Below are 56,326 nucleotides of genomic sequence, written 5' to 3' on the forward strand. Positions count from 1 at the left end.
GTGGCAAGCGCCGTCCCCCCGATGAGGTAGGGCAGGCGGGCGGTCGCGCGCGCGGGCGCAACAAGGCTGTCATGGGCATCATATCGCATGACGGGCACGCTATCCGGGCTTACCGGGTGTTGCAATCGGCTTGCCTGTCTCGCGGCTCTGGCCTAGACCGTTGCCCAGCGTTTACCGGGAGGCCCCTCATGACCAAATTCGACAAAGCCAAATTGCCCAGCCGTTATGTGACAGAGGGCCCCGCGCGGGCCCCGCATCGGTCGTATTACTATGCCATGGGCATGAGCGAGGCGGAAATTCACCAGCCGCTCGTCGGCGTTGCCACCTGCTGGAACGAGGCGGCGCCCTGCAACATCTCGCTTAACCGTCAGGCACAGGCCGCCAAGATGGGCGTCAAAGAGGCCCACGGCACGCCGCGCGAATTCACCACCATCACCGTCACCGACGGCATCGCGATGGGCCATGAGGGCATGCGATCCTCGCTGGCCAGCCGCGAGGCGATTGCCGATACGGTCGAATTGACGATGCGCGGGCATTGCTATGACGCGCTTGTCGGTCTGGCGGGCTGTGACAAGTCGCTGCCGGGGATGATGATGGCGATGGTACGTCTCAACGTACCGTCGGTGTTTCTTTATGGCGGTTCGATCCTTCCGGGGCGCCTTGATGGCAAGGACGTCACCGTTCAGGATGTGTTCGAGGCCGTCGGCCAGCATCAGGCCGGCAACCTGACCACCTGCGAGCTTGAAAAGCTCGAGGCGGTTGCTTGCCCTTCGGCGGGTGCCTGCGGTGGCCAGTTTACGGCCAATACCATGGCCTGTGTCTCCGAGGCGATCGGCCTTGCCCTGATGAACAGCTCTGGCGCGCCCGCGCCCTATGAGAGCCGCGACCAGTACGCCGAGGCCTCTGGCCGGGCGGTGATGAACCTTTTGGAAAAGAACATTCGCGCGCGCGACGTGGTCACGCTCAAATCTCTGCAAAATGCCGCGCGTGTTGTCGCCTGTACCGGCGGCTCGACCAATGCCGGTCTGCACCTGCCGGCCATCGCCCACGAGGCCGGGATTGATTTCTTCCTTGATGATGTCTGCGAGATTTTCCGCGATACGCCCTATTTCGTCGATCTCAAGCCCGGCGGCGCCTATGTCGCCAAGGACCTTTACGAGGTTGGCGGCGTGCCGGTGGTGATGAAAGAGCTGCGCAAGGCGGGTCTTTTACACGAGGAGTGCATGACCGCCGACGGCACCACCATTGGCGAGGCGCTCGACAAGATCACCCGCGAGGCCGATGGCAAGGTGATCTATCCGATCTCGGCGCCGATCAGCAAAACTGGCGGTGTTGTCGGCCTCAAGGGCAATCTCGCCCCTGCTGGCGCGATTGTGAAAGTCGCCGGCATGACCGAAGAACAACAGGTCTTTACCGGCCCGGCGCGGGTGTTTGAATGCGAAGAAGACGCCTTTGAGGCGGTCAAGGCGCGGTCCTATAAAGAGGGCGACGTGCTTGTGATCCGCAATGAAGGCCCCGCAGGCGGCCCCGGCATGCGCGAAATGCTGGCCACCACGGCCGCGCTTTCGGGGCAGGGCATGGGCAAGAAGGTGGCGCTTATCACCGATGGGCGTTTTTCCGGCGCGACGCGCGGCTTTTGTGTGGGTCACGTCGGCCCCGAGGCCGCCCATGGCGGGCCGATTGCCCTGTTGAAAGACGGCGACATGATTACGCTGAATGCCCTGACCGGCGAATTGTCGGTCGCGCTCAGCGATGAAGATCTGGCCGCGCGCAAGGCCGATTGGAAAGGTCCGCGCGAGACGATCTATGCAAGTGGCGCGCTCTGGAAGTACGCCCAGCTTGTTGGCGAGACATATAAAGGCGCGGTGACCCATCCCGGGGCCAAGGCCGAGCGCCATGTCTACATGGATCTCTGATCAGACCACGGCCCGGCGGATCATGCGCCGGGCCTTTTTCACGATGCTTATCCTGCCGCTGGCCGCCTGTCTTGAGGGCGTGCCGGGGGGCGGCGCGCCTGCGCTCAGCAGGGCGATGTTTTACGACGGCGACGTGACCGTGGCCGGGCCGCGCGGCTATTGCATTGATCCCCAGAGCGTCAAGCGCGGTGCAAGCGGCAGCTTTGCGTTGCTGGCCAGCTGCGAGAGCCTGACCGGTACGGCCGGAGTGGTGGTTGATCCTGCGGTCCTGACGGTGTTGGTTCTGCCGCGGCGGGTGGGGGTGAGCCAGCCAAATTCAGCGGAAATGACCCGCGCCCAGGCCCCGGACAAGGTTTTGCTGGGTTTTGACGGAGACGGCATATCGCTTGTGCATGTTGCAACTGGCGGGCGCGCCGTGCTCCCTGCGGGCGATCCGTCTTATTGGCGGGCCGGCATGGTGATCAACGATCACCTGATCGGCCTTGCGGTCTATGGGCCGGAAGGCGGCAGTGTCGCCAGTGATGCGGGGCGCGATCTGTTGATGGATCTGGCCGAAGAGTTGCGCGAGCAAAGCCCCGAACGCAACTTTTCCCCCGGCACGGCGGCAGCGGGTGAAACACCGTCAGATGACGTAACGCAACCCGCCACCATGGCCAAGAAAGGCCGTGTTATGCTTTTGGGTGGATTGTTTCCAATCAAAGGTTAATGCTATGTAAGTAGTTATTGGGCACACTGTTAGCACACCACGTCCAGACGAGACTTACATGGTATTACCGGAATGAAATTTCTAGATTTGGTTGTGCAACGCCAAGGCCTTCGCAAGTGGAGCCAGGCGGCGCGCAATGCCCCTATGATGAGCCTCGCCAATCTGCGCAGGGAGCGTGCCCGCGCCCGCAAACTTATGTATTCATTGAACGAAGTGATCTCGACGGCGGATAACCGTCTGGCCTTGCCGATGATCGGCTCGAACGCGTTTCCCAAGCCGCATGGCACCGATTGGTCCTGGCGGCCCGAGCTTTGGCGCGAACCTTTGCCCGCTCCGGGCATGGCCTCGGTCAAGTCAAAGTCGATGTTGGGGCGCGAAGTGACATTGTTTCACGATTGCGCACATTCCGAGTTGTCTTTGCGGCAATTGCGCAATAGCCGCGAGGCCGATCTTGCGCCTTACGGGCTTCGGATGGATGTGTTCGCCTTTGACGGATCGTTCCTGTCGGTGGTGCTGGATTTCCCGCAAGAGGCGGTCAATGGGCTGACACGCAAGCACCTGTTGCGGATGGATACGATTGTCGAGATGGAAAAGCCGCTTGAGATTTTTGCGCGCCTCAACATCAAGCATGGCCCCAATACCGAACAGATCGTGCGTGAATTGCCGCTGCATGAGGATGAGATCATGGTCGAGTTTGATCTCGCCTATTCCAACCTCAACGAAAAGCGGGTGGAGCGGGCGTGGATCGACCTGATCTTCGAGAACCCGCAGATGAGCCAGGTGGTCTTGCACGACCTCACCTTTAGCCGCCGCCCGCGCGCAGAATTATAAGAAAGGACCCCCGGATGAGTGAGCTGACGCTGACCAAAACGCGCCTGTTTGAAGGGGTCTGGGAAGGGGTTCTGACCTATGAGGGCGTGGGCAATTACCAGCCCCAGATCGAGGTGATGCACCTTCAAAGGCCGGTGCCGGATGTCGAGGTTGTCGAAAAGCCGGATGATGGTCTCTGGGTCGTGCGGGTGCCGGTGCCTGCGGCGGCAATTGCCGACGGGGTTCAGACCTTTGTGATCCGCGACGCGCGCAGCGGCGAGGTGCTCGACAGTTTCGCGCTCTTGTCCGGTGATGTGCTCAGCTATGACATCCGCTCGGAAATCTCGCTTTTGCGCGAAGAACTTGACCTGTTGAAACGCGCATTCCGGCGGCATTGTCTGGAAACGATGTAGAGCGCATCTGTGACAGCCTGCCGCATCCCCTTGAGGACGCGCAGGGCTACCTCCTGTTTATCGGCACACCCAATCAATGGAGAACGTCACATGTTTAAAGGTCTTGGACTTTCAATCGCGATCATCACCGCAGGCATGCTTGGCCTGCCCGTGGCCATTCTGGCCGCCCTGTAACGGTTAACCTCGTTTTCCAAGGGGCCGGGGGCGTAATGAGTGCGCACCCGGCCTTTTTCGTGTCCTGTGCCTAGCGGTCTTTCGGCAGGGCAACGATGGCGGTCTCTGACTCGGGGGCGAGTTCCTCAAAGTCGAAGTTGTCGAGACGGCGGGCGCGGCGCCCGGCCTTATCGGCGGAAATCTTGATATCCGAGATATCCTTGGCCGCCTGATTGAAATGCCGGTCAAGGTTTTCCACCCGCGTGCCCAATCGCTCTACATCGCCGAACAACAAACCCAATTCGCGCCGGATCGCGCCGGCCTGTTCGCGCATGCGCGCATCCTTGAGAATGGCGCGCATGGTGTTCAGTGTCGCCATGCAGGTGGTCGGCGACACGATCCAGACCCGCGCGGAAAACCCGTCGCGCACCAGTTCGGGGAAATTCGCGTGAAGCTCGGCATAGACCGCCTCGGAGGGCAGAAACATCAGCGCCCCATCGGCGGTTTCGCCGTCCAGAATGTATTTCTCCGAGATGTCGCGGATATGCTTCTTGACCGAGATGCGCAGAAACTTGGCGGCCTCGTTCAACTCCCAATCGGTCTTGGCGCGGCGCAGGGCCTCATAGGCTTCTAGAGGGAATTTGCTGTCGATACAGATCGGCCCCGGCGGGTTGGGCAGGTGGATAAGGCAATCGGCGCGCCGCCCGTTCGACAGCGTGTGTTGCAGGCTATAGCTATCCGAGGGCAGGGCCTTGGTCACGATATCGGTCAGCTGGATTTCACCGAACGCCCCGCGGGTCTGTTTGTTGCTCAGGATGTCCTGAAGCGACAGAACATCGCCCGAGAGCTTGGTGATATTATCCTGCGCCTTGTCGATTGCCTGAAGCCGCTGTTGCAGATCGCCAAGCGATTGCGCGGTGCGCCGGGCCGAGCCTTGCAGGTTTTCCGACATCTGTTCCGACACCTGCGACAGGCGCTTTTCCATCAGTTGAAGCAGATGCGATTGCGCCGCTGCCTGTGCCTCGGAAACATGGTTAAGCCCGCCGGCAAGCTGGTGTTGCCCGTCGCTGAGCCCCTGCACGCGAAGCCCCAATTGTCCGACCTGCTGCGCCAGCGGTTCGGCGAGGCTGGCCGAACGCGCCGAGGCCCGCACCGCCATGATCAGCAGGATCAGGATCAGCAGCACAAGTGCGGCCCCCACGAGGGCGGCCAGTACAAGCGGCTCGCTAAGCGAAAACTGAGTATCGCCGATCTGAATCATGTGCGACCAAACAGGCGTTCGATGTCAGACAGACGCAGCTCCACATAGGTGGGGCGGCCGTGGTTGCACTGGCCTGATAGCGGCGTGCGTTCCATTTCGCGCAAAAGGGCGTTCATTTCCTCACCGCTCATGCGCCGACCCGAGCGGATCGAGCCGTGACAGGCAACCCGCGACAGGATCGCGTCGATGCGCGATTTGAGGGTCTGGCTGTCGCCCTGATCGGCGAGTTCATCGAGGATATCGCGCAACAGGGCAGGGGCGTTGACCTGACCCAGAATGGCGGGTGTTTCGCGCACCGCGATGCTGCCCGGCCCGAAGGGTTCGAGGGTAAGGCCAAGCCGTGCAAGATCATCTGCCGCATCAAGCAGGATGGCGCAATCGGCCTCGCAGAGATCAACGATATCGGGGATCAAAAGCGCCTGCGAGGCGACGCCGGTGTCGGCCATCTGTGCCTTGAGGCGTTCGTAGACAAGCCGTTCATGCGCGGCGTGCTGATCCACGATGACCATGCCGGTTTCGGTCTGGGCGATGATATAGTTTTCATGGACCTGCGCGCGCGCCGCCCCAAGCGGCAGGGCGGTTGCGGGGGGCTCGTCCGGCTCTTGCGTGCCGGCCTCGTTCGGGTCCGGCTCGACCCGCGCGCTATAGGCCTGTTGCATCTCGGCAAAACCGGGCGCTTGCGATTGATAGGCAAGGGCGCGGGCACCGGGCGAGGGGCGATCCATCTTGTAGACGCGCGCGCCCGCGGGTCCGGCGGGTTCGGGGCGAAACGCCCCGAGCGTGGCCCCCGCAACCGTGCTTGAGGCGCGATGCCCGGCCTCGGCCAGAGCATGGCGCAGCCCCGACACGATAAGCCCGCGCGCCAGCCCCGGATCGCGAAAGCGGACCTCGGATTTGGCCGGGTGCACGTTGACATCTACCAGCGTCGGGCCGCAGTCGAGAAACAGCGCCGCCGCCGGGTGGCGGTCGCGGCTGAGGACGTCGCTATAGGCGGCGCGCAGCGCGCCATAGAGCATCTTGTCGCGCACGGGCCTGCCATTCACGAAGAGGTATTGCGTCACCGAAGAGCCGCGCGAATAGGTCGGCAGGGCGGCATAGCCCGTCATGCTGAGCGCGTCACGCGTGGCCTGAATGCGCAGGGCGTTCTCGGCGAAATCGGCCCCGATCACCCGCGCCAGCCGCCCGTGCAGGGCATCGAACAGATCACCGGTTTCCGGGTCGGCGCGAAAGGTGATCCGCCCTTCGCCGCCCCCCGACACATCGCGCAGGGTAAAGCCGACAAAGGGCTCGGCCATGGCAAGGCGCTTGATGGTATCGCTGATCGCCTGGGTCTCGGCGCGGTCGCTGCGCATGAATTTAAGCCGCGCAGGCGTGGCATAAAACAGATCGCGCAGGGTGACCGTGGTGCCAGAATTCAGAGCGGCGGGTTTGACCGCGCTCATCTGGCCGCCAGAGACCGAGATTTCAGCCGCCTCGAACCCGCGCGCCCGCGAGGTGATGGTCAGCCGACCCACCGCGCCAAGCGAGGGCAGGGCCTCGCCGCGAAACCCGAAGGAATGGATATTGAGGAGGTCGGTGCCGTCAATCTTTGACGTGGCATGACGCGCCAGGGCCAGCGGAAGTTGCTCGGGCGCAATGCCACAGCCGTCGTCGCGCACCCGAATGAGGGTCTTGCCGCCATCGGCAATCGCCACGTCGATCCGCGTCGCGCCCGCATCAAGGGCGTTTTCCACCAGTTCCTTGACCGCAGAGGCGGGGCGTTCGACCACCTCACCGGCGGCAATACGGTTGATCGCGCCCTCGTCAAGCTGGCGAATAAGCGGCTGTGCCGGGTCTATATTGGGGTTGGCGATGCTCATACCGCAAGACTTAGCACGGACCCGGGCGATTCTGCTAGATGCGGTGAGAGGGAATGACGCACCGATCAGGCATAAAAAAACCCGGGCGCGAACGCCCGGGAAGATCTCTTACGGCTGATCGGGAGGAGGATGGATCAGCCTTTGGAGAATTCTGGATAGGCCTCCATGCCCAGCTCTGCCATGTCGAGGCCGTTGATCTCATCCTCTTCGCTGACGCGCAGGCCAAAGATGCCCTTGAGCAGCAGCCAGACGATGGCCGAGGCGACGACAACAAAGGCGCCGACGATCAGGATCGAGATAATCTGGGTGCCAAAGCTTGCATCCGAGTTGGTCAGTGGCACAGCCAGAGTGCCCCAGATGCCCGCGAAGAGGTGAACCGGAATGGCCCCCACGACGTCGTCGATCCTGAACTTGTCGAGCATCGGTACGGCGAAGACCACGATCATGCCACCAACACCACCAATAAGCATGGCCTGGAAAAGCGAGGGCGTCAGCGGTTCGGCGGTGATCGACACCAGACCGGCCAATGCACCGTTCAGGATCATCGTAAGGTCAGGCTTTTTATAGAGCATCTGCGTCAGGATCAGAGCAACCACTGCCCCGGCGGCCGCCGCGGTGTTGGTGTTCGAGAAGATCCGGCTGATGTCAGCCACGTTCCCGGCGGTGTCCATGTAAAGCTGTGAGCCGCCGTTAAAGCCGAACCAACCAAGCCACAGGATGAACGTGCCCAGAGTGGCAAGTGCAAGGTTCGAGCCGGGGATCGGAATGACACGGCCGTCTTTGGCGTATTTGCCGATACGCGGCCCTAGGATGATGGCGCCCGTCAGAGCGGCCCAGCCACCCACCGAGTGGACAACGGTCGAGCCGGCAAAATCAAGGAAACCCATTTCGTCAAGAAAACCGCCGCCCCATTTCCAGCTCGCCTGAACCGGATAGATCACGGCCGTCAGAACGATGGTGAACATCAGGAAGGGCCAGAGCTTGATCCGCTCGGCCACGGCACCCGACACGATTGACGCGGTCGCGGCACAGAACATCAGCTGAAAGAAGAAATCAGAGCCAACCGAGGCATAGGTCAGGTCAGGTTCCGCGCCTGCAAGGCCAACCGGCTCAAGCGAGGTGATCGAAAACGCGCCAAGGATGCCCTGCATGCTCCAGCCATCGCCGGGGTACATCAGGTTGTAGCCGAGGATATAGTAAAAGATCGAGGCGAGAGAGAAGAGCGCCATGTTCTTGGTCAGCTGCATCGCGACGTTCTTGCCGCGCACAAGGCCCGCTTCGAGCATGGCAAAGCCCGCGGCCATGAAGAACACCAGAAAGCCCGACACGAGGAACATGAAGGTGGTGAAGATGAACCCGATATCGGCGTTGGTCGGCGTCGTGTCGGCCTCTTGTGCAAGGCCAAGCTGCGGCAGCGCGATCAGCGTTGCGGCAAGGCCAAGTTTGGTCATGGAATTCATTGTACTGTCCTTTCCCCTGCGCGTGGTTAAAGCGCGTCGTCGTTGGTTTCGCCGGTGCGCACGCGCACGGCCTGAGCGATGTCGAGAACAAAGATCTTGCCGTCACCGATTTTGCCGGTTCGGGCGGTCTTGGTGATGGTCTCGACCACCTGATCGGCCATGCCGGCGCTTACGCCGATTTCCAGTTTGATCTTGGGCACGAAATTCACGGCGTATTCGGCGCCGCGATAGATTTCCGTGTGTCCTGACTGCGAGCCGAAGCCCTTGATTTCGGTAACCATCATGCCGCGCACCCCGATCTCGGTCAGCGCTTCGCGGACCTCTTCAAGTTTGAACGGCTTTATCGTTGCAATGATGAGTTTCACGTCTACCCCTTTCGGTTTCCTGTGGCTCAGCGCGTTATTTGCACCTGCAGAAAAGGCGCCGGGCGCGGATTCTTGAAGTCGGAAGGCGGGTTTCGGGGGCGATTGTCGCAGTGCCGTGATTGAAAAATAGGCGAAAAGGTTTATTTGCCTAAAAAATAGGCAAATGGAAAAGCCGCAAGCGGTGTTCCGGGGTCTCTACTTTTGTGAAAAGGCAATATAGAGTGCCCCAAAGAAACAGGTCCGGGCAGGGCGAGCATGAGCAATTCAGGACGTAAAAAGCCGCCCTTGGTGGCGCCCAAGCGCACGCGCAAGGCCCCGGCCAAATCTGCGCGTCGCAAACCTGCGGCCAAACGGGCGCGGCGCAAACCGTCGCGCAGCCGCAATCCGATCATCGCTTTCTTTGCGCGCATCATCGGCTGGGTTCTGCGGGTGATCTGGGGGATCAGCTGGCGGATTGGCGCGGTTCTTACGCTGATCGTCGGTCTTTTGGTGGGCTATACCTATACCACGCTGCCGGAATATGCCTCGCTTCTGGATGGGCGTGCCAAGGGGTCTGTCACGCTTTTGGATCGCAAGGGTGACGTCTTTGCCTGGCGCGGCGATCAGTTTGGCGGGGTGATTGATGCCGATACGGTCAGCAAACACCTCAAGAACGCGGTGATCGCCACCGAAGACCGGCGGTTTTACATGCATCCCGGCGTTGATCCGATCGGTATTGCAAGCGCGATCCGCATCAACCTGAGCGAAGGCCGCGGTCCGCTGTCGGGCAATGGCGGCTCTACCATCACCCAACAAACCGCCAAATTGCTGTGCTTCGGTGTCAAATATGACGAGACCCAATGGAAGAGCGAGGCCGAGTATGTCTCTGATTGCCGCCGCTCGTCGCTGTGGCGCAAGGCGAAAGAGGCGATCTATGCCCTGGCGATGGAGGCGAAATACACCAAGGATCAGGTGTTGTCGGTTTACCTTAACCGGGCCTATCTTGGTGGCGGTGCTTATGGCGCCGAGGCCGCAGCACAGCGCTATTTCGGCAAATCGGCGGCCAATCTCAACCCCTCCGAGGGGGCGATGCTGGCCGGGCTTTTGACGGCCCCCACGACATTGGCCCCGACACGCAACCTTGAGCGCTCGCAGAACCGGGCCTCGGTGGTGATCGGCCTGATGCGCCGTCAGGGCTATTTGTCGGACCAGGAGGTTGCCATCGCTCTGGCCAACCCCGCAGAGCTTTCGGCGGCGGCAGAGGCGCAGGCCGGCGGATATTTCGCCGATTGGGTGATGGCCTCGGGGCCAGAATTTTTCACCCGCGACACCACCGAGGACGTGATCATCAAGACCACCCTTGATCAGCGCATTCAACGCGCCGCCGAGGATGCGCTGAAGTATATTTTCGAGGAGAAGGTGCGCGACGGGTCAAAGGCGCAAGCCGCAATTGTGGTGATGTCGGCCGATGGCGCGGTGCGTGGCATGGTGGGCGGGCGCAAGACCAAGGTCGTGGGCGCCTTCAACCGCGCAACACAGGCCAACCGCCAGACCGGATCGGCGTTCAAGCCCTTCGTCTATGCCACCGCGCTTGAGTTGGGATACCACTATGATTCCGTCGTGGTGGATGAGCCCTATTGTATAAACATTGCGGGATCGGGCCGCTGGTGCCCGGAAAACTATACCCGCAAGCATTATGGCCGCGTGACCCTGGCCGAGGCGCTGCGCCAGTCGCTGAACGTGCCGGCGGTCAAGATTTCGGAAGACGTCGGCCGCGATCTTGTGCGCAAGGTGGCCAGCGATTTTGGCATCGAAAGCGATCTGGCGGCGGGGCCGGCCCTGGCGCTTGGGGCTTCGGAAAGCACGCTGATCGAGATGACCGGGGCCTATGCGGGCATTCTCAACGGCGGGTCGTCGGTGACACCCTATGGTCTGGTCGAGCTTAGCCTTCTGGGGGAAAAAACCCCCCTGATGGGCAGCGGCGGCGGTATTGGCGAGCGGGTGATCCGCGAAGAGGCTGCCCGCGAGTTGATCTATATGATGAGCCGGGTGGTCGATGGCGGCACCGGGGCCCGGGCCAAATTGCCCGACCGCGAGGCGGCCGGCAAGACCGGCACCACACAGGCGGCGCGCGATGCCTGGTTTCTGGGCTTTAGCGCCGATTACGTGGCCGGGGTCTGGATGGGCTATGACGACAACACGCCGCTCACCGGGGTGACGGGCGGCGGTCTTCCGGCGGAAATCTGGCGCGAAACCATGGTGCGCGTGCATGAGGGCGTGCCGGTCAAGCCGCTGCCTATGCTGCGCCCGGCGCCCAGGGCCGCCCCGGCCGCCCCCCGGCAACGCAGGCAAAGGCCGCTCAGCAACAATCCGATTGAAAATATCCTGCGCGGAATCTTTGGGGGGAACTGAAAACGGCGCCCAAAGGGGCGCCGTTTGATAATAACAAGCTCTGTCTGGTCGGGTCAGCCGGCCTTCTTGAGGTCCGCAATCATCGCGTTGAAATCGCCATTACGCCGATCCAGCATCGCGCCCACTTCGGTGCGTTCACTCAGGCGCAGACTGATGCCTTCGATGATCATATCAAAGAACAGGTCCTTGCCCGAGCGGTCAGAAACCAGAAAGCTGACCTCGAAGGGCGACTCGCCGCGTAGATAGGCGGTCGATTTCACTTCATGCCAGGATTTCACCGCTTTGACCGAATTCACTTCAATACGGCCACCGACAAACTCGTTGAAGCGCTTGCCATATTTGCGCGCGATATAGCCCCGGAACGCCTTGGTAAAGGCGGCCATCTGGCTGCTTGAAATGCGGTTGGCGTCGGCACCAAGGGTCGAGCGGGCAATGATGTTAACATCGGCGTAGCGCGTAAAGATGCGCTCGAAGTCCGAAATCATGCCGGACACGGGTTTTCCCGAGGCGATCACCCGGTTGATATCCGACACAACCGCATCAACAAGCGTGCGCGCCCGCGCATCGGTAAGCGCCAGAACGCCGGACGGAATCGCGGCAAGTCCGGAAAAAGCAAGGCCGGTGGTGATGAAATGGCGACGCGATAGGTTACTGGTCATAAGGGTCCTCCAACGAGCCGGAAGTGGCAGGGGCATCATATGGGTCTACATAAGTATTGCCTGCCGTTCCGCCCAGTTCAAACCGGCGATTTTGAAGATAAAGTGATCGTGACTGCGCGTAACTGTCGGCGCTTTCATAGAGAATTGAATCAATCGTATCGCCAAATTTCTCGCGTTTGCTCAGACCGGCGGATACGCCTGCGGCCGTACCGGCAAAGCTTTCGGGCGGATCAAGGATATATGTGAGCGGGTTGGTGAAGAGATCCACCGCCATGCCCCAGGTGTCACGCTCTGTCGACGGGCCGAGAATCGGCAATTCGACATAGGCACCTTCGCGCCCGCCCCAGACATGCAAGGTTTCGCCGAAATCGGTGTTTGTGCCCGCAGCCATGCCCATTTCGCTGGCCGGATCAAAGAAACCGCCAAGGCCAACAGTGGTGTTCACCACAAAGCGCGCGGCGTCCTCGATAGCGCCGCGCATGTTCAGCTGAAGCACGTTGTTGACGACATCGCTGGGCAGCGAAAGGTTGACTGCAAACCGCACAACTGCGTTTTCGATGTCGTCGGGTACGACGCTTGTGTAGCCCTTTGCCAGCGGACGAACCAGCGCGCGGTCAAGACGGCGGTTGAACTGGTGAACCTCACGGTTCTGGCCTTCATAAGGGTCAAACGCCTCTTGCGTCGTCTGTGCAGGATCAGGCTTGGCGCAGGCCGCAAGCAGAATCAGGCCGACGAGGGCAGCAACGCGGCTTACGGGTTTAGAAAGCAATTTCAAGTTCGAAGGCAGCAATTGAAATATCCGTAAAGTCAGGGAATCACAGGATGATATATACGATCAGGCTGGCAAACCCATCCGGGTTCGCGGCTTGTTCACGATGCTGTGGCAGATTGGTGACATCGATTTTGCCCATTTAAACCGTTTCCTTGCAACATGTAACCTTTATCATTCGAAATGTGGATGCGATTGGATAGGTGAAAAAATGATCCCGGGCGTGAAGAATTGCATATCTTGCGCCGTAAAAGCGGTGATCGCTGCTGGTGGGTCGGTTTTTTGAGCTGCCTTATGGGAATGCCCTGATGCTGACAGGTCCTATTTATCTGCTTCAGGTCTGTGTCCGGGGGCGAATCATGGGCCGGGTCGGCGCCCGCTTTCAGACGCGCCCTGACCGCCGCGTATTTGGCCGCATTGCAGCGGGCCTATCGAGGTGGATCAGACCCGGCAGGCGGGTCAGTCCCCCGCCAGCCTGAGCCGATCGAACAGGAATTGCTTGACCAGCAATCGCTATCTGAGCAAAGCGCTTTCGCGCTTAGGCCGATTTGATCGCGCGCAGAGCCGTTTTTTGATTTCATTCCCGAAAAACAGCGACTAGCGTCGGCGCAACGCAGTACCAAGGGAGATGTGAACATGGGCCAATTTGAATCAAAACTTGCCGAGATGGGGATTACCCTTCCAGATGCCCCGGCCCCTGCGGCCAATTATGTGCCCTATGTGCAGGCGGGCGACATGCTTTATGTCTCGGGCCAGATTGCCAAGGATGACAACGGCTTGATCATCGGCACACTTGGCGATGACATGGATGCGGCGGCAGGTGCCGCAGCGGCCAAGGTCTGCGCGATTGCGCTTTTGGCGCAGGTCAAGGCGGCCTGTGGCGGCGATCTTGACCGGCTGGTGCGGGTGGTCAAGCTGACCGGTTTTGTCAATTCCACCGCCGATTTCACCGATCAGCCGCAGGTGATCAACGGCGCCTCTGACTTTATCGGCGAGGCGCTTGGCGACGCGGGCAAACATGCGCGCGCCGCCGTTTCGGCGCCGTCCTTGCCGTTTGGCGTGGCGGTTGAAATAGACGGGGTGTTCCAGATCAGATGACGGCGCTGGCAGAGGTGCTTTTGCGCCTGCCGCTTGCGCATCGCGGGCTGCATGACGTGGCGGATGGGCGCCCCGAGAATTCGCGCGCGGCGATCCGTGCGGCGATCAAAGCGGGCTATGGCATCGAGATCGACCTGCAACTGTCGCGCGACGGGCGCGCGATGGTGTTTCATGACTACGACCTTGACCGATTGACCGGCGTCAAGGGCCCGGTGCGCCAACGCGATTCTGTCGAGCTCGGGCAAATCCCGCTTTTGGGCGGCGATGAGGGCATTCCCGATCTTGCCGAGGTGTTAGCGCTTGTCGCCGGGCGCGCCCCGCTTTTGGTCGAACTCAAGGATCAGCATGGCCAGATGGGCGAAACCGACGGTACGCTTGAACGGGCCACGGCCGATTGTCTTGCGGGCTATACCGGCCCGGTCGCGGTGATGTCGTTCAATCCGCATATGGTTGCCCGCTTGGCCAGCCTTGCGCCCGACATGCCGCGCGGGATCGTCACCTGTGGCTATACCGCCGCGGATTGGCCGCTGTTGCGCGCCGAAACCCGCGCGCGGCTTCGTGATATTCCCGATTACGGCCCGACCGGATCGGTCTTTGTCAGCCACGATATCGACGATCTGGACAACCCGCGCCTTGCCGACCTCAAGGCTGATGGGGCCGGGATACTCTGCTGGACCGTGCGGTCGCCGCAAGCCGAGGCCGAGGCGCGCAAAACCGCAGATAATATCACATTCGAGGGCTATCTTCCCACGCCCGCCGCTTGATCCGCGCGCAAGGCGGGCCAGATAGAACCTGTGGCAAGAGAACGGCGGGGCCAATGACGCAAAGCGAGGTAGTGATAAGCCTGCACGACGCCCTGGCGCAGATCGGGCCCGAGGCCTGGGATGCCTGCGCCTGCCCCGAGGCTGCGGGCGGGGGGCGTCCGAACGACCCCTTCACCACCTACCGGTTTCTCAAGGCGCTGGAAGACAGCCGCTCTGTCGGCGTCGGAAGCGGCTGGCAACCCCATTACATGACGGCCGAGGCCGAGGGGCAGGTCATCGCCTGTGCGCCGCTCTATCTCAAGTCCCACAGTCAGGGCGAATATATCTTCGATCACAATTGGGCCGATGCCTATGAGCGGGCGGGTGGGCGCTATTACCCCAAGCTTCAGGTTGCGGTGCCGTTTACGCCGGTGACCGGGCGACGGTTTTTGGTACGCCCCGGTTTTGAAGAGATCGGGCGCGCCGCCCTTGTTCAGGGCGCGGTCGAAACCGCCGGTCGCAATGCGCTCTCATCCTTGCATCTTACCTTTTGCACCGAGGATGAGGCCCGCGCCGGGGCCGCCATGGGCCTTATGGCGCGCAAGACCCAGCAATATCACTGGGTCAATCGCGGCTATGCCGATTTTGACGCCTTCCTCGCCGATCTGTCGTCGCGCAAGCGCAAGACCATCCGCAAGGAGCGCGCCCGTGCGCAGGGCTTTGGCGGCGAGATTGAACAGCTGACCGGCGATCAGATCAAGCCGCACCACTGGGATGCGATCTGGGCGTTTTATCAGGATACCGGCGCGCGCAAATGGGGCACGCCTTACCTGACGCGGGCGTTCTTTGATCTCGCCCATGACCGGCTGCGCGATGACATCCTTTTGGTGCTGGCACATCGCGAGGGTCGGGTAGTGGCAGGGGCGATGAACCTGATTGGCGCCTCGGCACTTTATGGCCGATACTGGGGCTGCACCGAGGATCACCCCTGCCTGCATTTCGAGCTGTGCTATTACCAGGCGATGGATTTCGCCATTGCGCAGGGGCTTGACCGGGTAGAGGCTGGTGCGCAGGGTGAGCACAAGCTGGCGCGCGGCTATTTGCCGGTGGGCACACATTCATTGCACTGGCTGCGCGATGAGGGTTTCGCCGAAGCCGTCGCGCATTACCTTGAGGCAGAGCGCGCGGCGGTGGATGAGGATATCGAGGTTCTCACCGGCTATGGCCCGTTCCGCAAAACCGACATGGAGGATCACGAATGAGCGAACACCTGAGCGAGACCGCCCGCAAGACTACTCTGACGCCCTTGCTTGAAAACGGCTGGACGCTCGATGAAGAGCGGGATGCGATCTTCAAAGAGTTCAAGTTCGCCAATTTCGTCGAGGCCTTCGGCTTTATGACCCGCGCCGCGATCTGGGCCGAGAAATGGAATCACCATCCAGAATGGTTCAATGTTTACAACAAGGTGAACGTGGTCCTGACCACCCATGACGTCGATGGGCTTAGCGCGCTTGACCTCAAGCTTGCCCGCAAGATGGACGGTCTGGCCGAGGGATGACGGCGCCGCTGCGTATGACCGGCATGCCATGACGCGGGCGCGGACCCTGCCTTGCGAACAGGCCGCGCGCAACATCGCGATCTACCCATGGTTTCTCTATTTCCAGGCGCAACTTTCCGCCACCGAGGCGATCCTGCTTTATGCCATCTATGATGTCGGCACCACTGCGCTCGAGGTGCCCTCTGGCTAGATGTCCGACCGGTTTGGGCGTCGCTTTACCCTTTTGGCCTCGGCTGTGGCGGGGCTTGCGGGGGCGATCTTGCTGGCGCTTGGCAATGATTTCGCCACCTTTGCCCTTGCCCAGATCCTGATGGGGGCAAGCATGGCCTTCGCCTCGGGCACCGATAGCGCCATGCTCTATGAATCACTCGTGGCCGCCGGTCGCAAGGCCGAGGTCGAGCAACAGGAACTCCGGGCCTGGCGGTTTTCCTTCACCGCGCTTGCGCTGTCCGCCATCACCGGCGGCGCCATGGCAACGCTCGCGTCGACTGCGCCGTTCTACGCAGGTGCATTTGCCTTTGGCGGGGTGCTTTTGCTCGCCCTGCGCTTTCACGAGCCGCCCAAATCCGGCGCCCCCTTGCCCGAAGGGGCCGAAGTGCTGCGGCTGCACGCGCTGAAATCCGCGCTGACCCAGCCGGTTCTGATCTGGCTCTTTGCGCTCAGCGTGCTGATGTACGGCTTTAGCCATTTGCCCTTCGTCTTTGGCCAGCCCTTTATCCTCGCGGCCCTGAACGACGGTGGTCACGGCGCCAACGCGCCCATGGTCAGCGGCGCGGTCTCGGCGGCGATGATGGTGATTTCGGTGCTCACGTCTTGCTGGGCTCTGCGGCTTCGCAACTGGCTTGGTCTACCTGCGATCCTGATGGCGGCTTTCACGATGCAGATCGCCCTGATCGGTATTCTGGCGCTCAGCAACACCATCATCGTCATCGCGATCATGTTCCTGCGAATGGTGCCGGATTCGCTCTCGAAGCCCTTCATCGCCGCGCGGGTTCAGCCGGAATTGCAGGACACCAGCCGCGCCACCTACCTGTCATTACAGAGCTTTTGCGCGCGGCTCGTCTTTGCTGCAACGCTTTACCTCGCCTCCTTCGGTACCGCCCGCGAGGGCCTGATGCCCTATGCCGATATCCAGCGCATTTTGGGATACTACGTTCTCGGCGGGCTGGCTGTCCTGATCGCCCTGATCATCGCCGCCCGGCGTCTGCCGATTGATGCCCGACGGCCTGCTTCTTCTTGCTGAAAATATCCCGGGGAGTGTGAGGGGCAGCGCCCCTCACCCCAACAAAAAAGAGCGACCTGCGCCGCTCTTTTCCTAAGTCCCTCAAGGTGGGGTTGGCTTACATCGCCGCCAAAAGCGATTCCCCGGCGGTCACTTCGCAGGTGCCGGGGCTTTCCTCGGCATGCAGCAAGGTCACCGTGCCATCTTCGACCAGCATGGCGTAGCGCTTGGAGCGACCATAAAGCCCGGCGGGCGGCGCATCGAACTCCATGCCAATCGCCTTGGTAAACGCGCTTTGCGGATCCGACATCATGCTTAGGCCCGCCTCCGTCGCGCCGGTCGCCTCGCCCCAGGATTTCATTACGAAGGGGTCATTGACGCTGATACAGATGATCTCATCCACGCCTTTTTCGTCAAACTGCGCCTTGGTGCGCACAAAGCTTGGTACATGCGCCGAATGGCAGGTCGGCGTATAGGCGCCCGGCACGGCAAAGATCACCACTTTGCGCCCAGCGGTATGTGCGTTAAGCGATACCTCTTGCGGGCCGTCTGCGCCCAGTTGCAAAAGCGTCGCATCGGGAAGTTTGTCGCCTTTCGAAATGGTCATGGTCGTTCCTCGCCTATTAAATGGGTTTCATTTGGATGTAGATATAGGCGGGTGATAGGCAAGTGACCACGATAAATTAAGGAGAGGGCGAATGCCGGGGGTAGTAGTGATCGGGGCCGGACAGGCCGGCGCGTCGGTGGTGGCCAAGCTGCGCACGGATGGTTTTGAGGGGGCGATCACCCTGATCGGTGATGAGCCTGTCCCCCCCTATCAGCGCCCTCCCTTGTCCAAGAAATACCTGCTGGGCGACATGGCGCTCGAGCGGCTTTACCTGCGCCCCGAGCGGTTTTATCCCGAGGCCGATATTGATTTGCGCCTTGGCTCTGCGGTCACGGGGATCGACCGGGCGAGCAAAGAGGTGGTCATGGGGCAAGAGCGTCTTGGATATGACGATCTTGTGCTCGCGACCGGCTCGCTTCCGCGACGTTTGCCTGCTTCCATTGGTGGCGATCTTGGCGGGGTGCATGTGGTGCGCACGCTTGGCGATGTCGATGCCATGGCACCGGGTTTCGTGACCGGCGCAAAGGTTTTGATCGTCGGCGGCGGCTATATCGGGCTTGAGGCGGCGGCGGTCGCCGCCAGTCGCGGCATGCAGGTGGTTCTTGTCGAAATGGGCGAGCGGATTTTGCAGCGCGTGGCGGCCAAAGAGACCTCTGATTACTTCCGCGCCCTGCATACGCGCCACGGTGTCGATATCCGCGAAGGTATCGGGCTTGAGCGGCTGATGGGCGAGGGCCAGGTGAGCGGCGCGCGCCTTAGCGATGGTAGCGCGCTTTCGGTGGATATGGTCATCGTCGGTGTCGGCATTACCCCCGACACCGCCCTTGCCGAGGCGGCGGGCCTTGTGATCGACAACGGGATCGCGGTCGATGCCATGGGACATACCAGCGATCCGTCGATCTGGGCGATCGGCGATTGCGCCTCTTTCCCCTATGACGGCGGCAGGCTGCGGCTGGAAAGCGTGCCCAATGCGATCGACATGGGCGATTGCGTGGCGGGCAACATCATGGGCAAGGACGTGGCCTATGTGCCGCGCCCGTGGTTCTGGTCGGATCAATATGATGTCAAGCTCCAGATCGCCGGGCTGAATACCGGCTATGACAGGATTGTCACCCGCGCCGCCGACGGCGAGGATGCGGTGTCGTTCTGGTACTTCAAGGGCACAGAGCTTTTGGCGGTCGACGCGATGAATGACCCGCGCGCCTATATGGTCGGCAAGCGTCTGATTGATGCAGGCAAAACCGCCGATCCGGATTTGGTGGGCGATGCCAGCGTTGACCTCAAGGCGTTGTTGAAAGCGTGAGGATCATTGCCGGAAAACATCGTGGCCGCGCCCTTGCCAGCGTTGGCAAAGGGGATGCCGCCGCGCATTTGCGCCCGACTAGCGACAGGGTACGCGAAAGCCTGTTCAACGTTTTGGCAGGTGGGTATGGCGATCCGGTAAGCGGGGCGCGGGTTCTGGACATCTTTGCCGGCACCGGCGCGCTTGGCCTTGAGGCGCTGTCGCGCGGCGCGACGATGGTCAGTTTCATCGAAGATGGCCGCAAGGCTCTTAGCATTCTGCGCGAGAATATCGCGCTCTGCCGTGCCGAGAGCGAAACCCGGATTTTCAAAACCGACGCGCGCCGTCCGGGTGAAAACCCCGGTGCGCCGCATGACCTTGTGTTTCTTGACCCGCCCTATGGCAAAGGTCTTGGCGAAGCGGCGCTCGGCGCGGCCCTTGCCGGGGGCTGGATCGCCGAAGGGGCGCTGATCGTCTGGGAAGAAAGCGCAGGCATTATCCCGCCCGAAGGCGTTCAGCTTATCGAGGAACGCAAATATGGCGATACCGTCATCCGCTTTCTGGAGCGACCTTCTTAGCCGCGCATCAAGTCGGGCAGATCACCCGACAGCCCCGCCGCCTCGCGGATAAATCCACGGCGCAGGCCGGGCATGGCGCCAATCGCGCCCATGCCAAGATCGCGCGCCACGCGCAGCAGCGGGTTGTCGTTGGAAAACAGCCGGTTGGTAAGGTCCGTCGCCATCGCAAGCGTTGCGGTATCAAACCGGCGCCATTGCTGATATCGGGCCAGAACATCGGCGGCGGCAAAGTCTTCGCCGCGATGGCTGGCCTCGTCCAGCACCTGCGCCAGAGCGGCGACATCGCGCAGCCCGGCGTTTAGGCCCTGCCCCGCAATCGGATGCATCCCGTGCGCCGCATCGCCGATCAGGGCAAGCCGCTCTGCGACAAACTCGTTGGCGACGCTCAGGCTGAGCGGATAGGCGAACCGTTTGCCCGCCAGCGTGATATCCCCGAGGAAATTGCCAAAGCGCGGGCGCAGAACCTCCATGAAATCCGCATCCGACAGGGCGGCAAAGCGGGCGGCGGTCTCATCTGTCTCGCTCCAGACAATCGAGCTTTGATTGCGGGGCAGAGGCAGGATCGCAAGCGGCCCGTGCGGCATGAAAAACTGATGCGCGATGCCATTATGAGGCAGCTCATGCGCGATTGCCGCCACAAGAGCGGTCTGCCCATAGCCCCAGCCTGTGCGCTTGATCCCGGCGCGCATTGCGGTGCCCGATCCGCGCCCGTCAGAGCCGACAATCAGCCGCGCGCTCATCACCTTGCCCGACCTAAGCGTGACGCTTGCGCCTTTCGGGCCGACCTCTTGCGCGATCACGCGATCCCCGGACACCTGGGTGATCAACGGCGTCTCGGCCATCGCCGCAAGCAGGGCGCGGCGCAAAAACCTATCCTCAAGCATGTGACCCATCGGGCCTTCTTCGATCTCGGCATGGTCGAAATGCAGAAAGAACGGCGCAGGCCCCTGGCCCGCGTGCCCGTCCGAGACCTTGATTTCAAGCATCGGTTGGGCGTGATCGGCGACCCGCGCCCAAATCCCGAGATTGTCCAGAAGCCGCACCGAGGCCAGGGCCAGAGCATAGGCGCGCCCGTCAAAGGCGGCGTTTTTGCGCACTGGCTCGTCGAGCGCGTCGATCACCGTGCTGCGCAACCCGGCGCGCGCAAGGGCCAAGGCAAGCGCCGGGCCATTGAGCCCGCCACCAACAATCACGATATCGCTGTCATATTCCATACCCCTCAATATGTTTGACGGGGCGGGATTGTCCATGCGCCGCTCTGCCGCTACCAATGATTTTTGAATGCAACGTTAGGCGGGGGACAGGCAATGCAAGACTGGCTGAAGATGACAGCAGGCGATCTGGGGCGCGGCATCGGGCGCGGCGAGATCGACCCGCAGGCCCTGACCGAGACCTATCTTGCGGCGATCAACGCCCACCCGGCGCGCGACCGTATCTATAGCGCGGTGACCGAGGCGCGCGCCCGCGCCGAGGCCGAGGCCGCCGCCGAGCGCGCCGCCGCCGGGCAACGCCTTGGTGTGCTGGACGGCGTGCCGATCAGCTGGAAAGACCTGTTTGACAGCGCGGGCGTTGCCACCGAGGCGGGCAGCGCCCTGTTGGCCGGTCGCGTGCCCGAGCGTGACGCCGAGGTCTTGCGCAATGGCACGGCGGCGGGGCTTGTCTGTCTTGGCAAGACCCATATGAGCGAGCTGGCCTTTTCCGGGCTTGGCCTTAACCCGGTGACGGCGACGCCGCCCTGTGTGAATGACGCGGGCGCGGTGCCGGGGGGGTCATCCTCGGGGGCGGCGGCCAGTGTGGCCTATGATCTGGCGGCCTGTGGCATCGGATCGGACACCGGCGGCTCGGTGCGCATTCCCTCGGCCTGGAACGATCTGGTGGGGTTGAAAACCACCGCCGGGCGGGTGTCGCTAGCGGGGGTTGTGCCGCTTTGTGCCAAGTTTGATACGGTCGGCCCGCTGGCGCGTTCGGTCGAGGATGCGGCGCTGATGCTGGCGGCCCTTGAGGGCGGCAAACCCGCCGATCTGCGTGGTGCCCGCCTTGACGGGCTGCGCTTTGCCGCGCTTCAGACGGTGGTTTTGGATGATATCCGCCCCGAACCGGGCGCCGCCTATGAGGCCGCCATTGCGCGTCTGCGCGAGGCGGGGGCGGTGGTCGAGGAAATCGACGCGCCCGAGGTGGCGCAAGCGATGCCGCTTTCGGCGGCGCTTTTCACCGGCGAGGCCTATGGCATCTGGCGCGACGTGATCGAGGCCGCGCCCGAAAGGATGTTCGCGCCCATTCTCGAACGCTTTCGCGGTGGCAAAGAGGTCAGCAGCGCCGATTACGTGGCCGGATGGCGCATGCTTGACGGGTTGCGCCGCGATTGGGCCGCGCGGGTTGCGGGCTATGATGCGGTGATCATGCCCTCGGCCCCGAACCTGCCGCCCAATGCCGAGCGGTTGATGAGCGATGAGGCCTATTATGTCACCGAGAACCTGTTGACCCTGCGCAACACGCGGGTTGGCAACCTGATGGGGCTTTGCGCCGTGACATTGCCCACGGGCCAGCCAAGTTGCGGGATCATGTTCTGTGGCAAACCGTTTCAGGAAGAGCGGCTTTTGCGCGTGGTCAAGGCCGCCGAAGACGCCTTGGCCTAGGGCGCGCGGGGCAAGGCAGGGACGCCTCCGGCGGGAGTATTTTTGGAAAGATGAAAGTGCGGGTGTGGGCATTCCTGCCAAAATGCCACAATTTGTCTGTCAAGGTATTGGTTTTGCTGGACCTGAAGCCGGGGCTTGGGTAGATTCGGTTTCAAATGGGGCGATAACGATCCCAATCTTTGAGGCAGTATCAGATGTTTCCCGAGCGGTTTTCGAACCTTCCGGCCTATGCGTTTCCGCGCCTGCGGAGCTTGTTGGACGCTCATGCGCCCGGCGGCGAGGCCTTGCATATGACGATTGGCGAGCCCAAGCACGATTTCCCGCGCTGGATTGTCGATATCATTGCAGAGCACGCGGATGGCTTTGGCAACTACCCCGTCAACGAGGGCATGCCGTCGCTTCTGGAGGCGATGAGCGGTTGGGTGGGGCGGCGCTATGGCGTTGATCTTGCCGCGGATACCCGGATCATGGCGCTGAATGGCACGCGCGAGGGCCTCTATAATGCGATGATGGCGCTTTGCCCGGAAACCAAGGCGGGCAAACGGCCCGTGGTGCTGGTGCCGAACCCGTTTTACCAGGTTTACATGGTCGCAGCACTTAGCGTGGGCGCAGAGCCGGTATTTTTGAATGCCACCCGCGAGACTGGCTATCTGCCTGATTTCACGAGTCTTTCGGAAGATGTTCTGAACCGGGTGACGGTGGCCTATCTGTGTTCGCCGAGCAACCCGCAGGGCGCGGTGGCGAGCCGCGAGTATTGGGCCGATCTTATCGCTCTGGCGGAAAAGCACGATTTCCGCATCTTCGCAGATGAATGCTACGCCGAGATTTACCGCGATGGCCCGCCCGTGGGCCTGTTGCAGGTGGCCCATGAGATGGGCGCCGATCCCGAGCGGATCGTGGCGTTTCACAGCCTGTCCAAGCGCTCGAACCTGCCGGGGCTGCGCAGCGGTTTTGTGGCAGCCGGGCCCGAGAGCATCAAGGCGATGAAACAACTGCGCAATTATGCCGGCAGCCCCTTGCCGATGCCATTGCAGCATGCCGCCACGGCGGTTTGGCAGGACGAGGCGCATGTGGTCGAGAACCGCCGTCTTTATGGTGAAAAATACCGTGTGGCGGACGAGATCCTTGGCAATTTGCCCGGCTATCACAGCCCCGAGGCGGGATTTTTCCTGTGGTTGCCGGTGCCTGATGGCGAAGAGGCGACGATCAAGCTCTGGAAAGAGACCGGCGTTCGGGTGTTGCCCGGCGCGTATCTTAGCCAGGAGGCCGGCGGCGTGAACCCCGGCAAGGGATACATACGGGTCGCGATGGTGGCCGAAGAACAAGAGATGGCGCGCGGGCTGAACCGCTTGCGTGACTGTCTGTATGGATGATTGAGGGCGAAAAGAAGATGGCATATCAAACGCGCGGGCGTGACCCCCTGTTGGACAGCACGATGACACAGGCGATTGAAAAGCGCGGCAAGGAATTGCTGGGCCTGACGCTCTTGATGTTGGCGGCCATGGCGGCGGCGATGGTGGCCTCCTATAGCCCGGACGATCCCAGCTGGATGTCGGCCACCGATGCGCCGGTGCACAACTGGATGGGGCAGGTCGGGGCGTCGATTGCCGCGCCGTTGTTCATGATCGTCGGTTGGGGTGCCTGGGGTCTTGCCATCGTTCTGGCGGTCTGGGGCGCGCGCTTTGCGCTTCATCGCGGGCAAGAGCGCGCCATCGGGCGGCTTATCTTTGCGCCGATCTGGCTTGCGGTTCTGGCGCTCTATGCCTCGTCGCTGACGCCGGGGGCGGAGTGGGCCGCGACCCATAGCTTTGGGCTTGGCGGGCTTTTTGGCGACACGGTTCTGGGCACGCTTCTGGGTATTTTGCCAATCGGGGCGAGCCTTGGACTCAAGCTTTTGTCGGTGCTTTTGGGCGCGGGCATGCTTGTGCTTGGGGCGTTTGTGCTTGGGTTTACTAAGTTGGAGCTGTCGCAGATCACCCGCTTCCTTCTGGTTGGTGTGATCATGACCTATGCCGGTATCATGACCCTTTTGGGCAAGGGCGCCGGGGGCGCGGCGCAGGCCGGGCAGGCCATGCAGGCGCGACTTGCCGATCGGCGTGCGCGCCGGGCAGAGGCCGCAGAGACCGCTGCCGCCGCCTATTATGAGCCAGAGGTACAGCCTTCGGTCGTGCGGCGCGCCTATGCCGAGCCCGCTTTCGAGGACGCACAAGATTACGCCCCGGTTGCGGAAAAGCCCGGTGGCCTGCTTGCGCGGATGCCGATGCTGATGCGCAAACCCGATGTGATGCCAGAGCCGGAATTGGTGGAAACCGCCGCCTTTGAGGGCGAGGCGGAAATGCCCGGCGACGATCGGATCAGCGCCAAGATCTCGGATGTGATCCGGGCGCGGGTGCGTCAAAACCCGGCCGTGCGCGCCGAATCCGTGGCGCCGCTGACCAAGGGGCGCGGGCGCGGGCCTGATCCTCTGATCCTGAGCACAGGGCCGAAGGTTGCCCTGCCGCCAGAGCCGCCGCTGACCGCGCGCCGGGTGACGGATGTGCCGCCGGTGCCGCAATCCTATGGCTTTGACGACGAGGCGCCGTTTGACGATGACGAAGTGCTTGTCGATGATTTTGCCGCCTACGAGCCCGAACCGGAGCCACAGCCGGTGGCGCAGGCGCCGCGCATCCCCACGCCCGAGCCGCGCAAGGTGGTACAGCATGCCCCGCGCCGCGCGCCGCAGCCCTCGACGCAGGCCATTGCCGAGGCGCAGCCTGTGCTGCAATTCGATGAAGGCGCGGGCGTCGAGTACGAATTGCCGCCGCTCAGCCTTTTGTCGAGCACCGAAAATATTCAGCGCCATCACCTGAGCGACGAAGCGCTAGAGGAAAACGCGCGCATGCTTGAAAGCGTGCTCGACGATTACGGCGTCAAGGGCGAGATCGTCAGCGTGCGCCCCGGTCCGGTCGTGACCATGTACGAGCTTGAACCGGCGCCGGGCCTCAAGGCGAGCCGGGTGATCGGGCTTGCCGATGATATCGCGCGCTCGATGTCGGCGCTTTCGGCGCGGGTTTCAACCGTGCCGGGCCGCTCGGTGATCGGCATCGAATTGCCCAATGACAACCGCGAGATGGTTGGGTTCCGAGAAATCCTGTCAAGCCGCGCCTATGGCGACGGCAATCAGCGCCTGCCGCTGGCGCTTGGCAAGGATATCGGTGGTGATCCGATGGTCGCGAACCTTGCCAAGATGCCCCACCTTTTGATTGCGGGCACCACCGGTTCGGGTAAGTCGGTGGCGATCAACACGATGATCCTGAGCCTTTTGTACAAGCTGACGCCGGAAGAATGCCGGATGATCATGATTGACCCCAAGATGCTTGAACTGTCGGTTTATGACGGCATTCCGCATCTGTTGTCGCCGGTTGTGACCGATCCCAAAAAGGCGGTCGTGGCCCTGAAATGGGTCGTGGCGGAAATGGAAGACCGCTATCGCAAGATGTCGAAAATGGGCGTGCGTAACATCGACGGCTATAATGGTCGCGTCGACGAGGCCCTCAAAAAGGGCGAATTGTTCAGCCGCACGGTGCAGACCGGCTTTGACGACGACACCGGCGAGCCGGTGTTCGAGACCGACGAATTCGCCCCCGAGCGGATGCCCTATATCGTTGTGATCGTCGACGAGATGGCCGACCTGATGATGGTGGCCGGCAAAGAGATCGAGGCCTGCATTCAGCGCCTCGCGCAGATGGCGCGCGCCAGCGGCATTCACCTTATCATGGCCACACAGCGCCCTTCGGTGGATGTGATCACCGGCACGATCAAGGCCAACTTTCCGACCCGGATTTCGTTTCAGGTCACGAGCAAGATCGACAGCCGCACCATTCTTGGCGAGATGGGCGCAGAACAGCTTTTGGGCATGGGGGACATGCTCTACATGGCGGGCGGCGGCAAGATCACCCGCTGTCACGGGCCATTTGTAAGCGACGAAGAGGTCGAAGAGGTGGTCAACCACCTCAAGGCTTACGGCCCGCCGACCTATGTCGGCAGCGTCCTTCAGGGCCCCGACGAGGATAAGGCCGACAGCATCGACGCGGTTCTCGGGCTTAGCTCGGGCGGCAATACCGATATGGAAGACGCGCTTTACGATACGGCGGTTGCCATCGTGATCAAGGATCGCAAATGCTCGACCTCCTATATCCAGCGCAAGCTTGCGATCGGCTATAACAAGGCCGCACGCCTTGTCGAACAGATGGAAGATCAGGGCATCGTCAGCTCTGCCAACCATGTCGGTAAACGCGAAATTCTGGTGCCGGAGCAGTAAACCCTTTCCCGCGTTCCACCGGGTTTCGGATTGGGCGCGGGCAGAGGTCACAGCCACCTCCAAAGGCGGAGACAGAGATATGCCCGACGATTCCATCCCCTCAGTGGACACCCAGACGGGTGTCACACAGCGCCTGATGGATGTCCCGAACTGGCTCTATCTCTTGCGGGAATTCGATTCGCTCTATCGCTATGGATCTGCGGGCGGCAGCCCGGCGATCCGTGGTCATCGCAAGCGGGTGCGCGACAGGCTCTCGGCGGTTATGGCCCGCAACCCGGAAATGAGTGTGCGCGCGAGCGAGACCAAGCCGGTCACGGCGCATCTTCCCCGCGCGCTTGACCTTGGTGAGCGGGCCGCGATGCAGGGCATGGCGCGCGCGCTGCGCGAGGTCAAAGACGCGCTGACCTGGGAATACGGCTATGAGAAGATTTCCAGGGCGTTGAGCCAGAAATATGCCTATTGCGAAATCCTCGGCCCGCAAGGCCCGGTGCAATGCGACAACCTGATCCTTGGGTTCGTGCTGTTTGCCCCGAATACGACCTATCCACAGCATAGCCACAATGAGATTGAGGAAAGCTATATCTCGATCTCCGGCGCCTGGTCGGAAAACAACTCGGCGGTTTTTGCCCCCGGATCTCTGATCCTCAATCGGTCGGGAGATGAGCATCGCATCACCACAGGGGATCGCGACCCCTGTTTGCTTGCCTATGCCTGGACCGGCCCCGAGGCGCGGCTTGCCAAGCCGGACATGAAGCTGTCATCGACCCGCAAAACCAAATCGGCGCCATAAACGCGCGCTTTGCTATCGGATAACACCCGGCGTGTTATTGCGTCTCTTGGCGCGCGCCCCCATGTTTTTGGCCAAGACAGGATGCAAAGGCTTGTGGAAAGGCTTAGATCAGACGTTATGAATTATATGCGTATCTTGACGGTCCCGGCATTTATGCTGGCGATGACCCTCCCGGCGGCGGCGCAACAGCTGTCGCTTGGGCAAATCTCTGGCTATCTGAACGGTCTCAAGACCGCGCAGGGCGCATTTACCCAGATCAACGATGATGGCACGATCAGCACGGGGCGCATATTGATCAAGCGTCCGGGGCGGGTGCGGTTCGAATATGATCCGCCCGAGAAAACGCTGGTGGTTGCCGATGGCGATACGGTGGGGATCGTCGATCCCAAGTCAAACACCGGAACCGAGGCCTATCCGCTGCACCGCACGCCGCTCAAGATCATCCTTGCGCGCAATGTCGACCTGACCCGCGAGCGGATGGTCACCGGCCATAGCAGCGACGGCAAATCCACCACGGTGCGTGCGCAGGACCCCGATAACCCCGAATACGGAAGTATCGAGCTTGTCTTTACCGGTGATCCGGTCGAGTTGCGCCAATGGGTGATCAACGACAGCGGCGGCAGCCGCACGACGGTGGTTCTGGGCGATCTCAAAACCGGCATGCGCCTTGAGGATGAAAGCTTCGTCATTCCCGGCAAGGACCGGGTCCTGATCGACCGTTAGGCGGCCCTCTTCGCGCCCCTGCAGGCGGCCTCGCGGGGGTCCCCTCCCGAGGCGCGCCTGCAAGAGCGGATGAGCCGACCCTTAGATCACACGCGCCGCCCGCGACATTGTGCAAGCTGGCTCTGATAGGTTGTTGAGCGCGCCCCAACCTCGCCCGCTACCCGCAACAGCCAGGGCTTGCCATTGTAGCTGCCGCGCGAAAAGCCGGTGCGCCCTTCGTGATAGGCAAGGTACTGACTGCTTGCATCGCCCAGGGAAATCCCAAGGCCTTCATTGGATTTGGCCATATACCAGCCAATAAAATCGGCGGCGTCATGGATGTCGCTGCGGCGCGCGGCAAAGCGGTTATTGTCGCGCTTGTACTCATCCCAGGTGCCGTCCAGCGCCTGGCTGTAGCCATAGGCCGAACTTTGCCGACCCATCGGGATCACCCCGAGTGAATAGCGAAACGGCGTGCGCGCATCGCTGATGAATTTGCTTTCCTGGTAAATCGTCGCCATCTGCACATGCACCGGCACACCCCATCGGCGCTCGGCCGCACGGAAGGCGCGGGCATATTCCGGGCGCTCACCCAGGATGGCGCAGGCGTTGTCTAGGTTGCGCGGTGCTGTGCCATAGCCGCTGCCGCCGCCACAGGAGGCCAGCAACAATAACACCATAAATGCGCGAAGAGTTCTGCTCATCTGCCTCTCGCTTTCTTCTTTTTTCGGTAGTTTAGCCGAATCTGCGAGCGGTGGAAATCACGAATTACCCGATTTTGTGGCGCCGCCCTGCGCGGCCTGACTGTAGGGATGAGGTTCACAGACTGTTTCCGCCGAAAATCGGGTGGATGGTTGGACAAACCACCCTTGAAACGTTTACTATGTCTCTGTAGGGGCTGTTTATTATGATTAGATCACGCGCGAAATATCACCTGGGCCAGGTTGTCCGCCACAAGAAACACCCCTTTCGCGGGGTGATCTTTGACGTGGATCCACAATTTTCAAACACGGACGAATGGTATGCCTCGATCCCCGAGGATAGCCGCCCGTCGAAAGAACAGCCGTTCTATCACCTTCTGGCCGAGAATGAGCAGAGCTATTACGTGGCCTATGTCAGCGAACAGAACCTTGTTGCGGATTATTCCGGCGAGCCGGTAGATCATCCCGATATCCCCGATCTGTTCGGTCCGTTCGAGGACGGGCATTACCCGCTGCATTTCCAGCTCAACTGAGCGTCGATTGCGGGCAAGGGCGGGCTATCGCCCACCCTTTCACCTTAATATCCCAGGGCACAGCCATCTTTGCGCGGATCGCTGCCGCCTTCAAGAACGCCGCTTTCATGGATCTGGATCGCCTGCGCGCCGCCGATCGCATCCGGATCGGCGATTACGTCATGCCCCTTGTCCGCAAGCGCCTGCGCCACATCCGCGCCATAGCCGCGCTCAAGCTTGAGGCCCGTCGGATCGGCAAAGGCGCGCGGTGCATCAATCGCGGCCTGCGGGCCGAGACCGAAATCGCGCAGGTTTGACACAAATCGTGCATGGCCCGTCGATTGATACGACCCGCCCATCACCCCGAATGGCATGGTCACGCGACCGCCTTCGGTCAGCATGCCGGGAATGATCGTGTGCATCGGTCGCTTGCCGCCGCCAAGCTCGTTGGGATGCCCCTCTTCGAGGGTAAAGCCCGCGCCCCGGTTTTGCAGCAGGATGCCAAACTTTTCTGATGCGATGCCCGACCCAAACCCGTGAAAGATCGAATAAATCAACGAGACAGCCATGCGATCACGATCAACGACCGTGATATAGACCGTATCGCGGTGCACCGCTTCGGTCAGCGGTTTAGCGACCGCCATCGCCTTTTGGGGGTCAATCAGCGCGGCCAGATTGGCCGCCGTATCGGGTGCCAGCATGTAATCAAGCCGCGTCGTGCTGGCCGGATCGGCGATAAAACGGTTGCGCGCGTCATAGGCAAGCTTGGTCGCCTCTGCCTCGATATGAACGCGCTCTGCGCCAAAAGGGTCCATGCCGGCGATGTCGAAATGCTTGAGAATGTTCAAAAGCAGGATCGCAGTCGCGCCCTGACCGTTGGGCGGATGCTCGACCAGATTGGCGCCTTTGTATTCACCGCTCACGGGCGTCGTATAATCACAGCGCTGAGCGGCGAAATCCGCCGCGCTATGCGCGCCGCCCATGGCGTTGAGCACGGCCAGCATGTCCTCGGCAATCTCGCCTTCGTAAAACGCGGCGCGCCCGTCCTTGGCAATCCGGCGCAGAACCCCGGCCTGACCGGGGGCGTGAAACATCTCGCCGGGCTTGGGCGGTGTGCCCCCTGGCATGAAATGCCGCAGCCCATGGCCCTGCAGGGCCTTGCCCGCCGTGGGCCAGTCATGCGCCACGCGCGGTGCCACGGGAACGCCGTGTTCGGCATAATGGATCGCGGGTGCCAGAAGCGTATCAAGGCCAAGCCGACCGTGATCGGCGCTCAGTTGGCAAAACGCATCAATCGCGCCGGGTATGGTCACCGCATGCGCGCTGTTGAGGGGAACTGTGGTGTGGCCCTGCGCGCGCAGCGCGTCGGCGTCTGCGGCGGCGGGTGCCCGGCCAGACCCGTTGAGGGCATGAATCTGGTCCTCGCCCGGCTTGGTGAAAAGCACAAAGCAATCGCCCCCGATGCCGGTCATCTGCGGCTCGCAAATGCCCAGAAGCACCGCACCGGCAATCGCCGCATCCATGGCGTTGCCACCTTGCTGAAGGATATCAATCGCAGCCTTGGCCGCCAGCGGGTGCGAGGTGGCACACATTCCGTTTGTCGCATAGGTGGCCGAGCGGCCGGGCAGGTGAAAATCGCGCATGTCAGCTCCGTTATCCTGATGTTGGTCGGACAGTAGGGCCGGCGCAGTGATTTGCCAATTGCAGCGGTATGATTCCGGGGAATTTAAAACCTCGGCGCCGCACACTGGGTGGGGGCTATTACGCACGACGCCGAGGGAAGCCATATGCAGCTACACCTCAATGTATGGCGGGACTCTGGGGCGCTACTTTGGAGAAAATGGGGTTAGATTGGGGCGCCAGCACGGATAGGTTGTATCAGGGTGCTTCGCGCAGGAATTCCAGCGTCAAATGGTTCATTCCATCGCGTCTTTCATAGGCAACACGTTCGGTCAGGTCGCGAATCAAGAACCAGCCGAATCCCCCCTCGGGCAGGTCATCGCGTGGCCCCGTGTGATCAGGCAAATTGCCTTGCGGCAGGCATAATCCTGGCAAGGGAGCACCGCCATCGCAGAGATGTAAGCAGAGCCGGTCCGGTTTGATCGACACCTTCAGCAGAAAGTCGCGCTCCTGATCCGTGGCATAGGCATGCTCAACGATGTTGTTCAGCGCCTCGGCCATGACAAGTTCGACCGATCCGCAGGTATCTTCGCACACGCCGCGCTCGGAGAGCCGCGATCGCACCGCCAGCAATGTGTCGCGTACCGCCAGCTCCGAGGCCGTCGCCGTAAGCGTGAAATCCGTCAGTGTGCCCTCTAAAGTCACCGCGATGTCCCTTTTGAAGTGGCGGACCGCCGGGGAGCCCGGCCTTTGATCAACCTGTTGCACGCGCTTTGAGGGCAATGATATCGTCGTGAATTACAAATACGGTATCCATCCGTGTCAGGCGAAAGACCTTGGCCACATCGGGCGTCAACCCGGCCAGATCAAGCCGTCGCTCGCCACTTAGCTGTTTCATGGCGGCGACGATCGCGCCAAGGCCGCTTGAATCCACGAAGGTGACATTGCTGAGGTCGAGCACGATATGCGCCGGGCCTTGCGATGTGACATCGCGCATCCTGTCCTTGAACCGGATGGCGGCCGCGGCATCGATCCGTGCCTCGCCCACGGTTATGATATTCATGTCATTGTGATATGTTGATTGCAGGTCCATGGTGCCTCCGGCCCGATACGTAGTAATACAGCCAAGGCTAGACCCAATTGGTTACCATTCGGTATGCAGGATCAGAATTTTTCAGGAGGCAGGTCAATGAATGAGGTTGTGATCGCAGGGGCGGCGCGCACCCCGATGGGTGGGTTCCAGGGAGATTTCGACGGGGTCGAGGCCGCCGTATTGGGCGGCGCTGCGATTCGCGCGGCCCTTGCCGATGCCCGTGCTGAAACGGTTGACGAGGTTCTTATGGGCTGTGTTCTGCCCGCAGGTCAGGGGCAGGCGCCCGCGCGTCAGGCCGGGTTTGCCGGCGGCCTCGGTGAAGAGGTGCCCGCCACCACGCTCAACAAGATGTGCGGGTCGGGGATGAAGGCGGCGATGATCGGCTTTGACCAGATCGCCCTTGGCCACACCGATCTGATGATCGCGGGTGGGATGGAATCGATGTCAAATGCGCCCTATCTTTTGCCAAAAATGCGCGGCGGCGCGCGTCTTGGCCACGCAGCGGTGGTGGATCACATGTTCCTTGACGGGCTGGAAGATGCCTATGACAAGGGGCGCCTCATGGGCACATTCGCCGAAGATTGCGCCGAGAAGTTCCAGTTCACCCGTCAGGCTCAGGACGAGTACGCGCTTGCCTCGCTGCAAGGCGCTCTGGATGCTCAATCCTCGGGTGCGTTTGACGGCGAAATCACCCCTGTGACCCTCCAGACCCGCAAGGGCGAGGTGACCATTTCCCATGATGAGCAACCCGCCAAGGCCCGGCCTGAAAAGATACCGGAGCTCAAGCCTGCCTTTCGCAAGGGCGGCACCGTCACGGCGGCCAATTCCAGCTCGATCAGCGATGGAGCCGCGGCGCTTGTCCTTGCGTCCCGCACGGCGACCGAGGCGCGCGGGTTGAACATTCGCGCCCGCATTCTGGGCCATGCCAGCCATGCCCAGGCCCCCGGTCTTTTCACGACCGCCCCGGTGCCTGCCGCGCAAAAGCTGCTGAAAACCATCGGCTGGTCGGTAGAGGATGTCGATCTCTGGGAGGTGAACGAGGCCTTCGCCGTGGTTCCGATGGCCTTCATGCACGAAATGGGCCTGTCCCGCGATAAGGTCAACGTCAATGGCGGCGCCTGCGCGCTTGGCCACCCGATTGGCGCAAGCGGTGCCCGGATCATGGTCACGCTGCTCAACGCGCTTGAAAAACGCGGTCTCAAACGCGGCGTCGCTGCGATCTGCATTGGGGGCGGTGAAGGCACGGCAATCGCGATTGAGCGGGTGTGACCCTGTTTCTTCTTGCCATAAATATCCCGGGGGTGTGGGGGCTGGCCCCCACGGCTTTCAGGTGCAAAAGGGGCTGAGCATTCGAATTGACTACGACGAGATCACCAAGACCATCGCCGCGCTCCGGTCCGGCGAGACCGATGTGGTGTCCCTGATGGCCACGATTGTGTGCGAGTTGCATCACGCTGATGACCGGTTCGACTGGACCGGGTTTTATCGTGTGGCGGGGCCGGAGATGCTAAAGATCGGCCCCTGTCAGGGGGGACATGGCTGCTTGCAGATTCCGTTTTCGCGCGGAATCTGCGGCGCTGCGGCGCGCAGTGGCGAGGTGCAGCTTGTCGATGACGTGGATGCGTTCGCCGACCACATCGCCTGCGCCAGTTCGACCCGCTCCGAGAGTGTCCTGCCGGTGCATAACGGGCGGGGCGCTCTGCTGGGTGTGCTGGATATCGACAGTGATCAGCCCGCCGCGTTTACGCAGGCAGATGCAGATCGTCTGGGTGAGATCGTGACGATGGTGTTCGGGCGGGTTTGATCCGGTGTGTATTGCAACAGGCGGTTGAACTGTTGGCGCGTGCGGGAGCCTCCGGCGGGGATATTTTCAGCCATAAGAAGCCCGGTAGTGGTCTAACCGGAAAGCGTGGTGTATGCGCCAGTCATGTCAGAATATTCCCCCCCAACCGATCCGCTTGACGTGTTGCATGATGACCACGAAATCCTTGTGGTCAATAAGCAAGCTGGCCTATTGTCCGTACCCGGCAAGGGCGAGCATCTGGCCGATTGCCTTTTGGCGCGGGTGCAGGATGCTTATCCGCAGGCGCTTTTGGTGCATCGGCTGGATCGCGACACATCTGGTGTGATGATCTTTGCACTCACCCCGCATGCACAGCGTCATCTGGGCCTGCAATTTGAAAAACGACAGACGAAAAAGACCTATGTCGCGCGGATCTGTGGCAAGCTTGAGCCAAAGACCGGCGAGGTTGACCTGCCGCTTATCGTGGACTGGCCGAACCGGCCCTTGCAAAAGGTCTGTCATGAGACGGGGCGCGCCGCCTTCACCGAATGGCGGGTGATGCGCTATGGCACCGATGAAACCCGCGTGCGGCTTACCCCCAAGACCGGGCGCAGCCATCAGTTGCGGGTGCATATGCTGGCGCTTGGCCATCCGATTCTTGGTGATCCGCTCTATGCCACGGGCGCGGCGCGCGATTTTCCCCGCCTTATGCTGCATTCCGAAGAGCTTCGCATTCGTCACCCGGACGGCGGGGCGGGGGTGAAATTCCGTGCCAAGGTGCCGTTTTAGGCAGGTACAGCGCGATTCGTCAGGTTGAGTATTTATGCCAAGAAGAAGCCCCTGTCTGAGTGGTTGACAGCAGGGTTTGGCCCTGTATAAGCGCGACTTCATTGGTGTTGGTGGCCCCTGCAAGGGGATGCCTGTCGGGACCCTGTCGAAAGATAAGGCCAAAGGACAACGCCCTTCATCGCTATCCACGCCCCGAAAAGTGGGAACCGGTTTTCGGATCAGGTGTGGAAGCTCTTAAATCGAAGGAGATCAGCCGTGACAAAACGCACGTCTGCCAAGTACAAAATTGACCGCCGCATGGGCGAAAACATTTGGGGCCGCCCCAAATCACCCGTCAATCGCCGTGAATATGGCCCCGGCCAGCACGGTCAGCGCCGCAAGGGCAAAGTCTCTGACTTTGGTCTTCAGCTGCGCGCCAAGCAGAAGCTTAAAGGCTATTACGGCGATCTGACCGAAAAACAGTTCCGTCGCATCTTTGCCGAGGCCGAGCGTCTTAAGGGCGATACCGGCGAGAACCTGATTGGTCTGCTCGAGCGCCGTCTTGACGCGCTTGTGTACCGTGCCAAATTCGTTTCCACCATGTTTGCCGCACGCCAGTTCGTGAACCACGGCCATGTGAAGGTGAACGGTCAGCGCGTGAACATCCCGTCGTACCGTGTAAAAGAGGGTGACGTGATCGAAGTACGTGACCGTTCCAAGCAGATGACCGTTCTGCTGGAAGCGGTTCAGCTCGCCGAGCGCGACGTTCCCGATTACATCGATGCGGATCACTCGAAGATGGTTGCCACCTTCGTGCGTCAGCCGGGCCTGTCGGATGTGCCCTATCCGGTGCTGATGGAACCGAACCTCGTTATCGAATTCTACGCGCAGAACTAAGTTTTCTGCATATGTGTCAGAGGCCGCGACGGGAAACCGCCGCGGCCTTTTTCGTTTCGTACTGGTCAAGTGTGAGTGCCAAAGCTAGAACGTCGCTTGGGAGATTTTTGATATGACCAAGATTATACCGCAGCCGGGCATTATGGAGATCGCGCCTTATCAGGGGGGCGCATCGCATGTTGAGGGCATGACCAATGTGGTCAAGCTCAGCTCGAACGAAAACCCGTTTGGCCCCTCTGAGGCGGCCAAGGAGGCGTTTCGCAAGGCGGCCTATGAGTTGCACCGCTATCCCTCGACCGATCACGCCGGCCTGCGCGCCGCGATTGGCGAGGTGCATGGTCTTGACCCCGAGCGCATCGTTTGTGGTGTCGGCAGCGATGAAATCATTTCGTTCCTCTGCCAATCCTACGCCGGGCCGGGCGATGAGGTGATCCACACCGAGCACGGCTTTGCCATGTACCGGATCAGCACGCTGGCCAATGGCGCAACCCCCGTAGAGGTGCGCGAGCGCGAGCGGGTGACCGATGTGGATGCCATTCTGGCGGCCTGTAACGAGAACACCCGGCTGGTGTTCATCGCCAACCCCAACAACCCGACCGGCACGATGGTGGGCGAGGCAGATCTTGCGCGGCTGGCGGGGAACCTGCCGGAGCGGGCATTGCTGGTGATTGATGGCGCTTACGGCGAATATGTCGAGGGCTATGACAGTGGCGCATCGCTTGTCGAGGCGCGCGAGAACGTGGTGATGACGCGGACCTTTTCCAAGCTTTACGGGCTTGGCGGGTTGCGCGTCGGTTGGGGCTATGGGCCGCAGCATGTGGTGGATGTTCTCAACCGGGTGCGCGGGCCGTTCAACCTTAGCCATGCGGCGCTTGTCACCGCCGAGGCGGCGGTGCGCGATACCGACTGGGCCGCGAAATGCCGCGATGACAACACCCGCATGCGCGCCTGGCTTGCCGAGGCCCTGGCGGGCTATGGCGTGGCGTCGGATACCTCTACAGGGAATTTCATCCTGGCGCGGTTTGCCGATCGCGCCGAGGCCGAGGCCTGTGATGCGCATCTGCAATCCGAGGGTCTTATCGTGCGCCGGGTGGCGGGGTACAACCTGCCGCATTGTCTGCGGATCACGGTTGGTGACGAGCCAAGCTGTCGCCGGGTGGCGCATGCGATTGGCCAGTTCATGGGACGGGCGCGATGAGCATCATCTACGAGCGTGTCGCGCTGATCGGGCTTGGGCTGATTGCCTCTTCCATGGCACATGCGATGCGGCGCGCGGGCGTTGTGGGAGAGATCAGCGGTTATGCGCGCTCCGCCGAGACGCGCGACGTGGCGCGCGAAATAGGGCTTTGCGACCGGGTCTGTGACAGCGCCGCCGAGGCGGTCGCGGGCGCCGACCTTGTGGTGCTTTGTGTGCCTGTTGGCGCGATGGGCGCGGTGGCCGCCGAGATCGCCCCGGCGCTCAAACCCGGCGCGACGGTGAGCGATGTCGGATCGGTCAAACGCGCGGTGATCGATGCGGTCGCCCCGCATCTGCCCGAAGGCGTGCATTTCGTGCCGGCCCATCCGCTTGCGGGCACCGAGCATTCGGGGCCGCGCTCGGGCTTTGCCGAACTCTTTGACAACCGCTGGTGCCTGATCGTGCCGCAGGAGGGCAGCGATCGCGCGGCGGTCACCCGGCTTGAGAGTTACTGGCAGGCGCTTGGCGCGCTGACCGATGAAATGGAAGCGGACCACCACGATCTGGTGCTGGCCGTCACAAGCCACGCGCCACATCTGATTGCCTATACGATGGTCGGCGTCGCCGATGATCTGCGCCGGGTGACCGACAGTGAAGTGATCAAGTATTCCGCCGCCGGGTTTCGCGATTTCACCCGGATCGCGGCCAGTGACCCGACCATGTGGCGCGATGTGTTCCTGAACAACAAGGATGCAACGCTTGAAATACTGGGGCGCTTCACCGAGGAATTATTCGCGTTGCAAAGGGCGATCCGCATTGGTGACGGTGATCACCTGCATGCCTATTTCACCCGCACGCGGGCGATCCGGCGCGGCATCATCGAGGCCGGGCAGGACACCGATGCGCCAGATTTCGGCCGGGCGCGGAAAGCATGAGGCGGCTGGCCCTGAGCCTTGCGTTCGGGCTAAGCGCCCTGGCGACGGGATGCGGGCGCGGCGACGATCAGACGGTGAGCAGCAACAGCGGCGGCCTGTGTGGCCGCCCCGCCCTTGCAGGAGAGGTGATTGGCCCGCTGAGCAATCCGATGGATGGCTGCGGGTCTTCTCATGCGATCCGGCTTGAGGCGGTGGGCCCAATCCGCCTGAGCCGAGCGGCGACGATGGATTGCCCGACGGCGCGCGCACTTGAAACATGGGTCAAGAAAAGTGCCGTTCCAGAGGTCGGGCGCATGGGCGGTGGTCTAAGCGGTTTGCGCGTCGTGGCGCATTATACGTGCCGGACCCGCAACAGCCAGCCCGGAGCCCGAATTTCAGAGCATGGCCGGGGCAAGGCGATTGATATCGCCGCGCTGCAACTGCGCGACGGGTCCGAAATTTCGGTGCTCAGCGATTGGGGGCAGGGGCCACGTGGCCGGGTTCTGCGCCAGACGCACAGGGGCGCATGCGGGCCGTTTGGTACGGTGCTTGGCCCCAAATCGGACCGCCATCACCAGGATCATTTCCATTTTGACACCGCATCGCATCGCGGCGGACCCTATTGCCGCTAGGCGATGAATTGGTCGAGATGTCGGTCTGAGGGTGAAGGCGGCGGGGGCTCTGCCCCCCGCCCCCCCCCGCCGGGATATTTAAGGCCAGAAGAAGCCGTGCTCTCAGCGCAGGCGCAGCACCGGTGCGGGGCCAAGCGGGATCGGGCCGAGCATCACCCGACCGTTGCGCAGGCTGAGCGGGATGTCGAGCGTTTGCGGGTTGCCCGCCATTTGCGCCATCATCGACAGGCCGGATTCGAGGGTCTTGAGCATCGATTCTGGCAGGGCGCCCGAGGCGACCGCAAGATCAAGGATATCGCGCCAGTTGCGGGCCTTTATGGTGATTTCGCCGGTGGGCTGCCCCGTGGCGTCAACCGAGATTTCGCCCGCCGCCTGAAGCTGAAGCTGGCCCCATGTGGCATCGGCGAGGTCGAGTTTGATATGGGTCGGCTGGGGGCGCGCGTCCTCGATTGCGCTGCGATCCCAGGGTTTGTCGAAGCTCACGGTCAGATCGGCGCGCACCCCGGCAAGCTGTGTCGGAAGGGTGTTTTTCGGATCAAGCCGGGCGCGCCACGGGGTTGAGGGGCTCAGGCCCTCGGTCGCAAGGCCAAGCCGATAGGTGGCCGCGCCGTTGCGTTCGGCGGCGAGGGTCAGCGCGGTCAGCGCGGTTGTCTCATCGGGGCGCGCCTCTGGGGCCACGCGCAGGAATTCGGTGGTCAGGGTTGCGCGCTCGGGGGCAAGAGCGGTGTTTGGGGCCAGCACCAGACTTGCGCGCATATCGGTGCTTTGAACGCGGAATTTATCCTGCGGCGTCGCGATCAGCTGATCGTCGGGCCAGACGGCGATGACGTGATTGGGGCGATAGCTCAGCGTCAGGATCTGGAAAAACGGCGCTTCCCAGGCAAGGCCGGTATCGGGATCGGCAAGGGCGAGATTGCTAAAGCTGGTGTCAAAGCGGTTGGGAAAACCCTGAACCGTCAGATCAGAGGTTTCGGCCACCCAGCCCTCGGCGCGGCGGGCGTCAAACCATTGGCCGAACGCCTGCTGCAAGCCCTTTTGGCCGACAAACCAGTACCCCGACCAACCCAGTGTGGCGATCACGATCAACGTCAGCAATGCTCTCATGCGCAAGCGCCCCTTTCATGCCCTGTTGGGATGGTGTTTATAGGGGCAAAAGCACGAGGAACAGCAAAATGACAATGTGGGTGTTTGGCTATGGATCGCTGGTCTGGAACCCCGGTTTCGAGGCGCAGGACCGGGTGATCGCAAGCTTGCCCGGCTATCACCGGAGCTTTTGCATGCGCAGTATCCACCACCGGGGCACCGATGAAAACCCCGGCCTCGTTCTTGCGCTGGACGAGGCGCCGGGCGCGGTCTGTCATGGGGTTGCCCTCTCGGTGCCGCCCGAAAAAGCGCCCGAGGTGCTTGAGTATCTGCGCGAGCGCGAGCTCATCTCTTCGGCCTATCTCGAAAAGGTGCTTGAGATCGACCTTGCCGATGGTCGGCGCGTCGAGGCGGTGACCTATGTGATCGACGCCGATCACGTGCAATATTGCGGTGGTCTGGACCTTGAGGAACAGGCCGGCATCATCGCCCGCGCGGTTGGTGGGCGCGGGCCAAACACCGAATATTTGTTCAATACGGCCGACCACCTGGATCAGCTTGGGATAATGGATCGCGACCTTGACTGGCTGGTGCGCCGGGTGCGCCACCTCGCGGGATAAATCCTTGGCTTGTCAGGTCTTAACGCGTAGGGTTGTGCCAATAATTCAAGTGTCGGGAGCGTCCAGATGGACCAGCCGGACCGCGAGGTCGAGCCACAGTTTTCACATCCCGTACGCCAGATCGTGCTTATGCTGCTCGTTCTGGCGCTGACGGGGCTTGGCGCCTTTGTCGCCTTGCCGCGGGTCTTGCCGGTGTTTCAGGCCAATCCCTGGCTGAACGGGTTTATCCTTTTGGTGTTTTTCATCGGGGTTGTGGCCTGTTTCTGGCAGGTGTTTCAGCTGATCGGCTCGGCGCGGTGGATCGAGGGCTTTGTTGCCCGGACGCCGGGGCATGAGCTAACCAAGCCGCCGCAATTGCTGGCGCCGCTGGCAACGATGTTGCGCGCGCGCGGCAAGCGGATGCAGATCGCCTCGACCTCGGCGCGCTCGATCCTTGATTCCGTGGCACAGCGGATCGACGAGGTGCGTGATATCACGCGCTATATCGTCAACATGCTGATTTTCCTGGGCCTTTTGGGCACCTTCTATGGTCTGGCAACGACCGTTCCGGCGGTGGTCGATACCATCCGAAGCCTCGCGCCGCAAAATGGCGAAGGCGGGGTCGAGGTGTTCAACCGCCTGATGACCGGGCTTGAGGCCCAGTTGGGCGGCATGGGTGTGGCGTTTTCCTCGTCGCTTCTGGGCCTTGCGGGATCGCTTGTCGTGGGGTTGTTGGAGCTGTTCGCAGGCCACGGTCAGAACCGGTTTTACCGCGAGCTTGAGGAATGGATGTCGACGATCACCCGCGTTGGCTTTGCCAGTGGCGAGGGCGAGGGCGGCGGCGAAACCGATGCGATGACCCATGTGCTTGACCATATGGCCGATCAGATGGACAGCTTGCAGGCCGTCATCACCCAATCGGATGTCAGCCGCGCCATGGTCGATCAAAAGCTTGGCGTGCTGGCGGATTCAATTGAGCGGCTGACCCATCGGATGAGCGACAGCAACCCGGTGCAAAGCGCGCTCATGCGGATGGCCGAGGGGCAAGAGCGCCTGATCCAGACCCTGGAAAACCGCGAGACCGGGGCCAACGAGGGGCTTGATGCCGAAAGCCGGATGCGGCTTCGCTCGATCGACGTACAGATGTTGCGCATCCTGGAAGAGATAAGCGCCGGACGCCAGGAGACCATGACCGAGCTGCGCACCGATCTCGCCGCCCTGGCGCGGGTGCTCAATCAGGGGCGCCCCGCTCCCGAGCGGCGCTCGCGGCCCTTCGTGACGCCGCTCAATCCGCTCAATCCGGACAAGACCGGGGAGAGCTGAGCATGGGCCTGTCACGGCGTAGCGGAGCACGGTTTCAAGGCTCGATCTGGCCAGGATTTGTCGATGCGATGACCGGTCTTTTGCTGGTTCTGATGTTCGTGCTTACCATCTTCATGGTGGTGCAATTTGTCTTGCGTGAAGAGATCAGCGGTCAGGCCACCAAGCTTGACGCGCTTGGCGCCGAGGTGGCGGCGCTGTCGCGCGCGCTTGGGCTTGAGCGGGATCGCAGCACCGATTTGCAGGATCGTGTTGGCACTTTGACGGCGACCTTGGGCGAGGCGCGCGCAGAGCAACAGGAACAGGCGGCCCTGATCGATACCCTGCGTGCGCAAACGGCGGCCCAGACCGCAGCACTTGGCAAGGCGCAGACCCGGATCGCCAGCTTTGAAGAACAGGTCGCGGGCCTGTTGTCAGAGCGCGAGCGCGCAGAGGGACAGATTGCCGATCTTGAGGGCGAACGCGACACGCTTTTGTCCGAACAGGAGACATTGCAACTGGCGCTGGCGGGCTTGCGCAACGAGGTTGATTCACAGGCCGAGGCCGCGCGCCTTGCCGCCGCGCGCCGCGAGGCGCTTGAGGCCCTTGCAGAGGATTTGCGCCGCCAGAATGCCGAAACCGAGGCGGCGCTTGGCCAAGAGGTGGCCGCGCTGGAGGCAGAGCTGAGCGAGCAGGAACAGACCCGTCTGGCCGAGGCCGCCGCCGCAGAGGCCCTGCGCGCGCGGCTGACGGGGGCGCAGGCCGAGCTGACCTCGATGACGCTGGCGCTTGAAGCACAGCGCAAGCGGGCCGAGGAAACGCTGACCCTGTTGGCCGCTGCCGAGGATGCGCGCGCGGATATGGACACCCAACTGGTCGCCGCCCTTTTGGCGCAAGACGAGGTGGCCACGCGCCTTGAGGGCCGCGAGACCACGCTTGCCGCGAAAGATGCAGAGATCGCCGGTTTGAAGACTGAACTGGCCGAGGCTCGAAGCGGGCAGGCCGAGGTTAGCGATACCCTCGGAGCAACGCAGGACGACCTTGCGCGCGCAGAGGCAAGGGTGAGCGAGCTTGAACAGGCCTTGGCCCGCGCCCTGGCCGAGGTTGAGGCGGCCAAAGGCGAGGCGATGGATGCCGATGAGGTGCGCCGACAATTGACGGCGGCGCTTGCCGCCAAGCTTGCGGCGCAAAATCAGGCCGAGGCGCAGATGAGCACCGCCGAAGAGCGCGCCACTCTGTTGGCCGAGGCGCGCCGCCGTCTGGCGGATCAGCAAGAGCTGGCCACTGAGGCGCAAAAGCAACAGGCCCTTCTCAACCAACAGGTTGCCGCTCTGCGCCAGCAGCTTTCGGGGATTCAGGCGCTTTTGGATGATGCCAAGGTGCGCGAGGCCGCAAGCGAGGTTCAGCTTCAATCGCTTGGCAACGAGTTGAATACCGCATTGGCCCGCGTCGCCGCAGAAGAACGCCGCCGTCGCCTGCTTGAAGAAGAAAAGCTTCGCCTTGCCGAGGCCGAAAAAGAGAATCTTGAAAAATACCGCTCCGAGTTTTTCGGGCGCCTGCGCGATTTGCTGGGCCAGCAAGAGGGCGTGCGCATCGTCGGGGATCGGTTCGTGTTCTCGTCAGAGGTTTTGTTTGCGCCCGGCGAAGCGCGGTTGTCGCCTGCCGGGGCGGGAGAGATTGCCAAGGTGGCGGGCATCCTGCGCAATGTGACCAATGACATCCCCGAGGGCATCGACTGGGTGCTTCAGGTCGATGGGCATACCGATAACGTGCCGCTGATCGGTGGCGCGCAATTTGCCGACAACTGGGAGTTAAGCCAGGCGCGCGCGCTTTCGGTGGTGCGCTATCTGGTGGGCGCGCTCGGCTTTCCGCCGGATCGCTTGTCGGCCAACGGCTTTGGGGAATATCAGCCGATCAATCCCGCCGATACCCCAGAGGCCCGCGCCCAGAACCGGCGGATCGAACTCAAGCTGACCGGGAAATAGGTCGGCGGGGTTTCAGGGCGCGACGGTGATATCCGCATGGCGCAGCGCCAGCACCTCTTGGTCGCGTTGCAGGCGGACATAGCCGCGATAGGCCCCGGCGGGCCAGCCCGCAGCGGGGGCCTTGCGGCCAAAGGCGCGGAAAAGCTGGGCCTGTGGATCGTCAAGCGTGATGTCCTGACGAAAGATTTGACCCTCCGGGCCCTGGGCCGTAAAGATAAGCTGATCGCCGGGTTCTGCGTAAAACGCATGACCATAAAGCACCAGCGGTTGATCGGGCCTGGCCGTCGCCGCGCGCGCGGCGCCGGATTTCACGGCGTCAAAGCCGGGCACCGTGGTTGAAAACCCGGCCGTAAACAGCCCCGCGCGATGATAGGCAAGCACGCTGTCCCAAAGGCCGGTGCCGCTCGCCGTGCCACAGGTATTGCGATCCTCGGGGTTGAACGGGTCGATAACCTTGCCATCCTTGAGCATGCCGATATGGACATGGGGCACATTGGTCAGACCGCTTAACCCGACCTCACCAAGAACCGCGCCGCGCTCAAGCTGATCGCCTTTGCGCACCTGAACAGAGCCGCTCTTCATGTGACAGTAAAGGGTTTGCCAGCCGTCCCCGTGATCAATGCGCACGGCATTGCCGCATTCGCGGCCCTTGATGCTGTCTCGGGTGGCGGGGGTAACGGGTTGGTCGGGAACACCGTCACGGGTTGCGGCCACCACGCCGGGGGCGGCGGCAAGAACGTCAACACCAGCGGTCATCGCGTCAAAGGATAACAGCACGATATCGGTGCCGCGGTGGGCATCGCGGCTTTTGAGGCCGCACATGAAATCGCGCTTTCCGGGGCCGGGATCGGCGTCGACATAATCTTCGACATAACAGGTTTTGCCGGGCTCACAGTCAATCGGAAGGCTAAGCCGTGGCGCGTCTGCGGCGGCCACTGGGGCCGCCGCAAGTATCAGTGTGGCAAGGGCAAAGGCCGTTCGCGTCATCACTCAGCGGTGAGCAGCGGCGGCTTTTTCTTGCCCGAAAGGCGGCGCGCCACTGGGCCTTCGACCTCGAGGTCGATCTTGCCATCCTTGACGCCAACCTTGACCACGCCACCCTTGGCGAGCTTGCCGAACAAAAGCTCCTCGGCCAGCGGCTTTTTGATGTGTTCCTGAATGACACGGCCAAGCGGGCGGGCGCCCATCTTGTCGTCATAGCCACGATCCGCAAGCCAGGCGGCCGCAGGTTCGGTCAACTCGATGGTCACGTCACGATCCATAAGTTGTGCCTCAAGCTGAAGCACGAACTTCTCGACCACTTTCAGGATCACCTCTTTGGGCAGGGCGCCAAAGGAAATCACCGCATCAAGCCGGTTGCGGAATTCCGGCGTGAAGGTGCGCTCGATCGCGGCGGTGTCTTCACCTTCGCGGCGGTCGCGGCCAAAGCCAACAGCCGATTTCGCCTGTTCAGAGGCCCCGGCGTTCGAGGTCATGATCAGGACCACGTTGCGGAAATCAACGGTGCGGCCGTTGTGATCGGTCAGCGTGCCGTGATCCATGACCTGAAGCAGGATGTTGAACACATCGGGGTGCGCTTTTTCGATCTCATCCAGCAGCAGCACACAATGCGGGTGCTGATCGACGCCATCGGTCAAAAGCCCGCCCTGATCAAAGCCGACATAGCCCGGAGGCGCACCGATCAGGCGAGAGACCGCGTGCTTTTCCATGTACTCGGACATGTCAAAGCGGAGCAATTCCACACCAAGCGAATCTGCAAGCTGTTTGGCGACCTCGGTCTTGCCCACGCCGGTGGGACCAGCAAAGAGATAGTTGCCAATCGGTTTTTCCGGCTCGCGCAGACCTGCACGCGACAGCTTGATCGCCGACGCGAGCGCCTCAATCGCAGTATCCTGACCAAACACGACGCGCTTGAGACCGGCTTCGAGATCCTTGAGAACCTCGGCGTCGTTCTTGCTGACGTTCTTGGGCGGGATGCGGGCGATTTTCGCGACCACGTCCTCGATCTCTTTCACGCCGATGCTCTTGCGGCGTTTTGAGGCGGCCAGAAGATGTTGCGCGGCACCGGCTTCGTCGATGACGTCAATCGCCTTATCGGGCAACTTGCGGTCATTGATATAGCGCGCCGACAAATCCACCGCAGAGCGGATGGCGTCATTGGTGTATTTGACGCTGTGATGATCCTCGAAATAAGGCTTCAACCCTTTGAGGATTTTCACCGCATCCTCAACGGTCGGCTCGGCCACGTCGATTTTCTGGAAGCGACGCGCGAGGGCGCGGTCCTTTTCGAAATGCTGGCGGAATTCCTTGAAGGTGGTCGAGCCCATGCAGCGAAGCTTGCCGCCCTGCAAGGCCGGCTTGAGCAGGTTCGAGGCATCCATCGCGCCGCCAGATGTGGCGCCGGCACCGATCACGGTGTGGATTTCGTCGATGAACAAAACCGCGTCGGGGTGTTTTTCCAACTCGGTCACCACCGCCTTGAGCCGCTCTTCAAAGTCGCCGCGATAGCGGGTTCCGGCCAGAAGCGCGCCCATATCGAGCGAAAAGATGGTCGTTTTCGAGAGAACTTCGGGGGTTTCGCCCATGATGATCTTGTGCGCGAGGCCCTCGGCGATGGCGGTTTTGCCAACACCGGGATCGCCCACCAGAAGCGGGTTGTTCTTGCGGCGGCGACACAACACCTGAATGCAGCGCTCAACCTCTGAATCGCGGCCGATCAGCGGGTCGATATCGCCCGAACGCGCCTTTTCATTAAGGTCGACACAGTATTTCGCAAGTGCGGATTCACCGGCCTCGACCGCGTCGGATTCGCCATGGGTCTTGGCGCCCTCGTCATCAAGGTTGCTGGCCCCGCTCAGCGGGCGCGATTCGCCGTATGCCGGATCCTTGGCAACGCCGTGGGCGATGAAATTCACCGCATCATAGCGCGTCATATCCTGTTCCTGCAGGAAATAGGCGGCGTTGGATTCACGTTCGGCAAAGATCGCGACCAGAACATTGGCCCCGGTCACCTCGGTCCGCCCCGAGGATTGTACATGGATCGCGGCGCGTTGGATGACGCGCTGGAAGGCGGCGGTCGGCACCGCCTCTGATCCGTCGATATCGGTCACCAGATTGGCAAGGTCGTCGTCGATGAATTCCACCAGGGTGGTGCGCAATTCTTCGGTGTCGACACTACAGGCCTTCATCACGCGCGACGCGTCGGGCTCGTCCACAAGGGCGAGCAGCAGGTGTTCCAATGTGGCAAACTCATGCTGGCGCGCGTTGGCCAGGGCCAAAGCGGCATGGATTGCTTGTTCCAGCGTGGTCGAGAATGAAGGCACGATGAGTGCTCCTTCTGATCTGGGGTGGGGCGGTATCACCCCATCCTTGGCCTCATAGTCTTAAAGTTTGGTCGATAGCGGCCATCCTTCAAGGCTTTTTTTATAAAACCGGCTCACTTTTCGTTATACCGGCTGGTTTTTTGATCACGATACCGTTCAAAAGCGGTCTTTTCGGGTCCGGATCTCGGCGAAGACAAGGGCAGGGTCCTGCCCGGTCATTCCAAGATTGGCCTGAACGCCCGGATCGGCGGCGCGTAAAAAGGGGTTGGTGGCCAGTTCTTCGGCCAGGGTTGAGGGAACGGTTGCCTGGCCTGCGGCGCGCGCGGCGTCGATGGCCTTGGCCCTTGATATAAGTGCCGGATTGCCCGGATCAACGCTTAGGGCGAATTTTGCGTTGGCCTGGGTGTACTCATGTCCCGAGCAGACGGTGGTCTCGGGCGGGAGCGCGGCCAGCTTGCACAGGCTTGCATACATTTGCGCCATCGTGCCCTCGAACACCCGGCCACAGCCAAGCGCCATGAGGCTATCGGCGGTGAACACCACGGCACTTTCGGGGAAATGCACCGCGATATGGCCGACGGTATGGCCCGAGACATCAATAACACGGCCGGTTTCGCCGCCAAGCGTGATCGTATCGCCTTCGCTCACGGCCAGATCAAGCGGCGGCAGGCGATGCGCGTCGGCGGCGGCACCGATCACCTGTGCCGGCGCGGCGGACAGCAAGTCGCCAAGACCCTGAGTGTGATCGGCGTGGTGATGGGTCAAAAGAACATGGCTTAGCACCCAGCCCTTATCGGCGAGCGCCGCGATGATCGGCGCCGCCTCTGGAACATCGACGGCCATGGTGTCACCCGTGCCCGGATCATGCGCCAGAAAGGCGTAATTGTCGGACAGGCAGGGAATGGTCAGGATGTGCAAAGCCATGGTCTTTTCCCGAATGCAGGTTACTGTTAGGTTCGAGAGTGACTGATCTTTGCCGGGGCTGCAATGCATCTGGACGTGCAGGACCTACGAAATTTTTACTACCGAAGCACCCTCGGGCGCGCGGTTCAAAAGGCTGTGCGCGCCGAAGTCGCCGAATTCTGGCCCGAGGCCAAGGGCCAGACGGTTGTGGGCTATGGCTTTGCGGTGCCGTTCCTGCGCCCCTACCTTGCCGATGCGCGCCGGGTGGTCGGGTTGATGCCCGCCCCGCAGGGGGTGATCGGCTGGCCGCAGGGGATGCCGAATATCTCGGTTTTGTGCGAAGAAACCCTCTGGCCGATTGAAACCGGTCGTGTGGATAAGCTCTTGGTGGCACACGGATTGGAGACCTCTGATCAGCCGGGCGCCGTGCTGGAAGAATGCTGGCGGGTGCTTGGGCCGGGTGGGTCGGCCTTGTTTATCGTGCCCAACCGCGCCGGGCTCTGGTCGCGCAGTGATCGCACGCCGTTTGGGTTTGGGCGGCCCTATACCCAGACCCAGCTCGAGACGCAGCTTAAGTCGCATAATTTCCTGCCCGAGCGGCACGTAACCGCGCTTTATCAGCCGCCCTCGGATAAACCGTTCTGGCGCAAGACGGCCGGCATGTGGGAAAGGATGGGCGCAAAGCTTTCGGTGGTGGCGGCGGGGGGCGTTTTGATGGTCGAGGCCACGAAACGTGTGCAGGCGCCAAGCGGGCCGGGCCTGCGCGACAAGGTGCGCAAACCCCTCGGCGTTCTGGCGCCGCAACCCAAGGCCAAACCGGTTTAGACCGGGCAGGCACGTGGGTTTCACCCACCCTACGCAGGTGGACAGGTCGGATGGTCTTTGGCCGGGGATGCGCGAATTGGCGGCGGTTTCGACTGATAGCGGTAACGAATGGCGCGCGATTCAGCGGGGGCGTGGAGTGGGGAATCGCTAAATGTTGCGAAAAAGTGATCTTTTTACGTTGATAAAATGCGCGCAATAGGTCGCACCCTTTATAAGTGTTTGAAACTATGCGGTATTCATTCGTATACAACGATTTCCGCGCGGCTTGCTAGGTTGGCAAGGCACTGCTATACCGCAGCCGAATTTCGGTGTTTCGTAAATATCATCGCACGCAAACGTCCCCGGAAGCGGCCAAGTGAGGCTTGCCAACCGGGGCCAGACAATCGGAAGGGTGGACGTGTCCGAACCAGCTTCGATCTCCTCCGGCATCGCCGAGCGCTATGCCACCGCGATTTTCGCGATTTCAAAAGAGAGCAAATCTCTGGCGAAACTTGAAACCAATCTTAACGATCTGGCGCAGGCGCTGGATGACAGTGCCGATTTGCGCGCGTTGATCAGCTCTCCGGTTGTGACACGTGACGAGCAGGGCGCCGTGATGGCCGCCATCGGCAAGAAAATGAAACTTGTTCCCGAGATGCAGAACGGTCTTGGGCTGATGGCTGAAAAGCGTCGCCTGTTCGTTCTTCCCCAGCTGGTTGCCCGGCTGCGCGCGATGATCGCCGAGGACAAGGGTGAGGTGAGTGCCGAAGTGACCAGCGCTAAGGCGCTGACCAAGGCACAAGCAGACAAACTGGCCAAGACGCTGAAAGAGCGTGTGGGCAAGGACGTCAAGATCAATGCGACCGTCGATGAAAGCCTCATTGGCGGTCTTGTCGTTAAAGTGGGCTCGAAGATGATCGACACGTCGATCCGCTCCAAGCTTAATTCCCTCCAGAATTCAATGAAAGAGGTCGGATAAATGGGTATCCAAGCTGCAGAGATTTCTGCGATCCTTAAGGACCAGATCAAGAATTTCGGTCAAGAGGCCGAAGTGGCCGAGATTGGTCGGGTTCTGTCGGTCGGTGACGGTATTGCGCGCGTTCACGGTCTGGACAATGTGCAGGCCGGCGAGCTGGTCGAATTCCCCGGTGGCATCATGGGGATGGCGCTTAACCTTGAGGCCGATAACGTCGGCGTCGTGATCTTCGGTTCAGACCGTGAGATCAAGGAAGGCGACACCGTCAAGCGCACCAAGTCGATCGTGGACGTTCCGATCGGTGACGGTCTTCTGGGTCGCGTTGTCGACGGCCTTGGCAACCCGCTTGACGGCAAGGGCCCGATCAAGAGTGATACGCGCGGCCTGGCCGACGTGAAAGCGCCGGGCATCATCCCGCGTAAATCGGTTCACGAGCCGATGGCGACCGGTCTCAAGTCGGTTGACGCGATGATCCCGATTGGCCGTGGCCAGCGTGAGCTTATCATTGGTGACCGTCAGACCGGCAAAACCGCTGTGGCGCTCGACACCATCCTGAACCAGAAGGTCTATAACGAGGCCGCTGGCGACGACGAAAGCAAAAAGCTGTACTGCATCTACGTTGCGGTTGGCCAGAAGCGTTCGACCGTGGCGCAGCTGGTGAAGAAGCTGGAAGAAAGCGGCGCGATCAAATATTCGATCGTCGTTGCGGCAACCGCATCCGACCCCGCGCCGATGCAGTTCCTTGCGCCCTATTCGGCCACCGCGATGGCCGAGCATTTCCGCGACAACGGCCGTCACGCGCTTATCGTTTATGATGACCTTTCCAAACAGGCCGTTGCCTATCGCCAGATGTCGCTTCTTCTGCGTCGTCCGCCCGGCCGCGAAGCCTATCCCGGTGACGTTTTCTATCTTCACTCCCGCCTGCTCGAGCGTTCGGCCAAGCTGAACGAAGAAAACGGTTCGGGCTCGCTGACGGCTCTGCCGATCATCGAGACCCAGGGCGGTGACGTGTCTGCGTTTATTCCGACCAACGTGATCTCGATCACCGACGGTCAGATCTTTCTTGAAACCGAACTGTTCTATCAGGGCGTTCGCCCGGCTGTGAATACCGGTCTGTCGGTCTCGCGGGTTGGCTCTTCGGCGCAAACCAACGCGATGAAATCCGTCGCCGGGCCGGTGAAACTCGAGCTGGCGCAGTATCGCGAGATGGCCGCCTTTGCTCAGTTCGGCTCTGACCTTGATGCCTCGACGCAGCAGTTGCTGAACCGTGGCGCGCGCCTGACCGAGCTGATGAAGCAGGCCCAGTATTCGCCGCTGACCAACGCCGAGATCGTCTGCGTGATCTATGCCGGTACCAAAGGGTATCTGGACAAGATCGGTGTCGATCAGGTGGGTCGTTTCGAGGCTGGTTTGCTTGGCCACCTGCGCGGCAAACATGCCGACCTGCTGGCGTATATCACCAAGGAAGATCCCAAGATCAAGGGTGAGGCCGAGGATAAGATCAAGGCCGCGCTGGACGAATTCGCCGCTGACTTCGCTTAAGGGGAGATAAGGCAATGCCGAACCTCAAGGACCTTAAAAACAGGATCGCGTCGGTCAAATCGACCCGCAAGATCACAAAGGCCATGCAAATGGTTGCCGCGGCGAAACTTCGCCGCGCGCAGGAGGCTGCCGAACAAGCACGTCCTTATACAGAGCGGTTCAATGCCGTGATGGGTAAGCTGGCGGCATCAGTGGGCGACGCGGAAAACGCGCCGGTCCTGTTGCGCGGCACGGGCGAAGACAAGGTGCATCTGCTGGTTGTCATGACCGCCGAACGCGGGCTTTGCGGTGGCTTCAATGCCAATATCGCAAAGCTGGCCAAGGCACATGCCACGGATCTGCTGGCCGAAGGCAAAACCGTCAAGATCGTGACCGTGGGCAAAAAAGGCCGCGACGCGATGAAACGGGAATATGGCCAGTATTTCGTGGATCATGTCGATCAGTCGGCCATGAAGCGTGTTGCCTATGCAGACGCGCAGGGTGTGGCGGCAAGTGTGCTGAAGAGTTTTGATGCCGGCGAATTCGACGTCGCGAAAATCTTCTTCTCGCGCTTCGAGAATGTGGTCAGCCAAATCCCGACCATGCAGCAGATCATTCCTGCTGACGTGAGCGATGCGGCAGAGGCGGCCGATACCGGCACGTTCTATGATTACGAGCCCGACGAGCAGGCGATCCTTGCGGACCTTCTGCCGCGCGGTGTTGCGACAGCCATCTTCAGCGCGATGCTGGAAAACGGCGCGTCGGAGCAGGGCGCGCGGATGTCCGCCATGGATAACGCGACACGCAACGCGGGTGAGATGATCGACAAGCTGACAATCGAGTATAACCGCTCGCGTCAGGCCGTGATCACGAACGAGCTTATTGAAATCATTTCGGGCGCGGAAGCGCTTTAAGAAAACCGGAGACGTAAACATGGCAAAAGCAAATGGCAAAGTGACCCAGGTCATCGGCGCCGTGGTGGACGTTCACTTTGACGGCCACCTGCCAGCGATCTTGAACGCGCTGGAAACCGATAACAATGGCAAGAAGCTGGTCCTCGAAGTGGCCCAGCACCTTGGTGAGAGCACTGTTCGCACCATCGCGATGGACGCCACCGAAGGTCTGGTGCGCGGTCAGGCCGTGACAGACACCGGCGAGCCGATCTCGGTTCCCGTTGGTAACGCCACACTGGGCCGCATCCTGAACGTCATCGGCGAGCCGGTTGACGAACAGGGCCCCGTGAACGCAGATGAGCGCCGCGCGATCCACCAGCCCGCCCCGGAATTCGCCGAGCAGTCGACAGAATCCGTGGTTCTGGAAACCGGCATCAAGGTCGTCGACCTTCTGGCGCCTTACGCCAAGGGTGGTAAGATCGGTCTCTTCGGCGGTGCCGGCGTGGGCAAGACCGTTCTGATCATGGAACTGATCAACAACATCGCAAAAGTGCACTCGGGTTTCTCGGTGTTCGCGGGTGTTGGTGAGCGGACTCGTGAAGGCAACGACCTTTACCACGAAATGATTGAATCGGGCGTTATCGTTCCCGACAATCTGACCGAATCCAAAGTGGCGCTGGTCTATGGCCAGATGAACGAGCCCCCGGGTGCGCGTATGCGGGTTGCCCTGTCGGGTCTGACCCTTGCTGAACAGTTCCGTGACCAGTCGGGCACAGACGTTCTGTTTTTCGTCGACAACATCTTCCGCTTTACGCAAGCGGGCTCCGAGGTGTCGGCGCTTCTGGGTCGTATTCCTTCGGCTGTGGGTTATCAGCCGACGCTGGCCACCGACATGGGTGCCCTGCAAGAGCGGATCACCTCGACAAAGGCCGGGTCCATTACCTCGGTTCAGGCGATTTACGTGCCTGCGGACGACCTTACCGACCCTGCGCCGGCCACATCCTTTGCCCACCTTGACGCCACGACCGTTCTGTCGCGCGCGATCTCCGAGCTGGGCATCTACCCGGCCGTTGACCCGCTAGATTCGACATCGCGTCTGATGGACCCTGCGGTTGTTGGTGAAGAGCACTATCAGGTTGCACGTGACGTTCAGGGCATCCTGCAACGCTACAAGTCGCTGCAGGACATCATCGCCATTCTCGGCATGGACGAACTGTCGGAAGAAGATAAGCTGACCGTTTCGCGCGCTCGCAAAATTCAGCGATTCCTGTCGCAGCCGTTCGACGTGGCGAAGGTCTTTACCGGCTCCGACGGCATTCAGGTGCCGCTGGAAGAAACCATTTCGTCGTTCAAGGCGGTTGTCGCGGGTGAATACGATCACCTTCCCGAAGGTGCCTTCTACATGGTTGGCGGCATCAGCGACGTGATCGCCAAAGCCGAACGCATGGCTGCCGACGCGGCCTAAGAAACGCGTGTAGCCCCCCGAGCGGACCACATCACGTGGGCCGCTCGGGCGCTGCATCATCAAGGAGGCCCAAATGGCTGATACAGTGCAATTCGATTTGGTGAGCCCTGAGCGGCTTCTGGCATCGGTCGCCGCCAATGAGGTGCAGATCCCCGGTGCCGAGGGTGATCTTACGGCCATGGCCAACCATGCGCCGCTGATCACCACGCTGCGCCCCGGTGTCCTGAAGGTTTCAGGCCCCGATGGCGCCCGCGAATACGTCGTCACCGGCGGTTTCGCCGAAATCAGCGGTGACAGCGTTTCGGTTCTGGCCGAGCGCGCCGTGCCGCGCGAAGACATGACTGCGGAACAGTTCAAGGCCATGGTATCCGAGGCGACAGACAAGCTTGCGCATGCGCAGGAAACCTTTGTCAACGAGCCTGGCCCGGTTGACGATGCCGCCAAACTTTTGGCGGATATGGTCGCGATTGGCGATCACATCGGTCTTTCGGCCAATTAAGGCCGCGAGAGATTAACATCTAAAGGGGCCGTCTTGCGGCCCTTTTTTCTTTTTCAGTTCTCAATTCTGCGAGAAACCCTTATTACCAAAAGGCTGGACCCAAGAGGCTACGCCATGAAAGTTTTCATCAATCAGGCCATTGGCATTGATCAGGGTGATGATGTGCTGTTTTCGGATTACGAAGATGGCGGCACCATGTGGACCGGCCACGGCGAACGTGACCGGCGCACCAAAGTCGTGTTCAAGACGCCCTTCAAATCAGAGCCGGTCGTGCATCTTGCCATGTCGCTCTGGGATATGGACAGCGCCACCAATGCGCGCGCCGATGTGACGGCGGAAAAGATCACCCGGACGGGTTTTGACGTGGTGTTTCGTACCTGGGCCGACACCCGCGTGGCGCGGGTGCGCGTGCGCTGGATGGCGATTGGCGAGCTGTTTCACGAAGACGACTGGCAGGACGTCTATTAGGCCACCCGCGCGGGCGTGGGTTTCACCCACCCTACGCGTGGCCGTGCCCTTATCCTGCGATCAGATTCCGAACTGGCCTTCATAGACCGGCTCAAGCGACGGCGTCTCGAACAGCGACGACACGCTTGTGCCGTTCCAGATGTTCAGGATGGCTTGGGCAAAGACCGGTGCGGTGGGCAGAATGCGGATATTGTGGGCCGCGCGCACCGCAGTGGTGGGCGCGATCGTGTCGGTCAGGACCAGCGATTTCATCACCGATTTCTCGATCCGTTCGACCGCCGGGCCGGACATGACGCCGTGGCTGATATAGGCGTGGACCTCTGAGGCGCCGTTTTCCATCAAAAGCTCGGCCGCCTTGCAGAGCGTGCCGGCGGTGTCGCACATGTCATCTACGATCAGGCATTTCTTGCCGGTCACATCGCCGATCACGGTCATTTCCGCCACTTCGCCGGCTTTCTCGCGGCGTTTGTCGACGATCGACAGGGGCGCCTCGATCCGCTTGGCCAATTCGCGCGCGCGCGCCACGCCGCCGACATCGGGCGAGACGACCATAAGGTCCTCCATCCCGCCTTTGAACTGCATCATGATATCCAGTGCAAAGACCGGCGAGGCATAAAGGTTGTCGACAGGAATGTCGAAAAAGCCCTGGATCTGTGCGGCATGCAAATCCATCGTGAGAACCCGTTCAATGCCGGCCTCGACGATCATGTTCGCCACAAGCTTGGCCGAGATCGGCGTGCGCGCCTTGGAGCGGCGATCCTGGCGGGCATAGCCGAAATAGGGGATCACGGCGGTGATGCGCGCCGCCGAGGACCGGCGCAGAGCGTCCGCCATGATCAGCAGTTCCATCAGGTTGTCATTGGCCGGGTTCGAGGTTGGCTGAATGATGAACATATCCTCGCCACGCACGTTCTCATAGACCTCGACGAAAATCTCGCCATCGTTGAAACGTTCGACCCGTGCGTCGACAAGACCCACATTGACGCCGCGATGCATCGACATCCGCCGCGCAATGGCGGTGGCAAGTGGCATGTTGGCGTTGCCCGAAATGAGCTTGGGTTGCGATGTGGTTGGCATGGTGAGGTCCCCGGCTGTGCAATGTGACAGATTCGTGATGTTGACACCGCTTAGCATGTGCCTAGGGTCAGGCAAAGCTATGCAACGGGGGAGCACGCCAAAATGGCCCATATCGACTATTATTTCTCAACTTTGTCACCCTATGCCTATCTGGCGGGTACCGGGTTGGAGGAAATTGCCGCCAGGCACGGCGCGACGGTGACCTACAAGCCGCTCGATATCATGGCGCTGTTCGCGCGCACGGGCGGCACCCCGCCCGCCGAGCGCCACCCCTCGCGCAATGCCTACCGCGCGCAGGAACTGCCGCGACAGGCGAAAAAGCGCGGTATGGCGCTTAACCTCAAGCCTGCGCATTGGCCGACCAACCCGGCGCCGTCGTCCTATGCGATCATTGCCGCGCAAAATGCCGGGGGCGGTGATATCGGCGCTTTGGCGCATGGCATCATGCGGGCCTGTTGGGTCGAGGACCGCGATATCGCGGGCGATGACGTGGTGCGCGAGTGCCTGCAAAAGGCCGGCTTTGATCCCAAACTTGCCGATAGCGGTTTGCTGAGCGGGGCAGAGACCTATGCCCGAAATCTTGAAGAAGCGGTGAATGCCGGGGTTTTCGGCGCGCCGTTTTACGTGGTGGACAGCGGGCAAAGTTTTTGGGGCCAGGACCGTCTAGACGAGCTTGACCTTCATCTGGCGGGCAAGCTCTAACGCCATGCCGCGCGCCGAAAAGGCCGGGTTTGACACCTGTTGGACGACCTTCGGGCAGGGGCCGCGCGCGGCGCTGATGCTGCATTGCTCGCTGGCCCATAGCGCAAGCTGGGGCGGCATGGCGCGGGTCTTGTCCGGCGCTCTTGGCATGGTGGCTTTTGACGCGCCCGGCCATGGGCGCAGTGGCGCCTGGGATGAGCGCGGCGAAATTCAGGACGTGACGACCCGGATCGCGGCCAGCTTTCTTGAGGGGCCGACGGATATCATCGGGCATTCGTTTGGCGCGACGGTCGCCTTGCGGCTCGCGGTAGAACGCCCCGAACTGGTGCGCTCCCTGATCCTTTACGAGCCGGT

56 protein-coding genes (2 of these 56 only partly in view) are annotated in these 56,326 nt (G+C 61.5%); 38 read left to right on the forward strand and 18 right to left on the reverse strand.

What is annotated here, in order from left to right:
* Positions 1-89: the 5' portion of a CPBP family intramembrane glutamic endopeptidase gene (locus BUB78_RS07580; protein ID WP_073196713.1), read on the reverse strand. Its footprint begins 799 nt before the window's first position; only the first 89 of its 888 coding nucleotides appear in the window; its start codon is at positions 87-89; its stop codon lies beyond the left edge, outside the window.
* A 99-nt stretch (positions 90-188) separates the two neighbouring features.
* Here BUB78_RS07580 and ilvD point away from each other — a divergent pair, with 99 nt between their 5' ends.
* The 4 genes from ilvD (at position 189) to BUB78_RS07600 (ending at position 3,845) form a co-directional block, all read left to right on the forward strand.
* Positions 189-1,916 (forward strand): dihydroxy-acid dehydratase, encoded by a 1,728-nt coding sequence (gene ilvD, locus BUB78_RS07585; RefSeq protein WP_073196716.1) that lies wholly within the window; start codon positions 189-191, stop codon positions 1,914-1,916.
* Entirely contained in the window at positions 1,897-2,622 is a 726-nt protein-coding gene (locus BUB78_RS07590; protein WP_181444376.1) for a hypothetical protein, read from the forward strand. The genes ilvD and BUB78_RS07590 overlap by 20 nt, the downstream gene beginning before the upstream one ends.
* Before the next feature lie 72 nt (positions 2,623-2,694).
* Positions 2,695-3,453, forward strand: a complete 759-nt coding sequence (locus BUB78_RS07595) for a DUF6478 family protein (protein WP_073196719.1) — start codon at positions 2,695-2,697, stop codon at positions 3,451-3,453.
* 14 nt (positions 3,454-3,467) lie between these two features.
* Positions 3,468-3,845, forward strand: a complete 378-nt coding sequence (locus tag BUB78_RS07600) for a hypothetical protein (RefSeq protein WP_073196721.1) — start codon at positions 3,468-3,470, stop codon at positions 3,843-3,845.
* A gap of 244 nt (positions 3,846-4,089) precedes the next feature.
* Here BUB78_RS07600 and BUB78_RS07605 read toward each other — a convergent pair whose 3' ends face one another.
* From BUB78_RS07605 to BUB78_RS07620, 4 genes are all read right to left on the reverse strand, one after another.
* Positions 4,090-5,259, reverse strand: a complete 1,170-nt coding sequence (locus BUB78_RS07605; protein ID WP_073196723.1) for a DNA recombination protein RmuC — start codon at positions 5,257-5,259, stop codon at positions 4,090-4,092.
* Positions 5,256-7,118 (reverse strand): DNA mismatch repair endonuclease MutL, encoded by a 1,863-nt coding sequence (mutL, locus tag BUB78_RS07610; protein ID WP_073196725.1) that lies wholly within the window; start codon positions 7,116-7,118, stop codon positions 5,256-5,258. Before mutL ends, BUB78_RS07605 begins: the two co-directional genes overlap by 4 nt.
* A 134-nt stretch (positions 7,119-7,252) precedes the next feature.
* The gene (locus BUB78_RS07615; protein ID WP_073196727.1) at positions 7,253-8,578 is read right to left on the reverse strand and encodes an ammonium transporter; all 1,326 of its coding nucleotides are present in this window, start codon (positions 8,576-8,578) and stop codon (positions 7,253-7,255) included.
* A 26-nt stretch (positions 8,579-8,604) separates the two neighbouring features.
* Complete coding sequence (locus BUB78_RS07620) at positions 8,605-8,943, reverse strand: P-II family nitrogen regulator (protein ID WP_073196730.1); 339 nt, start codon at positions 8,941-8,943, stop codon at positions 8,605-8,607.
* A 255-nt stretch (positions 8,944-9,198) separates the two neighbouring features.
* Between BUB78_RS07620 and BUB78_RS07625 the strand changes: the two genes are divergently transcribed.
* A complete protein-coding gene (locus BUB78_RS07625; protein WP_073196731.1) occupies positions 9,199-11,334 on the forward strand; it encodes a transglycosylase domain-containing protein in 2,136 nt (711 codons plus the stop codon).
* Between the two features lie 53 nt (positions 11,335-11,387).
* Here the strand turns inward: BUB78_RS07625 and BUB78_RS07630 are convergent, their stop codons facing one another.
* Positions 11,388-11,993, reverse strand: coding sequence for an MlaC/ttg2D family ABC transporter substrate-binding protein (locus BUB78_RS07630; protein WP_073196733.1), 606 nt, complete (start codon positions 11,991-11,993; stop codon positions 11,388-11,390).
* Entirely contained in the window at positions 11,983-12,768 is a 786-nt protein-coding gene (locus BUB78_RS07635) for an MlaA family lipoprotein (RefSeq protein WP_073196735.1), read from the reverse strand. The genes BUB78_RS07630 and BUB78_RS07635 overlap by 11 nt, the downstream gene beginning before the upstream one ends.
* A gap of 630 nt (positions 12,769-13,398) precedes the next feature.
* Here BUB78_RS07635 and BUB78_RS07640 point away from each other — a divergent pair.
* Genes BUB78_RS07640 through BUB78_RS07660 form a run of 6 tightly spaced genes read left to right on the forward strand, consistent with a single transcriptional unit; the run spans position 13,399 to position 17,404 of the window.
* On the forward strand, positions 13,399-13,860 hold the full coding sequence (locus BUB78_RS07640) for a RidA family protein (RefSeq protein ID WP_073196737.1): 462 nt from the start codon (positions 13,399-13,401) through the stop codon (positions 13,858-13,860).
* Complete coding sequence (locus tag BUB78_RS07645; RefSeq protein ID WP_073196738.1) at positions 13,857-14,624, forward strand: glycerophosphodiester phosphodiesterase family protein; 768 nt, start codon at positions 13,857-13,859, stop codon at positions 14,622-14,624. The genes BUB78_RS07640 and BUB78_RS07645 overlap by 4 nt, the downstream gene beginning before the upstream one ends.
* 53 nt (positions 14,625-14,677) lie before the next feature.
* Positions 14,678-15,865, forward strand: a complete 1,188-nt coding sequence (locus BUB78_RS07650) for a GNAT family N-acetyltransferase (protein WP_073196740.1) — start codon at positions 14,678-14,680, stop codon at positions 15,863-15,865.
* On the forward strand, positions 15,862-16,161 hold the full coding sequence (locus BUB78_RS07655; protein WP_073196742.1) for a 4a-hydroxytetrahydrobiopterin dehydratase: 300 nt from the start codon (positions 15,862-15,864) through the stop codon (positions 16,159-16,161). The genes BUB78_RS07650 and BUB78_RS07655 overlap by 4 nt, the downstream gene beginning before the upstream one ends.
* Positions 16,162-16,189: 28 nt before the next feature.
* Entirely contained in the window at positions 16,190-16,351 is a 162-nt protein-coding gene (locus tag BUB78_RS20670) for a hypothetical protein (protein ID WP_170865037.1), read from the forward strand.
* Positions 16,352-17,404 (forward strand): MFS transporter, encoded by a 1,053-nt coding sequence (locus BUB78_RS07660; protein ID WP_073196744.1) that lies wholly within the window; start codon positions 16,352-16,354, stop codon positions 17,402-17,404.
* Between the two features lie 97 nt (positions 17,405-17,501).
* Here BUB78_RS07660 and BUB78_RS07665 read toward each other — a convergent pair whose 3' ends face one another.
* Positions 17,502-17,990: a peroxiredoxin gene (locus BUB78_RS07665; protein WP_073196746.1), complete on the reverse strand. Its 489-nt coding sequence runs from the start codon at positions 17,988-17,990 to the stop codon at positions 17,502-17,504.
* Positions 17,991-18,081: 91 nt separating this feature from the next.
* Between BUB78_RS07665 and BUB78_RS07670 the strand changes: the two genes are divergently transcribed.
* Complete coding sequence (locus BUB78_RS07670) at positions 18,082-19,293, forward strand: NAD(P)/FAD-dependent oxidoreductase (protein ID WP_073196747.1); 1,212 nt, start codon at positions 18,082-18,084, stop codon at positions 19,291-19,293.
* Positions 19,290-19,850, forward strand: coding sequence for a 16S rRNA (guanine(966)-N(2))-methyltransferase RsmD (gene rsmD, locus BUB78_RS07675; protein WP_073196749.1), 561 nt, complete (start codon positions 19,290-19,292; stop codon positions 19,848-19,850). The genes BUB78_RS07670 and rsmD overlap by 4 nt, the downstream gene beginning before the upstream one ends.
* Here the strand turns inward: rsmD and BUB78_RS07680 are convergent.
* Positions 19,847-21,100: a UbiH/UbiF/VisC/COQ6 family ubiquinone biosynthesis hydroxylase gene (locus BUB78_RS07680; protein ID WP_073196752.1), complete on the reverse strand. Its 1,254-nt coding sequence runs from the start codon at positions 21,098-21,100 to the stop codon at positions 19,847-19,849. The genes rsmD and BUB78_RS07680 overlap by 4 nt on opposite strands.
* A gap of 57 nt (positions 21,101-21,157) precedes the next feature.
* On the opposite strand from BUB78_RS07680, the gene BUB78_RS07685 reads away from it, so the two are divergent.
* The 5 genes from BUB78_RS07685 to BUB78_RS07705 all read left to right on the forward strand — a co-directional run bounded on the left by BUB78_RS07685 (position 21,158) and on the right by BUB78_RS07705 (position 28,299).
* Positions 21,158-22,486 (forward strand): amidase, encoded by a 1,329-nt coding sequence (locus BUB78_RS07685; RefSeq protein WP_073196754.1) that lies wholly within the window; start codon positions 21,158-21,160, stop codon positions 22,484-22,486.
* Positions 22,487-22,680: 194 nt separating this feature from the next.
* Positions 22,681-23,859 (forward strand): aminotransferase class I/II-fold pyridoxal phosphate-dependent enzyme, encoded by a 1,179-nt coding sequence (locus tag BUB78_RS07690; protein ID WP_073196756.1) that lies wholly within the window; start codon positions 22,681-22,683, stop codon positions 23,857-23,859.
* Positions 23,860-23,876: 17 nt separating this feature from the next.
* On the forward strand, positions 23,877-26,786 hold the full coding sequence (locus BUB78_RS07695) for a DNA translocase FtsK (protein ID WP_073196932.1): 2,910 nt from the start codon (positions 23,877-23,879) through the stop codon (positions 26,784-26,786).
* 79 nt (positions 26,787-26,865) lie between these two features.
* Positions 26,866-27,576: a dimethylsulfonioproprionate lyase family protein gene (locus BUB78_RS07700; protein WP_073196758.1), complete on the forward strand. Its 711-nt coding sequence runs from the start codon at positions 26,866-26,868 to the stop codon at positions 27,574-27,576.
* 117 nt (positions 27,577-27,693) lie between these two features.
* Positions 27,694-28,299: a LolA family protein gene (locus tag BUB78_RS07705; protein ID WP_073196760.1), complete on the forward strand. Its 606-nt coding sequence runs from the start codon at positions 27,694-27,696 to the stop codon at positions 28,297-28,299.
* A gap of 86 nt (positions 28,300-28,385) precedes the next feature.
* Here the strand turns inward: BUB78_RS07705 and BUB78_RS07710 are convergent, their stop codons facing one another.
* Entirely contained in the window at positions 28,386-28,982 is a 597-nt protein-coding gene (locus tag BUB78_RS07710; protein ID WP_073196762.1) for a transglycosylase SLT domain-containing protein, read from the reverse strand.
* Positions 28,983-29,185: 203 nt separating this feature from the next.
* Between BUB78_RS07710 and hspQ the strand changes: the two genes are divergently transcribed.
* Positions 29,186-29,512 (forward strand): heat shock protein HspQ, encoded by a 327-nt coding sequence (hspQ, locus tag BUB78_RS07715; RefSeq protein ID WP_073196764.1) that lies wholly within the window; start codon positions 29,186-29,188, stop codon positions 29,510-29,512.
* Between the two features lie 44 nt (positions 29,513-29,556).
* Here hspQ and BUB78_RS07720 read toward each other — a convergent pair whose 3' ends face one another.
* The 3 genes from BUB78_RS07720 to BUB78_RS07730 form a co-directional block, all read right to left on the reverse strand.
* Positions 29,557-31,134, reverse strand: a complete 1,578-nt coding sequence (locus tag BUB78_RS07720) for a gamma-glutamyltransferase family protein (RefSeq protein ID WP_073196766.1) — start codon at positions 31,132-31,134, stop codon at positions 29,557-29,559.
* A 235-nt stretch (positions 31,135-31,369) separates the two neighbouring features.
* A complete protein-coding gene (locus BUB78_RS07725) occupies positions 31,370-31,879 on the reverse strand; it encodes an ATP-binding protein (protein WP_245813403.1) in 510 nt (169 codons plus the stop codon).
* Positions 31,866-32,204 carry an STAS domain-containing protein gene (locus BUB78_RS07730; protein WP_073196768.1) on the reverse strand — a complete coding sequence of 113 codons (339 nt, stop codon included), beginning with the start codon at positions 32,202-32,204 and terminating at the stop codon, positions 31,866-31,868. Before BUB78_RS07730 ends, BUB78_RS07725 begins: the two co-directional genes overlap by 14 nt.
* A 96-nt stretch (positions 32,205-32,300) precedes the next feature.
* Between BUB78_RS07730 and BUB78_RS07735 the strand changes: the two genes are divergently transcribed.
* The 7 genes from BUB78_RS07735 to BUB78_RS07765 all read left to right on the forward strand — a co-directional run bounded on the left by BUB78_RS07735 (position 32,301) and on the right by BUB78_RS07765 (position 38,375).
* Positions 32,301-33,473 carry a thiolase family protein gene (locus BUB78_RS07735; RefSeq protein WP_073196770.1) on the forward strand — a complete coding sequence of 391 codons (1,173 nt, stop codon included), beginning with the start codon at positions 32,301-32,303 and terminating at the stop codon, positions 33,471-33,473.
* Between the two features lie 79 nt (positions 33,474-33,552).
* Positions 33,553-34,008, forward strand: a complete 456-nt coding sequence (locus BUB78_RS07740) for a GAF domain-containing protein (RefSeq protein ID WP_073196936.1) — start codon at positions 33,553-33,555, stop codon at positions 34,006-34,008.
* A 123-nt stretch (positions 34,009-34,131) separates the two neighbouring features.
* Positions 34,132-34,776: a pseudouridine synthase gene (locus BUB78_RS07745; protein WP_073196772.1), complete on the forward strand. Its 645-nt coding sequence runs from the start codon at positions 34,132-34,134 to the stop codon at positions 34,774-34,776.
* Positions 34,777-35,031: 255 nt separating this feature from the next.
* On the forward strand, positions 35,032-35,652 hold the full coding sequence (gene rpsD, locus BUB78_RS07750) for a 30S ribosomal protein S4 (protein WP_073196774.1): 621 nt from the start codon (positions 35,032-35,034) through the stop codon (positions 35,650-35,652).
* Positions 35,653-35,764: 112 nt separating this feature from the next.
* Positions 35,765-36,850 carry a histidinol-phosphate transaminase gene (gene hisC, locus BUB78_RS07755; RefSeq protein ID WP_073196776.1) on the forward strand — a complete coding sequence of 362 codons (1,086 nt, stop codon included), beginning with the start codon at positions 35,765-35,767 and terminating at the stop codon, positions 36,848-36,850.
* A complete protein-coding gene (locus BUB78_RS07760) occupies positions 36,847-37,764 on the forward strand; it encodes a prephenate/arogenate dehydrogenase family protein (protein WP_073196778.1) in 918 nt (305 codons plus the stop codon). The genes hisC and BUB78_RS07760 overlap by 4 nt, the downstream gene beginning before the upstream one ends.
* Complete coding sequence (locus tag BUB78_RS07765; protein WP_073196781.1) at positions 37,761-38,375, forward strand: extensin-like domain-containing protein; 615 nt, start codon at positions 37,761-37,763, stop codon at positions 38,373-38,375. Before BUB78_RS07760 ends, BUB78_RS07765 begins: the two co-directional genes overlap by 4 nt.
* Before the next feature lie 102 nt (positions 38,376-38,477).
* On the opposite strand, the gene BUB78_RS07770 is transcribed toward BUB78_RS07765, so the two are convergent.
* A complete protein-coding gene (locus BUB78_RS07770) occupies positions 38,478-39,479 on the reverse strand; it encodes a DUF2125 domain-containing protein (RefSeq protein ID WP_073196783.1) in 1,002 nt (333 codons plus the stop codon).
* A 68-nt stretch (positions 39,480-39,547) separates the two neighbouring features.
* On the opposite strand from BUB78_RS07770, the gene BUB78_RS07775 reads away from it, so the two are divergent.
* From BUB78_RS07775 to BUB78_RS07785, 3 genes are all read left to right on the forward strand, one after another.
* A complete protein-coding gene (locus tag BUB78_RS07775; RefSeq protein WP_170865038.1) occupies positions 39,548-40,078 on the forward strand; it encodes a gamma-glutamylcyclotransferase in 531 nt (176 codons plus the stop codon).
* A 66-nt stretch (positions 40,079-40,144) separates the two neighbouring features.
* Complete coding sequence (locus tag BUB78_RS07780; RefSeq protein WP_073196787.1) at positions 40,145-41,380, forward strand: biopolymer transporter ExbB; 1,236 nt, start codon at positions 40,145-40,147, stop codon at positions 41,378-41,380.
* Positions 41,381-41,382: 2 nt separating this feature from the next.
* Positions 41,383-43,341 carry a peptidoglycan -binding protein gene (locus tag BUB78_RS07785; RefSeq protein ID WP_073196789.1) on the forward strand — a complete coding sequence of 653 codons (1,959 nt, stop codon included), beginning with the start codon at positions 41,383-41,385 and terminating at the stop codon, positions 43,339-43,341.
* A 12-nt stretch (positions 43,342-43,353) separates the two neighbouring features.
* On the opposite strand, the gene BUB78_RS07790 is transcribed toward BUB78_RS07785, so the two are convergent.
* The 3 genes from BUB78_RS07790 to gloB all read right to left on the reverse strand — a co-directional run bounded on the left by BUB78_RS07790 (position 43,354) and on the right by gloB (position 47,588).
* A complete protein-coding gene (locus BUB78_RS07790; RefSeq protein WP_245813404.1) occupies positions 43,354-44,277 on the reverse strand; it encodes a M23 family metallopeptidase in 924 nt (307 codons plus the stop codon).
* Between the two features lie 50 nt (positions 44,278-44,327).
* Positions 44,328-46,664 carry an ATP-dependent Clp protease ATP-binding subunit ClpA gene (gene clpA / locus BUB78_RS07795; RefSeq protein WP_073196793.1) on the reverse strand — a complete coding sequence of 779 codons (2,337 nt, stop codon included), beginning with the start codon at positions 46,662-46,664 and terminating at the stop codon, positions 44,328-44,330.
* Positions 46,665-46,820: 156 nt separating this feature from the next.
* On the reverse strand, positions 46,821-47,588 hold the full coding sequence (gloB, locus tag BUB78_RS07800) for a hydroxyacylglutathione hydrolase (protein ID WP_073196795.1): 768 nt from the start codon (positions 47,586-47,588) through the stop codon (positions 46,821-46,823).
* A 63-nt stretch (positions 47,589-47,651) separates the two neighbouring features.
* Between gloB and BUB78_RS07805 the strand changes: the two genes are divergently transcribed.
* From BUB78_RS07805 to BUB78_RS07835, 7 genes are all read left to right on the forward strand, one after another.
* A complete protein-coding gene (locus tag BUB78_RS07805) occupies positions 47,652-48,392 on the forward strand; it encodes a methyltransferase domain-containing protein (protein ID WP_073196797.1) in 741 nt (246 codons plus the stop codon).
* A 391-nt stretch (positions 48,393-48,783) separates the two neighbouring features.
* Positions 48,784-49,350: a F0F1 ATP synthase subunit delta gene (locus tag BUB78_RS07810; protein ID WP_073196938.1), complete on the forward strand. Its 567-nt coding sequence runs from the start codon at positions 48,784-48,786 to the stop codon at positions 49,348-49,350.
* Positions 49,351-50,889: a F0F1 ATP synthase subunit alpha gene (gene atpA / locus BUB78_RS07815; protein ID WP_073196799.1), complete on the forward strand. Its 1,539-nt coding sequence runs from the start codon at positions 49,351-49,353 to the stop codon at positions 50,887-50,889. It abuts the gene before it with no gap.
* 14 nt (positions 50,890-50,903) lie between these two features.
* A complete protein-coding gene (locus BUB78_RS07820) occupies positions 50,904-51,782 on the forward strand; it encodes a F0F1 ATP synthase subunit gamma (protein WP_073196801.1) in 879 nt (292 codons plus the stop codon).
* A gap of 19 nt (positions 51,783-51,801) precedes the next feature.
* On the forward strand, positions 51,802-53,226 hold the full coding sequence (atpD, locus tag BUB78_RS07825) for a F0F1 ATP synthase subunit beta (protein WP_073196803.1): 1,425 nt from the start codon (positions 51,802-51,804) through the stop codon (positions 53,224-53,226).
* Between the two features lie 73 nt (positions 53,227-53,299).
* Positions 53,300-53,725: a F0F1 ATP synthase subunit epsilon gene (locus tag BUB78_RS07830; protein WP_073196804.1), complete on the forward strand. Its 426-nt coding sequence runs from the start codon at positions 53,300-53,302 to the stop codon at positions 53,723-53,725.
* A 114-nt stretch (positions 53,726-53,839) separates the two neighbouring features.
* Positions 53,840-54,193, forward strand: a complete 354-nt coding sequence (locus tag BUB78_RS07835; protein ID WP_073196806.1) for an H-type lectin domain-containing protein — start codon at positions 53,840-53,842, stop codon at positions 54,191-54,193.
* A 60-nt stretch (positions 54,194-54,253) separates the two neighbouring features.
* Here the strand turns inward: BUB78_RS07835 and BUB78_RS07840 are convergent, their stop codons facing one another.
* The gene (locus BUB78_RS07840) at positions 54,254-55,270 is read right to left on the reverse strand and encodes a ribose-phosphate pyrophosphokinase (RefSeq protein WP_073196940.1); all 1,017 of its coding nucleotides are present in this window, start codon (positions 55,268-55,270) and stop codon (positions 54,254-54,256) included.
* Between the two features lie 102 nt (positions 55,271-55,372).
* On the opposite strand from BUB78_RS07840, the gene BUB78_RS07845 reads away from it, so the two are divergent.
* Together BUB78_RS07845 and BUB78_RS07850 are read left to right on the forward strand one after the other, a co-directional pair.
* Positions 55,373-55,972, forward strand: a complete 600-nt coding sequence (locus BUB78_RS07845; RefSeq protein ID WP_073196808.1) for a 2-hydroxychromene-2-carboxylate isomerase — start codon at positions 55,373-55,375, stop codon at positions 55,970-55,972.
* Positions 55,973-55,976: 4 nt separating this feature from the next.
* On the forward strand, positions 55,977-56,326 hold the start of the coding sequence (locus BUB78_RS07850) for an alpha/beta fold hydrolase (protein WP_073196810.1). 457 nt of this gene lie beyond the right edge of the window; only the first 350 of its 807 coding nucleotides appear in the window; the start codon lies at positions 55,977-55,979; its stop codon lies beyond the right edge, outside the window.

This window comes from Roseovarius marisflavi (genome assembly GCF_900142625.1).
GTDB lineage: Bacteria > Pseudomonadota > Alphaproteobacteria > Rhodobacterales > Rhodobacteraceae > Roseovarius > Roseovarius marisflavi.

Coding starts and splice junctions, on each gene's coding strand:
- ilvD (WP_073196716.1), top strand. CDS start 189: ATGACCAAATTCGACAAAGCCAAATTGCCCAGCCGTTATGTGACAGAG.
- BUB78_RS07590 (WP_181444376.1), top strand. CDS start 1,897: ATGTCTACATGGATCTCTGATCAGACCACGGCCCGGCGGATCATGCGC.
- BUB78_RS07595 (WP_073196719.1), top strand. CDS start 2,695: ATGAAATTTCTAGATTTGGTTGTGCAACGCCAAGGCCTTCGCAAGTGG.
- BUB78_RS07600 (WP_073196721.1), top strand. CDS start 3,468: ATGAGTGAGCTGACGCTGACCAAAACGCGCCTGTTTGAAGGGGTCTGG.
- BUB78_RS07605 (WP_073196723.1), bottom strand. CDS start 5,259: ATGATTCAGATCGGCGATACTCAGTTTTCGCTTAGCGAGCCGCTTGTA.
- mutL (WP_073196725.1), bottom strand. CDS start 7,118: ATGAGCATCGCCAACCCCAATATAGACCCGGCACAGCCGCTTATTCGC.
- BUB78_RS07615 (WP_073196727.1), bottom strand. CDS start 8,578: ATGAATTCCATGACCAAACTTGGCCTTGCCGCAACGCTGATCGCGCTG.
- BUB78_RS07625 (WP_073196731.1), top strand. CDS start 9,199: ATGAGCAATTCAGGACGTAAAAAGCCGCCCTTGGTGGCGCCCAAGCGC.
- BUB78_RS07630 (WP_073196733.1), bottom strand. CDS start 11,993: ATGACCAGTAACCTATCGCGTCGCCATTTCATCACCACCGGCCTTGCT.
- BUB78_RS07640 (WP_073196737.1), top strand. CDS start 13,399: ATGGGCCAATTTGAATCAAAACTTGCCGAGATGGGGATTACCCTTCCA.
- BUB78_RS07645 (WP_073196738.1), top strand. CDS start 13,857: ATGACGGCGCTGGCAGAGGTGCTTTTGCGCCTGCCGCTTGCGCATCGC.
- BUB78_RS07650 (WP_073196740.1), top strand. CDS start 14,678: ATGACGCAAAGCGAGGTAGTGATAAGCCTGCACGACGCCCTGGCGCAG.
- BUB78_RS07655 (WP_073196742.1), top strand. CDS start 15,862: ATGAGCGAACACCTGAGCGAGACCGCCCGCAAGACTACTCTGACGCCC.
- BUB78_RS20670 (WP_170865037.1), top strand. CDS start 16,190: ATGACGCGGGCGCGGACCCTGCCTTGCGAACAGGCCGCGCGCAACATC.
- BUB78_RS07660 (WP_073196744.1), top strand. CDS start 16,352: ATGTCCGACCGGTTTGGGCGTCGCTTTACCCTTTTGGCCTCGGCTGTG.
- BUB78_RS07665 (WP_073196746.1), bottom strand. CDS start 17,990: ATGACCATTTCGAAAGGCGACAAACTTCCCGATGCGACGCTTTTGCAA.
- BUB78_RS07670 (WP_073196747.1), top strand. CDS start 18,082: ATGCCGGGGGTAGTAGTGATCGGGGCCGGACAGGCCGGCGCGTCGGTG.
- BUB78_RS07680 (WP_073196752.1), bottom strand. CDS start 21,100: ATGGACAATCCCGCCCCGTCAAACATATTGAGGGGTATGGAATATGAC.
- BUB78_RS07685 (WP_073196754.1), top strand. CDS start 21,158: ATGCAAGACTGGCTGAAGATGACAGCAGGCGATCTGGGGCGCGGCATC.
- BUB78_RS07690 (WP_073196756.1), top strand. CDS start 22,681: ATGTTTCCCGAGCGGTTTTCGAACCTTCCGGCCTATGCGTTTCCGCGC.
- BUB78_RS07695 (WP_073196932.1), top strand. CDS start 23,877: ATGGCATATCAAACGCGCGGGCGTGACCCCCTGTTGGACAGCACGATG.
- BUB78_RS07700 (WP_073196758.1), top strand. CDS start 26,866: ATGCCCGACGATTCCATCCCCTCAGTGGACACCCAGACGGGTGTCACA.
- BUB78_RS07705 (WP_073196760.1), top strand. CDS start 27,694: ATGAATTATATGCGTATCTTGACGGTCCCGGCATTTATGCTGGCGATG.
- BUB78_RS07710 (WP_073196762.1), bottom strand. CDS start 28,982: ATGAGCAGAACTCTTCGCGCATTTATGGTGTTATTGTTGCTGGCCTCC.
- hspQ (WP_073196764.1), top strand. CDS start 29,186: ATGATTAGATCACGCGCGAAATATCACCTGGGCCAGGTTGTCCGCCAC.
- BUB78_RS07720 (WP_073196766.1), bottom strand. CDS start 31,134: ATGCGCGATTTTCACCTGCCCGGCCGCTCGGCCACCTATGCGACAAAC.
- BUB78_RS07730 (WP_073196768.1), bottom strand. CDS start 32,204: ATGGACCTGCAATCAACATATCACAATGACATGAATATCATAACCGTG.
- BUB78_RS07735 (WP_073196770.1), top strand. CDS start 32,301: ATGAATGAGGTTGTGATCGCAGGGGCGGCGCGCACCCCGATGGGTGGG.
- BUB78_RS07745 (WP_073196772.1), top strand. CDS start 34,132: ATGTCAGAATATTCCCCCCCAACCGATCCGCTTGACGTGTTGCATGAT.
- hisC (WP_073196776.1), top strand. CDS start 35,765: ATGACCAAGATTATACCGCAGCCGGGCATTATGGAGATCGCGCCTTAT.
- BUB78_RS07760 (WP_073196778.1), top strand. CDS start 36,847: ATGAGCATCATCTACGAGCGTGTCGCGCTGATCGGGCTTGGGCTGATT.
- BUB78_RS07765 (WP_073196781.1), top strand. CDS start 37,761: ATGAGGCGGCTGGCCCTGAGCCTTGCGTTCGGGCTAAGCGCCCTGGCG.
- BUB78_RS07770 (WP_073196783.1), bottom strand. CDS start 39,479: ATGAGAGCATTGCTGACGTTGATCGTGATCGCCACACTGGGTTGGTCG.
- BUB78_RS07775 (WP_170865038.1), top strand. CDS start 39,548: ATGACAATGTGGGTGTTTGGCTATGGATCGCTGGTCTGGAACCCCGGT.
- BUB78_RS07780 (WP_073196787.1), top strand. CDS start 40,145: ATGGACCAGCCGGACCGCGAGGTCGAGCCACAGTTTTCACATCCCGTA.
- BUB78_RS07785 (WP_073196789.1), top strand. CDS start 41,383: ATGGGCCTGTCACGGCGTAGCGGAGCACGGTTTCAAGGCTCGATCTGG.
- gloB (WP_073196795.1), bottom strand. CDS start 47,588: ATGGCTTTGCACATCCTGACCATTCCCTGCCTGTCCGACAATTACGCC.
- BUB78_RS07805 (WP_073196797.1), top strand. CDS start 47,652: ATGCATCTGGACGTGCAGGACCTACGAAATTTTTACTACCGAAGCACC.
- atpA (WP_073196799.1), top strand. CDS start 49,351: ATGGGTATCCAAGCTGCAGAGATTTCTGCGATCCTTAAGGACCAGATC.
- BUB78_RS07820 (WP_073196801.1), top strand. CDS start 50,904: ATGCCGAACCTCAAGGACCTTAAAAACAGGATCGCGTCGGTCAAATCG.
- atpD (WP_073196803.1), top strand. CDS start 51,802: ATGGCAAAAGCAAATGGCAAAGTGACCCAGGTCATCGGCGCCGTGGTG.
- BUB78_RS07830 (WP_073196804.1), top strand. CDS start 53,300: ATGGCTGATACAGTGCAATTCGATTTGGTGAGCCCTGAGCGGCTTCTG.
- BUB78_RS07835 (WP_073196806.1), top strand. CDS start 53,840: ATGAAAGTTTTCATCAATCAGGCCATTGGCATTGATCAGGGTGATGAT.
- BUB78_RS07840 (WP_073196940.1), bottom strand. CDS start 55,270: ATGCCAACCACATCGCAACCCAAGCTCATTTCGGGCAACGCCAACATG.
- BUB78_RS07845 (WP_073196808.1), top strand. CDS start 55,373: ATGGCCCATATCGACTATTATTTCTCAACTTTGTCACCCTATGCCTAT.